The organism is Alphaproteobacteria bacterium (genome assembly GCA_016699305.1).
GTDB lineage: Bacteria > Pseudomonadota > Alphaproteobacteria.
Window position 1 is genome coordinate 1,553,119 of sequence record CP064970.1, and the last position, 57,671, is coordinate 1,610,789.

The 57,671-nt window shown below is 58.3% G+C and carries 51 protein-coding genes and 1 tRNA gene (1 of these 52 running past the window's edge); 32 read left to right on the forward strand and 20 right to left on the reverse strand.

Going from position 1 to position 57,671, the window contains the following annotated elements:
* Nucleotides 1-125: 125 nt before the first annotated feature.
* From IPI58_07350 to IPI58_07400, 11 genes are all read left to right on the forward strand, one after another.
* Nucleotides 126-575, forward strand: a complete 450-nt coding sequence (locus tag IPI58_07350; protein QQR68655.1) for a flagellar assembly protein FliX — start codon at nucleotides 126-128, stop codon at nucleotides 573-575.
* Nucleotides 576-610: 35 nt separating this feature from the next.
* On the forward strand, nucleotides 611-1,393 hold the full coding sequence (dksA, locus tag IPI58_07355) for an RNA polymerase-binding protein DksA (GenBank protein QQR68656.1): 783 nt from the start codon (nucleotides 611-613) through the stop codon (nucleotides 1,391-1,393).
* Nucleotides 1,390-2,043 carry a hypothetical protein gene (locus tag IPI58_07360; GenBank protein QQR68657.1) on the forward strand — a complete coding sequence of 218 codons (654 nt, stop codon included), beginning with the start codon at nucleotides 1,390-1,392 and terminating at the stop codon, nucleotides 2,041-2,043. Before dksA ends, IPI58_07360 begins: the two co-directional genes overlap by 4 nt.
* A 727-nt stretch (nucleotides 2,044-2,770) precedes the next feature.
* Nucleotides 2,771-3,592: a hypothetical protein gene (locus IPI58_07365; GenBank protein ID QQR68658.1), complete on the forward strand. Its 822-nt coding sequence runs from the start codon at nucleotides 2,771-2,773 to the stop codon at nucleotides 3,590-3,592.
* A complete protein-coding gene (locus IPI58_07370) occupies nucleotides 3,567-4,832 on the forward strand; it encodes a hypothetical protein (protein ID QQR68659.1) in 1,266 nt (421 codons plus the stop codon). Before IPI58_07365 ends, IPI58_07370 begins: the two co-directional genes overlap by 26 nt.
* Nucleotides 4,832-6,712, forward strand: a complete 1,881-nt coding sequence (locus IPI58_07375) for a hypothetical protein (protein QQR68660.1) — start codon at nucleotides 4,832-4,834, stop codon at nucleotides 6,710-6,712. The genes IPI58_07370 and IPI58_07375 overlap by 1 nt, the downstream gene beginning before the upstream one ends.
* A gap of 23 nt (nucleotides 6,713-6,735) precedes the next feature.
* Entirely contained in the window at nucleotides 6,736-7,974 is a 1,239-nt protein-coding gene (locus IPI58_07380; protein ID QQR68661.1) for a hypothetical protein, read from the forward strand.
* Nucleotides 7,975-7,986: 12 nt separating this feature from the next.
* Nucleotides 7,987-10,026 carry a M23 family metallopeptidase gene (locus IPI58_07385; GenBank protein ID QQR68662.1) on the forward strand — a complete coding sequence of 680 codons (2,040 nt, stop codon included), beginning with the start codon at nucleotides 7,987-7,989 and terminating at the stop codon, nucleotides 10,024-10,026.
* A gap of 198 nt (nucleotides 10,027-10,224) precedes the next feature.
* Nucleotides 10,225-10,779 (forward strand): acyloxyacyl hydrolase, encoded by a 555-nt coding sequence (locus tag IPI58_07390; GenBank protein ID QQR68663.1) that lies wholly within the window; start codon nucleotides 10,225-10,227, stop codon nucleotides 10,777-10,779.
* Nucleotides 10,780-10,972: 193 nt separating this feature from the next.
* Nucleotides 10,973-12,415: a M23 family metallopeptidase gene (locus IPI58_07395; GenBank protein ID QQR68664.1), complete on the forward strand. Its 1,443-nt coding sequence runs from the start codon at nucleotides 10,973-10,975 to the stop codon at nucleotides 12,413-12,415.
* Between the two features lie 117 nt (nucleotides 12,416-12,532).
* Nucleotides 12,533-12,619: transfer RNA gene (locus IPI58_07400), tRNA-Leu, on the forward strand.
* A gap of 267 nt (nucleotides 12,620-12,886) precedes the next feature.
* Here the strand turns inward: IPI58_07400 and IPI58_07405 are convergent.
* Nucleotides 12,887-13,210 carry a cell division protein ZapA gene (locus IPI58_07405; GenBank protein QQR68665.1) on the reverse strand — a complete coding sequence of 108 codons (324 nt, stop codon included), beginning with the start codon at nucleotides 13,208-13,210 and terminating at the stop codon, nucleotides 12,887-12,889.
* Nucleotides 13,207-13,470, reverse strand: coding sequence for a hypothetical protein (locus tag IPI58_07410; GenBank protein ID QQR68666.1), 264 nt, complete (start codon nucleotides 13,468-13,470; stop codon nucleotides 13,207-13,209). Before IPI58_07410 ends, IPI58_07405 begins: the two co-directional genes overlap by 4 nt.
* Nucleotides 13,471-13,637: 167 nt before the next feature.
* Here IPI58_07410 and prfA point away from each other — a divergent pair, with 167 nt between their 5' ends.
* The 3 genes from prfA (at nucleotide 13,638) to IPI58_07425 (ending at nucleotide 17,071) form a co-directional block, all read left to right on the forward strand.
* Complete coding sequence (gene prfA, locus IPI58_07415; GenBank protein ID QQR68667.1) at nucleotides 13,638-14,726, forward strand: peptide chain release factor 1; 1,089 nt, start codon at nucleotides 13,638-13,640, stop codon at nucleotides 14,724-14,726.
* Between the two features lie 299 nt (nucleotides 14,727-15,025).
* Nucleotides 15,026-16,078, forward strand: a complete 1,053-nt coding sequence (locus IPI58_07420; GenBank protein ID QQR68668.1) for a hypothetical protein — start codon at nucleotides 15,026-15,028, stop codon at nucleotides 16,076-16,078.
* Between the two features lie 315 nt (nucleotides 16,079-16,393).
* Nucleotides 16,394-17,071, forward strand: a complete 678-nt coding sequence (locus IPI58_07425) for a hypothetical protein (GenBank protein QQR68669.1) — start codon at nucleotides 16,394-16,396, stop codon at nucleotides 17,069-17,071.
* 111 nt (nucleotides 17,072-17,182) lie between these two features.
* Here the strand turns inward: IPI58_07425 and rpsI are convergent, their stop codons facing one another.
* Both rpsI and rplM read right to left on the reverse strand, forming a co-directional pair.
* The gene (gene rpsI, locus IPI58_07430; GenBank protein QQR68670.1) at nucleotides 17,183-17,707 is read right to left on the reverse strand and encodes a 30S ribosomal protein S9; all 525 of its coding nucleotides are present in this window, start codon (nucleotides 17,705-17,707) and stop codon (nucleotides 17,183-17,185) included.
* A gap of 29 nt (nucleotides 17,708-17,736) precedes the next feature.
* Nucleotides 17,737-18,201: a 50S ribosomal protein L13 gene (rplM, locus tag IPI58_07435; protein QQR68671.1), complete on the reverse strand. Its 465-nt coding sequence runs from the start codon at nucleotides 18,199-18,201 to the stop codon at nucleotides 17,737-17,739.
* A 272-nt stretch (nucleotides 18,202-18,473) separates the two neighbouring features.
* Between rplM and IPI58_07440 the strand changes: the two genes are divergently transcribed.
* Nucleotides 18,474-18,986, forward strand: a complete 513-nt coding sequence (locus IPI58_07440; protein ID QQR68672.1) for a hypothetical protein — start codon at nucleotides 18,474-18,476, stop codon at nucleotides 18,984-18,986.
* A 15-nt stretch (nucleotides 18,987-19,001) separates the two neighbouring features.
* On the opposite strand, the gene IPI58_07445 is transcribed toward IPI58_07440, so the two are convergent.
* Complete coding sequence (locus IPI58_07445; GenBank protein QQR68673.1) at nucleotides 19,002-19,298, reverse strand: hypothetical protein; 297 nt, start codon at nucleotides 19,296-19,298, stop codon at nucleotides 19,002-19,004.
* Between the two features lie 494 nt (nucleotides 19,299-19,792).
* On the opposite strand from IPI58_07445, the gene phaC reads away from it, so the two are divergent.
* Together phaC and IPI58_07455 are read left to right on the forward strand one after the other, a co-directional pair.
* Nucleotides 19,793-21,586, forward strand: coding sequence for a class I poly(R)-hydroxyalkanoic acid synthase (gene phaC, locus IPI58_07450; protein QQR70075.1), 1,794 nt, complete (start codon nucleotides 19,793-19,795; stop codon nucleotides 21,584-21,586).
* Nucleotides 21,587-21,687: 101 nt separating this feature from the next.
* Entirely contained in the window at nucleotides 21,688-22,944 is a 1,257-nt protein-coding gene (locus tag IPI58_07455) for a hypothetical protein (protein ID QQR68674.1), read from the forward strand.
* Here the strand turns inward: IPI58_07455 and IPI58_07460 are convergent.
* The 5 genes from IPI58_07460 to wbaP all read right to left on the reverse strand — a co-directional run bounded on the left by IPI58_07460 (nucleotide 22,913) and on the right by wbaP (nucleotide 29,129).
* The gene (locus IPI58_07460) at nucleotides 22,913-23,995 is read right to left on the reverse strand and encodes a cellulase family glycosylhydrolase (protein ID QQR68675.1); all 1,083 of its coding nucleotides are present in this window, start codon (nucleotides 23,993-23,995) and stop codon (nucleotides 22,913-22,915) included. The two genes, IPI58_07455 and IPI58_07460, sit on opposite strands and share 32 nt — an antisense overlap.
* The gene (locus IPI58_07465) at nucleotides 23,913-25,208 is read right to left on the reverse strand and encodes a polysaccharide pyruvyl transferase family protein (protein ID QQR68676.1); all 1,296 of its coding nucleotides are present in this window, start codon (nucleotides 25,206-25,208) and stop codon (nucleotides 23,913-23,915) included. Before IPI58_07465 ends, IPI58_07460 begins: the two co-directional genes overlap by 83 nt.
* Nucleotides 25,187-26,311 (reverse strand): hypothetical protein, encoded by a 1,125-nt coding sequence (locus IPI58_07470; protein ID QQR68677.1) that lies wholly within the window; start codon nucleotides 26,309-26,311, stop codon nucleotides 25,187-25,189. The genes IPI58_07465 and IPI58_07470 overlap by 22 nt, the downstream gene beginning before the upstream one ends.
* A 113-nt stretch (nucleotides 26,312-26,424) precedes the next feature.
* Nucleotides 26,425-27,561, reverse strand: coding sequence for a glycosyltransferase family 4 protein (locus IPI58_07475; protein ID QQR68678.1), 1,137 nt, complete (start codon nucleotides 27,559-27,561; stop codon nucleotides 26,425-26,427).
* On the reverse strand, nucleotides 27,555-29,129 hold the full coding sequence (gene wbaP, locus IPI58_07480) for an undecaprenyl-phosphate galactose phosphotransferase WbaP (GenBank protein ID QQR68679.1): 1,575 nt from the start codon (nucleotides 29,127-29,129) through the stop codon (nucleotides 27,555-27,557). Before wbaP ends, IPI58_07475 begins: the two co-directional genes overlap by 7 nt.
* Nucleotides 29,130-29,427: 298 nt before the next feature.
* Between wbaP and IPI58_07485 the strand changes: the two genes are divergently transcribed.
* A complete protein-coding gene (locus tag IPI58_07485; protein QQR68680.1) occupies nucleotides 29,428-30,612 on the forward strand; it encodes a methionine adenosyltransferase in 1,185 nt (394 codons plus the stop codon).
* 206 nt (nucleotides 30,613-30,818) lie between these two features.
* Here IPI58_07485 and IPI58_07490 read toward each other — a convergent pair whose 3' ends face one another.
* The 4 genes from IPI58_07490 to IPI58_07505 all read right to left on the reverse strand — a co-directional run bounded on the left by IPI58_07490 (nucleotide 30,819) and on the right by IPI58_07505 (nucleotide 36,000).
* On the reverse strand, nucleotides 30,819-32,219 hold the full coding sequence (locus IPI58_07490; GenBank protein ID QQR68681.1) for a M48 family metalloprotease: 1,401 nt from the start codon (nucleotides 32,217-32,219) through the stop codon (nucleotides 30,819-30,821).
* A gap of 564 nt (nucleotides 32,220-32,783) precedes the next feature.
* Nucleotides 32,784-34,409 (reverse strand): hypothetical protein, encoded by a 1,626-nt coding sequence (locus IPI58_07495; GenBank protein ID QQR68682.1) that lies wholly within the window; start codon nucleotides 34,407-34,409, stop codon nucleotides 32,784-32,786.
* A 99-nt stretch (nucleotides 34,410-34,508) separates the two neighbouring features.
* A complete protein-coding gene (locus tag IPI58_07500) occupies nucleotides 34,509-34,946 on the reverse strand; it encodes a YbgC/FadM family acyl-CoA thioesterase (protein ID QQR70076.1) in 438 nt (145 codons plus the stop codon).
* A gap of 316 nt (nucleotides 34,947-35,262) precedes the next feature.
* The gene (locus tag IPI58_07505) at nucleotides 35,263-36,000 is read right to left on the reverse strand and encodes a CvpA family protein (protein ID QQR68683.1); all 738 of its coding nucleotides are present in this window, start codon (nucleotides 35,998-36,000) and stop codon (nucleotides 35,263-35,265) included.
* 378 nt (nucleotides 36,001-36,378) lie between these two features.
* On the opposite strand from IPI58_07505, the gene IPI58_07510 reads away from it, so the two are divergent.
* The 4 genes from IPI58_07510 (at nucleotide 36,379) to IPI58_07525 (ending at nucleotide 38,502) form a co-directional block, all read left to right on the forward strand.
* Nucleotides 36,379-36,585 (forward strand): hypothetical protein, encoded by a 207-nt coding sequence (locus IPI58_07510; protein QQR68684.1) that lies wholly within the window; start codon nucleotides 36,379-36,381, stop codon nucleotides 36,583-36,585.
* 242 nt (nucleotides 36,586-36,827) lie between these two features.
* Nucleotides 36,828-37,229: a GtrA family protein gene (locus tag IPI58_07515; GenBank protein ID QQR70077.1), complete on the forward strand. Its 402-nt coding sequence runs from the start codon at nucleotides 36,828-36,830 to the stop codon at nucleotides 37,227-37,229.
* Nucleotides 37,230-37,307: 78 nt separating this feature from the next.
* On the forward strand, nucleotides 37,308-37,643 hold the full coding sequence (locus IPI58_07520) for a ferredoxin family protein (protein QQR68685.1): 336 nt from the start codon (nucleotides 37,308-37,310) through the stop codon (nucleotides 37,641-37,643).
* A gap of 46 nt (nucleotides 37,644-37,689) precedes the next feature.
* Entirely contained in the window at nucleotides 37,690-38,502 is an 813-nt protein-coding gene (locus tag IPI58_07525) for an FkbM family methyltransferase (GenBank protein QQR68686.1), read from the forward strand.
* 132 nt (nucleotides 38,503-38,634) lie between these two features.
* Here IPI58_07525 and IPI58_07530 read toward each other — a convergent pair whose 3' ends face one another.
* Nucleotides 38,635-40,293 carry a radical SAM protein gene (locus IPI58_07530; GenBank protein QQR68687.1) on the reverse strand — a complete coding sequence of 553 codons (1,659 nt, stop codon included), beginning with the start codon at nucleotides 40,291-40,293 and terminating at the stop codon, nucleotides 38,635-38,637.
* Between the two features lie 258 nt (nucleotides 40,294-40,551).
* Between IPI58_07530 and IPI58_07535 the strand changes: the two genes are divergently transcribed.
* The 5 genes from IPI58_07535 (at nucleotide 40,552) to IPI58_07555 (ending at nucleotide 47,695) form a co-directional block, all read left to right on the forward strand.
* A complete protein-coding gene (locus tag IPI58_07535; protein QQR68688.1) occupies nucleotides 40,552-43,857 on the forward strand; it encodes an AsmA-like C-terminal domain-containing protein in 3,306 nt (1,101 codons plus the stop codon).
* 107 nt (nucleotides 43,858-43,964) lie between these two features.
* The gene (locus tag IPI58_07540; protein QQR68689.1) at nucleotides 43,965-44,369 is read left to right on the forward strand and encodes a hemerythrin family protein; all 405 of its coding nucleotides are present in this window, start codon (nucleotides 43,965-43,967) and stop codon (nucleotides 44,367-44,369) included.
* A gap of 46 nt (nucleotides 44,370-44,415) precedes the next feature.
* Entirely contained in the window at nucleotides 44,416-44,817 is a 402-nt protein-coding gene (locus tag IPI58_07545) for a hemerythrin family protein (GenBank protein QQR68690.1), read from the forward strand.
* Nucleotides 44,818-45,095: 278 nt separating this feature from the next.
* Complete coding sequence (locus IPI58_07550) at nucleotides 45,096-46,253, forward strand: OmpA family protein (GenBank protein ID QQR68691.1); 1,158 nt, start codon at nucleotides 45,096-45,098, stop codon at nucleotides 46,251-46,253.
* 470 nt (nucleotides 46,254-46,723) lie between these two features.
* Nucleotides 46,724-47,695 (forward strand): threonylcarbamoyl-AMP synthase, encoded by a 972-nt coding sequence (locus IPI58_07555; GenBank protein QQR68692.1) that lies wholly within the window; start codon nucleotides 46,724-46,726, stop codon nucleotides 47,693-47,695.
* A gap of 83 nt (nucleotides 47,696-47,778) precedes the next feature.
* On the opposite strand, the gene IPI58_07560 is transcribed toward IPI58_07555, so the two are convergent.
* The 4 genes from IPI58_07560 to IPI58_07575 all read right to left on the reverse strand — a co-directional run bounded on the left by IPI58_07560 (nucleotide 47,779) and on the right by IPI58_07575 (nucleotide 51,488).
* Nucleotides 47,779-48,360, reverse strand: coding sequence for an SCO family protein (locus IPI58_07560; protein ID QQR68693.1), 582 nt, complete (start codon nucleotides 48,358-48,360; stop codon nucleotides 47,779-47,781).
* A gap of 137 nt (nucleotides 48,361-48,497) precedes the next feature.
* Nucleotides 48,498-48,872: a CZB domain-containing protein gene (locus IPI58_07565; protein QQR68694.1), complete on the reverse strand. Its 375-nt coding sequence runs from the start codon at nucleotides 48,870-48,872 to the stop codon at nucleotides 48,498-48,500.
* A 123-nt stretch (nucleotides 48,873-48,995) separates the two neighbouring features.
* Entirely contained in the window at nucleotides 48,996-49,757 is a 762-nt protein-coding gene (locus tag IPI58_07570) for a methyltransferase (GenBank protein ID QQR68695.1), read from the reverse strand.
* Nucleotides 49,758-49,766: 9 nt separating this feature from the next.
* Complete coding sequence (locus tag IPI58_07575) at nucleotides 49,767-51,488, reverse strand: cation:proton antiporter (protein QQR68696.1); 1,722 nt, start codon at nucleotides 51,486-51,488, stop codon at nucleotides 49,767-49,769.
* 100 nt (nucleotides 51,489-51,588) lie between these two features.
* On the opposite strand from IPI58_07575, the gene IPI58_07580 reads away from it, so the two are divergent.
* The 3 genes from IPI58_07580 to lexA all read left to right on the forward strand — a co-directional run bounded on the left by IPI58_07580 (nucleotide 51,589) and on the right by lexA (nucleotide 54,039).
* Complete coding sequence (locus IPI58_07580) at nucleotides 51,589-52,071, forward strand: hypothetical protein (protein ID QQR68697.1); 483 nt, start codon at nucleotides 51,589-51,591, stop codon at nucleotides 52,069-52,071.
* Nucleotides 52,072-52,292: 221 nt separating this feature from the next.
* Entirely contained in the window at nucleotides 52,293-53,270 is a 978-nt protein-coding gene (gene mltG / locus IPI58_07585; GenBank protein ID QQR70078.1) for an endolytic transglycosylase MltG, read from the forward strand.
* Between the two features lie 64 nt (nucleotides 53,271-53,334).
* Nucleotides 53,335-54,039 carry a transcriptional repressor LexA gene (gene lexA / locus IPI58_07590; GenBank protein QQR68698.1) on the forward strand — a complete coding sequence of 235 codons (705 nt, stop codon included), beginning with the start codon at nucleotides 53,335-53,337 and terminating at the stop codon, nucleotides 54,037-54,039.
* Here the strand turns inward: lexA and IPI58_07595 are convergent.
* Nucleotides 54,033-56,138, reverse strand: a complete 2,106-nt coding sequence (locus tag IPI58_07595) for a ComEC/Rec2 family competence protein (protein QQR68699.1) — start codon at nucleotides 56,136-56,138, stop codon at nucleotides 54,033-54,035. The two genes, lexA and IPI58_07595, sit on opposite strands and share 7 nt — an antisense overlap.
* On the opposite strand from IPI58_07595, the gene IPI58_07600 reads away from it, so the two are divergent.
* Complete coding sequence (locus IPI58_07600) at nucleotides 56,128-57,462, forward strand: hypothetical protein (protein ID QQR68700.1); 1,335 nt, start codon at nucleotides 56,128-56,130, stop codon at nucleotides 57,460-57,462. The two genes, IPI58_07595 and IPI58_07600, sit on opposite strands and share 11 nt — an antisense overlap.
* Before the next feature lie 80 nt (nucleotides 57,463-57,542).
* Nucleotides 57,543-57,671: the 5' portion of an acetoacetyl-CoA reductase gene (phbB, locus tag IPI58_07605; GenBank protein QQR68701.1), read on the forward strand. 594 nt of this gene lie beyond the right edge of the window; the window shows 129 of its 723 coding nt (coding positions 1-129); it begins with the start codon at nucleotides 57,543-57,545; its stop codon lies beyond the right edge, outside the window.

A 57,671-nucleotide genomic window follows, 5' to 3' on the forward strand; every position in this document is an offset into this window, starting at 1 on the left:
CTTTTTCTGCTATGATGGTGCCGAATGCGATTTGATTTATCGGAGGCGGCGATAGTTAATAGATCATTATCTTTTCACACGGCAGAATTTGCCGGTCATACCTTATCAAGGCCATCGGAAGGCAGGTGATGATCAAGATCGGCGGACCCGACTCCACACGACGCAGCGAGGCTGTGCGCAAAACGCGCAAGGCGTCGGCGTCGTCCGCGACCGCGTCTCTGTTCGAATCCTTGCTGGATCCGGCAGCCGAAGGCGGCGCGGCGGCGTCCGGCGTTGGCGATGCGGCACCCTTAAGCGGCCTTGCCGCCTTGTTGGGAGCGCAAGAAGTCGATGATGATTCCTCGTCCGGCCATAAAAAAGCCCACAGGCAGGCCCATGATCTGCTTGATGAACTGGATCAATTGCGCGATGAGATTCTACTGGGCACCCTTTCTGTGCAACGCTTGCGCGCGCTTGCGGCGATGCTTGACCGACCCCGCCCATCGTTTCGAGACCCGCGCCTTACGCAGATTCTTGACGAGATCGAATTGCGCGCGCGAGTGGAGTTGGCTAAATTTGAAAGCGACTCGGCTTGAACTCTGTCGGCTTTCTCCTCTAAGGAACCTGCCAAATGACTAAGAAAACAACTCCGGCCTCCAAGGCCCGTTCCAGCAAGGCTAAGCCCGCTCCCGCTAAATCCGTGAAAAAGGCCGCGCCCAAACCCGCGCCTAAGAAAGCGGCCAAGCCTTTGCCCAAGAAGACGGTCAAGCCCCCCGTTAAGAGTGCGGCCAAGAGCAAGCCCCCTGTCAAAGCGGCGGCTAAGCCCGCAGCCAAGGTCGCGGCCAAGCCCAGTAAGAAAGTTGTGGCCAAGCCCGCTGCTAAGGCTGTGGTCGCGGCTTCGACACGGCGCCCGATTTTGAAGGCCATCGAACCGATCAAGGCGATCAAGATGCCCACGCGGCCCACGCGCCCGCATCGCACAACAGGCCGCCCGGTGCGTTTGCCCGATGGGTATGCGCCCAATGAGACCGAGGAATATATGAGCCCGGTCATGGTGGAATACTTCCGCAGCAAGCTGACCAAGTGGAAGCAAGATCTGTTGCGCGAATCCTCGGCCACGCTGGACGAGATGCGCGATATGGGCGGCATGCAAGAACCGGACATTTCCGATCGCGCGACGCTTGAGATCGATCGTTCCTTGGAATTGCGCGCGCGTGACCGCGAACGCAAGCTCATCAGCAAGATCGATGAAGCCCTCGAGCGCATCCGCGACGGCTCGTACGGTTTTTGCGAGGAGACCGGCGAGCCGATCGGCGTCAAGCGACTCGAAGCCCGCCCCGTGGCCACCTTGTCGGTCGAGGCGCAAGAGCGTCACGAGCGCAAGGAACGCGCACGTCGCGAGGAGGCGGAATGAACGCCTTACGGACACTCTCCCTGCTGGCCTGTTTTCTGATGGGCGTGGGGTCTTTGGCACAGGCGGCCCCTGCGCGTGCGGCGATCACCTTCAAGGGCGCTGCCCCGCTTTTATACGGCATCGGCGAAGTGGTGCTGCACCCAGCGGTCTTTGTGGACGAGTCGCAATCGGCCACATGCAACGTCTCGCCCGAGATTGTATCTCAATCGATCCGGCTTGCTCTTAAAAACTCACCCGTGCCTTTGCTGCTCGAGGAATCCGCGCCTCCCATCCAGCCGGAGATCGCACGGGTGCATCTATTGCCCGTCGTGGTATCGCTGTACGACCATATTCTGAATTGCACGTCTTGGATCAATCTGACGGTCGAGGCCGAACATGTCCTGCGTCTGCCGCCTGTCGGCTTGCGTAAGGAAGCGCGTGTGATCTACTGGGAAAAAGGGATCATGCTGACCAGTCCCATATCGGTGCATGACACGGTGATTTCAAAGGGATTTCGTGACCTATCTTTGGGCTTGGTCAAAGGCTGGAACGCCGCGCAACCCTCTAAGAGCGACGATCTGGACTCGCCTAAGCCGCCGGTCAGTGCGCGGGATTTGTTCCCCGTGCCAGGTGCGGATGATGCGTCGCCGTCCCCTACGTCTAAACCCTGAGGGGGCCTGAGTGAAGTCGTCCATATATGTGGTATTCCGGCAGCAAGATGGCCTCATAGGGGGGCTTGAACAAAAATTCACATTACGTTTACGGTGTTTTGAGATAGAATAGCGAGAGGCTGAGAAGCTTTGATGATGTCGGGCGTTGGTCGCGCGGCACGTTGTCACGATGGCAGTTTTTAGGGGCAGTTCGATGGATGCAGAACGCACATCTTCACCTCTCTCCAGCATCAATCAAGATCGTTCCAAGTTATCCATAGTATGCCGCGCACTGCTGGGATTGTCGTCTGTCTTGGCTGTTTTGGCCTTGTGTGTGCCGATACATGCGACGGCTCTTACGGCGGACGAACAGGCCGCATCGGAATATGGCTATAACGACTCGGCCGTGTCGGGAACTACGCGCAGAAGCTATGTCACACCGCCGACGGCAGACAGTGCCGGAGCGAGCCAGGGAACCTACTCGGCAAGCCCTCGCAGGATCCCCGCTCCCGTTTCGAGCGTGGGGGGCTCATCCAGTTCAGAATATGGTTATAACGACTCGGCCGTGACGGGCACTACGCGCAAAGGCTATGTGACCCCGCCAACAGCAAACAGTGCCGGAGCGAGCCAGGGAACCTACTCGGCAAGTCCCCGCAGGATCCCCGCATCTAGTTCATCGGGGGGAACCAGTGCGGGTCCAAGTGCGGGGGGCTCATACAGTTCGGGATATGGCTATAACGACTCGGCCGTGACGGGCACTACGCGCGGAAGCTATGTTACCCAGTCGACGGCCAATAGTTATTCTGCCAGCGGTTACAACGACTCCAGCTCGTCAGGTGGCAGCGGCGGCACCAGTGCCGGCCCATCAGGTGGTACCAACGGTGGCTCCGAATCCAGTTCACCAGGCGGAGCCGCAGGCGGCAGTGAAATGACTGATCGCGAACGTATGGATGCACAAAAAAATGTGCCTTCGGATTTTCAGAAGGATCTGACCAAGACAACGGCGGATTGCGATCCGGCCATCCGCGACCTTGAGGCGCGCGCCGCGCAAGTCGCTTATGACAATTACTTGCCTTTGGCATTGCGGGCGTATAAGCCGCCGGAGGCTATTTATAAAAATTTCTGCATTGAAATCATCGCCGATTTTTATAAGTTTCTGGAGTTATGGTCGGTGGGCTTGAATTTAATATTTGCGTTAATACAAGAGCTTATCAATGGTTTTTTAAATAGCATATGTCATAGGATAGCAGACCTTATTATGAGTAAGATGAATCAACTTCTTTGCATCCCGGTATGGAAATTCTGGGAAGATGTCCTGCAATGGATCAACGGGTTGAATGTGAATTTTGGCGATGGTCAGGGACGATGCGATGGGTGGTCGCCGGTAACTGTCGGGTCAGGTAAACCTTTGCCCGTGCCAAACCTATCCATACAGCCTGTGACGCCTGAAGGTCTGCGGCGCATTCTGGGGCTGGAGAATGTGGATATTCCTGGCCAACCATCGGGAACGGGGCGTGCCAGCGGGACATCCGGCACGACACCTGGTGCCGAGCCACGCTACTTCCAGTGACGAAGGCCCGGTGATGGCGGATGCGGCGGCAGTCAAGCAACAGTCAGGATGGCGGGCCTTTTTAAGGCTCGCCATCGGGCTTGTGGTGTTGCTGTCGCTGATGGCCCCGCCACGTCCGGCGGTGGCCGCCTGCTGTTGCGGCGGCCCGTGCTGCGAAGGCTGTATCTTTGTTGATGTCGCCGCCCAGGCTGCCGGCAGTGCCGTCCAGGCCGGATTTGTCAGGTGGGCGAAAAACATGGCGCTCTTCATGAGCTGGCTGCGCAACGCCTTTGGCGGCGTGATGCAAAGCCAGAACATGGCCATGACGGGATACAGCTCGATCAATGACGGAAAGAATACCTATAACTATCAATCCAACCGTGAGGTACAGGCCTCGAAACTGGCGGTTACTTTTGCGCCGCCGCTGACTGACACGGATTGCACGGTCAAGACCCTCAGCCGCGCGCGCGTGTATAGCGGGGATGTCAGCGAAGCCGTGAAAAGCGGTGTGACGGGCCTTTTGTTGGGTTATGTGATGGGCAATCCCAAGACGGACAAGGCTAATGGGCCTTTGGCTGCCGATATTGCGCTCTTGTCCCATCAGATGGAACGCTACACCGAGTGTCATCGCAATGTCCCTGGAGCGAAATGTCCGCTCGACGGTCAAGATGTCGATCTCACCAGTCTCAAGCGCACGAGGCCATGGTATAACGATATGCAGGAATTGGGCGTGGCATCGGCCTATATATTTAATCTGGCCAATCCCAAACAATTCGACAATGTACAAGGAATCCTGGCCAATACGCCCAGCGGTGCCGGCGCTTTTTTGCGGGAACGCACCTTGGCCTCTCGCCTGGCGGCATCGTGGATTCCTAGTGTCAAAATGATGGGTGATCGCTATTTGATCGAAGAATTGGGGGGGCCTTATAGCGATAAAGGGCGGCAGACTCTGGCCGAAGCAGGATATAAGGACCTGCCCCCCTTCTTACCTGCCGCCGCCCAAGACCTGGCCGTCAAGGCCTTCTATTATAACCGCCATTGGCAGGACGAGACCTTGCCGTCCCTGATGAATCGAAATTTGTTGATCGAGCAAGTGCGCCAGAAGATGGAGGAATTGCGCAGCAATTACAAAATGTACGAAAACATGCAGACCTACGCCGTCATGCGTGGCCTGAGGCTGACTCATGAAGCCCAGGCAGGATATCCCGATGCGCCGCTGGCGGCCACGCCCACGGTGGCGCCCGGCACGGGAGGGGGATAATGTCACGCTTCCCAATCAGACGCTTGCGGCCGTTGTTGATGCTGATGCTCTGGCTGTCTGCCGTTGTGCTTCCGCCTGCCAGCATTGCTCTGACCCCTCGACCTGCCCAGGCAGGCCCGACTTGCGCGGCGTGCTGCGCCTGTCACTTGGGTTGCTGTTTCTTTGATCCGGTCGCTGCGGGTGTCGCCACGGCGATCTCCGGGGTAATGGCGGCGTTTTGGGCGTGGCTCTATGAGGTTTTCTTTCCTGCCATGAAGGCCATGTTCTCCGGATGGATGGAGTCCCACCGTATTGCGATGACGGGGGACAGCTCGATTCGGGATGGATACAACGTCCATCAGTATGAATTGGCTCGACAAGAGGAGGCATCGCGCTTGGCGGTGGCTTTCGCGCCGACATTGCATTCCCAAGACTGCGTGACCAAGACCTTGCGCCGCGCCGAGGCTTCCACGGATGCATGTGGTCGCGCCACGGTGGCGGGGGTTACCAATGCCGCCATATCTTATCTGACCGGCGCTCCCGGATCGCCCACTTACTACGGCGCGATCGAGGCCTTGCGCCAACGCTATAATGCTTTTGCCGGTCGTGGCTTGCTTGAACTTCACCGTAACTATCCCGGCGCTCCAGGCGGTCCTGCGCAAGCCGGAGACATGGATCCGTACACCGCCTTATTCAAGCCCTTACAATTCCAGACCCGATTGGAACAGGAAGCGGCATCGGGGGCGATGCTGAATCTGTTGTTTACACCGCTCTTCGAGATGCCTCGCGGCGGTTTGGCTCTGACAGCCCAGGGGGGGCAGGACTTTTTATACAAAAGGACAATAGCGGCACGCACGCTGATGATGGGCCAAGGGATCATCGATACCTATGTCAGCCGCCTATCGCCGCAGACGGCGGATTGTCAGACGCCGCTGCAGCAAAAAGGCAAAGAAATCTTGAAGCAATCCGGTCGTATGCCCAACCCGCCTGAACATCTCAGTAACCGCGCCATCGAGACGGCCTTGCGCGAATCCCGCATGATGGACCCTTTCTGGTACGCCAATATGATAATGGATACGCCCGAGCAGGCCTGGCGTGAGACAATGCGTACCCGGATCGAGCGAATCGTGCAATTGGCCCAGATTAATCGGCGTCTGGAAACGGATGTGATCGGCGTGGGGCAAGATCTGGTGCTCAAGGCTGTCGCAACGCAATCTGAGGCACCCATAGCGGCCACGGTTCCCGATAGTGGCAAGCCTCTAGGTAATAAGGATTTAGCGGCGATGTGCTCGGGCGGATTGCCCAATGCCAATGCCAATGCCATGTCCCGATGCGAGGACCTATTGACCCAGGCCCTGCTTAACGGCCTGAATATTCAGGATACGTTGAATATGATGTCGGCTTTGGCGACGGCGGATCCCAATTGGTGGACCTATAACGTCAATATTGGCACTTATCATCTGACGCCCGAGGATTTGGCGGCGCATCCTGGAGCAGATCCGATACAGGCGACCTATACCATCACGAGGCCGGATGGCATGCGTATAGAAATTCCCTCTTGGTATGGTCCTGGCTTTATCGGCAAGACCATGGCGGGCGGATTGATCTTCCAAGATCGCCAGATGACAGGTGCCGATGGTAACCTCTATTGGCCGGTGGCATCGAATACGTATCCCTTAGGTACGCTGCTTATTGTATGTGCGACCAGTTGTACGATGGCCGTTGTCGCTGATACCGGCGGATTTGGTAAATATGGCCGTACAATCGATATGAGTGAGACCGGCCTATCATCCATTGGCGGTACGACGGACAACAAAGGAGCGAAAGAACCTGTGACCTCCAAACCGATCGGGTGCGACAGTGATACATTCGTGCCGAACCACCACAAAGGTCACTGTTAGTGAGCCAGAAAGGAAGATGGGCGATGTGCACGGACCATGACAAGAAACGCTCGGGCAGGGGTGGCTTTGGCCTGATGCAGCGTCTGCGCCGTGGCGTGGCTTGCGTTATGCTGGCGGCTTGTTTGAACGTCACGGCACCAGCCCCTCCCGCACAGGCGGTCTTGGTGGGCATTGACCCGGTATTGGTGGGAATTTGGACCAGCATTCTGACCTCGGCCACGGGCATGTTCACGTTCTTTTCATCGATCTTTTTGCCTTTTCTGCAACGGGCCATGGCAGGGGTTATGGAATCCGTGCGATTGCGCATGACGGCGGATTCGTCGATGTATGACGGGTTGAATGTGTATAATTATCAGATGGCGCGCAGCCGGACATCGGCAAGTTTAGCGCTAATGACAGCACCTCCCATGACGGACTCGCATTGCCGCGTCGCCACCTATTTTTACCGTCAAATTACCGCCCAGAACTACTCGGATCGTGTCTATACCGGAACTATGAACGCCATGGTGAAATGCTGGGCGGGCGACCCGCAATGCGATTCTTTTAACGGAGCCATGGCGCAGTTGACAGCTTCCCTCAACGATGTGGGGGCGGTCACGGATTTTAGCTCGGGCATCTACAAAAACCCGCCTTTGGCCAGTTATGTGAATGCGGACCTTAATCCTGGCCACCTGCTGCATCCTGAACAGCCCACTATTTATACTCCTGGAAAAGAGCCGGTAACCCCCACGCATGACAAATTGCGCACGGCTTGCTATGAAACACCCGATGAGGAAATGAAGGCCATTTATTACCTATTCACAGCTTGTTTTTCGCCGGGGACAATTAAGAATACCGTGCGAGGGCAGTTGGTCGCCACGGCTGAGGGACTTGAATCCCATATCGCCTATGAACGACCCGCTATCGCGGCCATGAGCCTGGGTTGCGCGCCGTTGGTCAAGGCCTTCGCTGAACGGCGTAAGATCACCGGCACCGGCACAGCCACCAACCCGACACAGTGCGTGGCCGAGCTGCGGCGGCGTCACGAATATTTGCAATATTCTTCGGACCAATCTTGGCTGGGCCATCTGGACACCATGAACGAGGCTCAGTTGATTAAATTTTCAACATTGCTAGAGGCTGATTTGCTATATCAGCAAAAGCGTTTCAAAGATTTGGTGGAAATGCTGAGCATGATCAACGGGTCATCGGGTATTTTGGAGATGAACCGTACTCTGCGCCCACCGCCGCGTGGTCTGACCCCGACACTGAAGAAGACCTAAGGACGATCGGGCATGACGGGCACACCCTCCCTTTGCAATACGTTCAAACGCCGCGCGGGCCGTATGACGCTGGCGGTGCTGTTGGGAGTAGGGGTAGTAGGCGCATCACCAAGCCCCGCGCGGGCCAACGTCGTGTTCATTTTCGATCCATGGCTGACGGGATTAGAGTCCTCCACAGCAGGCTTTATCAACAGCATTGCTGGCTTGTTCGAGATGCTGGAGTCAGGCATACCTGCCGGACCTATCCCGATTTTGTTCCAGCGGGGGTTTGCCGGCATTATGGAATCCGACCGCATCCATATGACGGCCCTCTCCAGTATGGCTGACGCCATTAATGTGGACCGCTATCAGCGTGCGCGTGAGACCACGGCAAAAGACGTCACTTTGCAATTAACGCCACCGCTGACCGATGCGTCTTGCGTCATGTCCAGCATGGCGCGCACCCGGCTGGAGGCGGACGCCAATGCCAACGCGTTGGGCGCGGGTGCGGGGCAGGTTCTGACCCGCTATCGCAGCGGCGATCCCAAGATTCGCAGCGGCAGCAGTTTGCTTGCCGCCATGGTCTCGCGTTTTGCCAGTTTTGGCGTGCAAGGCTATGTGCAATCCAATCTTGCGGGCTCAAAAAATGATTCCAGAAAAGCCTATATGGATATGGATGTGGTGACATCGGTGCTATCCAAGCCGGTCTTGGATACCCTGGATAAGCAAACGGCGGCATCGGCGGCGATGATCAATCTGACCGTAGGTGAGCCAATCGATAATGTCCGCGGCGGTTTATTTTTGCGCGACGCGGCTATTCAATATGGACTGGCCGAGCGCACGAAGATCGCAACATTGGGTGCCGAGTCCGAGCCGATCATTTCGGCGGTAAAGACACGTATGCCGATCCTTGCGGATAGCCCCTATGCCGAGCGTGGCAAGGATATTCTGCGCTCCGCCGGTTGGGCCGAAGATCAGATTCCTCAGCGCATGAGTCAGGCTATGATTGAGGACATCATTTTCAAGATCATGCCCGGCACGCCGCAATGGGGCCAAAAAGTAAGCACCTTCCTGCCCAATCAAAGCTTACGCTATAACGCGCAGATGCGGGGGCATGGATTGGGTCTTTTGTACGACACGAATGAAAAGCTTCAGGAAATGGCGCTGGCCGAATCCGGCAGTCTGGCAACGCGCATCTCCGAGGATCTGCGTCCAGCCCCGCGCGGGGAGACACCATTGGGGGGCGAGCCGATCGAGTGGAAGGAACGGCGTTCGTTGCTCAACATCATCGCCGAGGGCGTGGATGAAGAACAGGCCAAGTATTATTTGGGTCTGCTGCTCTTTGATGATGCGCTTATGAATTTGTGGTTAAATGGATATGAATACGGCTGGAACCCTCAAGGCTCCGTTTGCCGCAACAAGGACGGCTCGGTAACAACGACCGTAACCAATAACGGCCAATCCGTTACCGTTACGCAGCATCCCGATGGCACGGTTACGGATGCGTCGGGCAAGCGTATTGACGGCCCATTCCTGCTGTCGCCGGTCAACGGGGCCATGGTTTCCAGTCCTTGGGGGGCATGTCGTACGTCGAATGCGGGAGCATGCGGACGCACACATAAGGGCGAGGACTTTCCCGCCCCGGCAGGCACGCCTGTGCTCGCCGTGGGAGATGGCCGTGTCACCCGCGTCACCAACACGGACAGTTATGTCTGCAATTCAAACAACACCAGTACGGCGCTCGGTTGCGCCGTTTGGGTGGAACACACCTTGCCCAATGGTCAAAGGGTTGAGACTGTCTATGGCCATGTACAATGTGGCAGTGCTGGAAGTGGCGTCGGGGTAGGGGGGACTGTTACCCGTGGTCAACAAATCGGCCAAGTTGGTCATACGGGAAATGCAAGGTGCGGCGCGGCATTTGATCATGTGCATTTTGCCGTCTGGCAAAATGGCGCGCCGGTGCCGCCCACGAGTACGCTCAGCGGCTATAACAGCCAATTCGCGGGCCAGGGGACGCCGGTGCCGCCTGCCTCGCCCGACAATATCCCCATGTGCGCGGGGCAGGCCCCATAGAGGTATAGGTCTGCAAATCTGTTCCCTGATGACAATTTAGGGTTAACTTTCTTGTCATATGGTGGGGTGGCCGTGTCGGCTTTGCCACGGTGGCGCATTTATCTGCGTGATCCTAAGAGGAGGCGTGGCGTGGCCAGTGGGAAGGCTTTATAGTGCGCCCCTAGGTTTCCTATCCCCTCGGTGCAAGGAGAGTTTGCCATGCGTTCTTGGTCCCTTTTGTCCGTGTTGGGCGCGACGTTCCTCGCTCTTTCTGTCGGCTCGGCCCATGCGGCCCCCACCAAGGCGCAACCGGATCTGATCGCGGTCGGCGGCGGCTATTTCGACATGTTCGAAAACATCCATCGTAAGGAAGCGGCTGATTTTCGTCTGGAATACCGTTTCGGCAAGTCGCTGCTGGCCAATTGGACAGAGCCTTATTTCGCCATCCGCCCCTTCATCGGGGGTGAAGGCATGCATACCGGTTCGGTCTATGGTGTGGCGGGCATCATCTTTGACGTTCCCTTGGGAGAGCGCATCGTGTTTTCGCCCAGCTTCGCGCCTGGTCTTTATTACACGGGACGCGGCAAGCGGATCGGCTCGTTCATCGAATTCCGTTCTCAGGCCGAGGTCGGATATCGGTTTGAAAACGAATCTCGCCTGACCGTAGCACTCAGCCATATCTCGAATGGCGGCCTGTCTCCTGCGAATCATGGGGCTGAGATTCTCTCCGTTTACTACCAGGTTCCCGTGTCGATCTTAGGGTTAACGCCCTGAAATCAATGGGGTTATCCACAACTGGATCGATCCTTAATCTGTTGATAACGCTTATTTTCTGACGAAAGTAAGTCTTTGTTAACCATTTGGGCGAACCCTGGGCTTGACGATAGGAAAGCATGCGGTCATTGTTCACACCATGCTCGCGGTTCGGTTTTCCGATCGTAAGTGCCACTAAGGAAGAGGCGTAACGTTGAGTACGGCGTATGACGGGTCGGGCGAAGTGCTGGTCGCTTCTTTACCATCCCGTACGGCACGTGTTCGAGCGATCCTGACAGTTTGCATGACCGTGGCTACGGTCGGTGTCTCCGCTCAGGCTTTGCTGAATTCGACTTTATCATCTGTGGGGACATCCCCGGCACCGGCAGCGCGGCTCTTGTTCCGTCCTGTCACGCCGCTCATTCCCGATGCCACCACCCGTTCCAGCGCGTCGCGCGACCGGGCTTCCTTGCGCGATCCGTTGCGTGAGAGCATGGTTCTGGCCTCCAGCGATTCTTTGTCTAAGACCTTGTCCCGCGTCGATGGCGTGATGGATGAGGATGTGCGCGGCGTCATGACCGCCTTACGCGGCGTGCTCAACGCCCGCCGTCTGCAAGCGGGGCAAGAGGTTATCGCCCATTTCGAGGCCGTCGGGGCCTCGCGTCGCCTGACCGGCGTGCAATTGGCGCTTGAGCAGGACAATGCCATGCGCTTGGTCACCATCACACGGAGTGACAAAGGTAAATTCGACGCTCAAAAGGTGGATCGTCCCTATGACCAGCGCCGTTTCGCGGCGGATGCGGTCATCGGCACCACCTTGTTTGATGCGGGCCGCGCCGCCGGGGTTCCCGACAGCGTCATGGCCACCTTCATTCGCGTCTATTCGCATGAGGTGGACTTCCAGCGCGATATTCGCCCAGGCGACCGCTTTGAGATCATGTATGACCAGCCGGTGACCCCGGATGGCCGTAAGGTCGGCTCGCCCGATATCGCCTATGCGTCTTTGACTTTGGGTGACAAAGTCCTGCCGATCTACCGCATGACCTTGGCCGATGGGCGTCGCGATTATTTCTCGCCCGATGGCCGCAGCTTCCGCCGTACCCTGATGCGTACGCCGGTCGATGGCGGGTATATCACTTCGACTTTCGGCATGCGCAACCACCCGATCCTTGGGTTTAGCCGCATGCATAAGGGCGTGGATTTTGGCGCGCCCGTGGGTTCGCCCATCTATGCCGCCGGTCACGGCGTGATTGAGGAAATCGGTCCCAAAGGCGCGTATGGCCGCTATGTCCGTCTTCGTCATGGCGAAGGCGTACAGACCGCCTATGCGCATATGAGCCGCTTTGCTCAGGGCCTGAAGGTCGGTGCCAAGGTCGAACAGGGCGAGACCATCGGCTATGTCGGCAGCAGTGGCCGTTCCACCGGTCCGCATCTGCATTACGAAGTTCTGATGGACGGCGTGCAGATGAATCCCCTTAAGCTCAATATGGCCAGTGGCACCGTGCTGCGTGGCCGTGACCTGGCCGAATTCAATGAGTTGCGCACCTTGCTGCAGCGTGAATTCGCCCATCTGCGCCACAGTGTCGAGGGTGTGATCCTGGCGCGTGGCGAGACTTTGACCCAAGAGGCCCGCAATCGCCGTAATCAAGAATTGTGATTGCGGTGATTTTGGTTATTGAAGCCCCAACCGGAAATAGCCACGGCATAATAGGTCAAGCCGCTTGATCTGGCGGCTCGGCATGGGTATGGTGGCAACCGTCCTTGATACAACAAGGCCCCTGTGGCGGAACTGGTAGACGCGGCAGACTCAAAATCTGTTTCCTGAAAGGGAGTGGGAGTTCGATTCTCCCCGGGGGCACCATTCTTTTTGACAGCCGATTATGGCTCGGCTCATGCCGCGATCCAGGTGAGATCACGGCCTACTCTCAGTCAAAAAACGCGGAAAAGTTAGGGAAGGCGCCGAGTGGCCGTTGGCATGGTACCCTATCCTTCGTGGCCTGCAGGTGCAGGTGGGCGCCATATACCAGGACCACGGTCCTGACAGGGACAGCTCCCAGAAGAATGAGCTATCGGCCCCGGGATAGTGAAGCCTGACTTGCTACCCAGCAGGCCTTCCCTAAAGGGTACTCTACCTCTCTTCGAGCCGGTCAGCAAGCGATCCCAGCCTTTGCCCCATACGCAACACGGCCTCGGCTAAGACTTCCTGCTCTTGCGCCGCCTGGCGGCCAGTGACGCTGGCGACGCCTTTCTGTCTCATATCAAACAGTTCGTCGGCCAAAGTCAGGCAGGTTAAGACCAATAGGGTTGATTCAGGCTGCGATCCCGCGCGGCGGGCCAAATCAGACAGTTTGCTATCCACATGACGCGCCAGAGAGGTCAGACGGTCCTCTTCCCCCGGCGCACAAGCCAGGGAATAGGCCCGGCCACCGATGCGGACTTCCATTCGGTTCACGAGGCTTCCCGATCCTCGTCCAGCGTCTCATCCATCGCGGCACCCTCTTCCAAGGCGGCCTCAAGACGGGCGATGGCCTGATCCAGGCGGTGGGCCAGACCCTGCACCAAGCCGGTATGGCGACCGCATTCCTCGGTCATTTGCCGCGTCAGCGCCTGACTGGTCTCGCTTTGGCGAGTCAGCAGCTTATCAATGGCTGATTCCATATGAGTCAGGGATTCATCCAAGGATTCCAAGGCAGTGATCAATTTGTCATTCATGACGCAGGGGACCTTTCGGGCAGGATCGAAGAAAAATCAGTGCCCCCAAACTACCGGTCCACCCCCCGCCTCGTCAACCGATACAGCCATGCTTTTGTGGTGCCAGCAGGCGAGGGAAGAATGCTATAGTCCTCCGGCTATGAACCCTTCACTTCTCCTGAATCATCATGTCCGCTGACGCGACCAGGCTGGATGCCAAGTTCCAGCGGCTGTTGGAGCACCATGCCGAATTGTCGTTGGCTTTACAGGCCGCGCCCACGGACATCGAGAGCTTCCAGCGTCTGTCGCGCGAATATGCTCAGCTGACACCGGTGGTCGAGGCCATCCAGGCTCTTCGCGCGGCCCAAAGCGAAGAGGCCGATCTGACCGCTTTGCTGCAAGATCCCGACATGCGCGCCTTGGCCGAGGCCGAATTGCCTGCCTTGCGCGCGCGTCTGCCCGATCTGGACATGGCTTTGCGCCGCCTGTTGTTGCCGCGCGACGAAGCCGATGAACGCAGCGCTATCCTAGAAATCCGTGCGGGGACTGGCGGGCAAGAGGCGGCTTTGTTCGGGGGCGATTTGATGGGCATGTATCGGCGTTATGCCGCTTTGCATGGCTGGTCGTTCGAGCCGATCTCGGTCTCCGAGTCGGATCTGGGCGGGATCAAGGAAGCCGTGATTAACGTCCAAGGCTCGAACGTCTTCGCGCATCTGAAATTCGAATCCGGCGTGCATCGTGTTCAGCGCGTTCCCTTGACCGAAGCGGGCGGACGCATCCACACTTCCGCCGCCACCGTGGCCGTGCTGCCCGAGGCCGAAGAAGTCGATATCCATATTGAAGACAAAGACTTACGCATCGACGTATTCCGCTCCAGTGGGCCGGGCGGACAGTCGGTCAACACCACCGATAGCGCGGTGCGCATCACGCATTTGCCGACCGGCCTTGTGGTCAGTCAGCAAGACGAAAAATCCCAGCACAAGAATAAGGCCAAGGCCTTGAAAGTGCTGCGCGCGCGTCTGTATGAGCGCGAGCGCGAACAACGCGATTCCGCCCGCGCCGCCCAGCGCAAAGGCATGGTAGGCAGCGGCGATCGGTCCGAGCGCATCCGCACTTATAATTTCCCGCAAAGCCGCGTCACCGATCATCGCATCGGCCTGACGCTGCATAAGTTGGACAAGGTGATCGCGGGTGAGGCCCTGGATGAAATCATCGAAGCCCTCATGACCCAGGACGAGGCCGAGCGCCTGGCCGCCGAGAACGATATGGGGCATTAATAGGGCCCAGACCGGCAATGCGGCCTATAATTTACAGACAGAGAGTGTTCTGTTCCTCGACTTGAGTCCTCTCAATCGTCCGGTACTGAGATTGAAGAGTCGTACAAAAAAGCCCCCTCGTGCGATTCATGATAAGATGCGCGGATCACATCCTGTTTAAGATTGGATCCGCGAAAATAAAAAATAACGCCGGATGTTAGTTGCTCCCTCTAGAGTCATATTCCGTTGCAGAAATATATAAGGCCGCCGTGATGGAACAAGCTGATAACCCTATGCCGTCCATATGGATGGGTGGCTTCATGGCCATTCAACGATCACTGAGGGATAATGTCATCGACAATGAGATGGCCGTCGAGCGACTGACATCCCTCTTGGATATGCTGGGGCCGCAAGCCGCATATAACGGACATCACGATGTTTGGAAGCGCCTGATCTGCCGCCGCTCGGGATTGCAGATCCGCATCGGGCGCTATGCCGAAGCTGCCAGTGCGCTAAGACCTTATCTAGGCGCTGGACAGCCTTTGCAATTCGATTCGTTTGCCCATAATCATTATGCTCGGGCCTTGATGTATGGTGGCCGCCCTGATCGGGCAAGAAGCCATTTACGGCAACATACCAAAGCGGGCGGCGTCCTATGTGATAACCCTTTTGCCCACGTCCTGCTCGGCAAATCCCGTCATAAGATCAAGAATAGCGTATCCCCGCAGATCCTGGTGCCTCCATTGAGATTGCCTCCCGACGCTCCTTGCACCGCCGTGGGGCTTATTTGCGCGGCGAACAAGCTGATCAAAAGCGCCCAATATGAGGAAGCTATCGCGTATTTGCAGCCTTTCTTGCGTCCCGGCAACAGCTTGTGCGACGAGGCGGTTGCCCATAACAGCTTTGCCAACGCCTTGATCAAGGCGCAGCGGTCACGGCAGGCGATGGATTATCTTTGGCCATTGCTGCTGCCGGGCGGAATGCTCCATCAAGACGGGGTGTCGCATAATACGTTCGCAAAGGCCCTACTTACCACCGGTAACTATCAGATGGTGCAGAACCATCTGCAGCCCCTGATGGAATCGGGCAAGCTTTTACATGAAAACGCGTTCTCTAAGGCCATCATGGCGCGCGCAAGGGCGGCTCAAGATGAGCATGAAAACGAAGAAAGGGGCCTGCCAACCCTACAGACTCCAAATGCCGATCTTCTTCCCGCCCCCTCCCGCGCCGAGAGGCCAGCCAGACAAGAAATACGTTTTTCATTGGCTGCATTAAGAGCCATAAATCCGAATAGACATCCGCGAAAACTCAAACCCTACCGCCCGGACACACGTAAAAAAGCGTACGAGAATGCCGTCCCCGCAAAAGGATGAGATTCCGTATCTGTGCATTCTGGTGCTCTGGGCGCGGTTAGCCCGTGGAGGCCATGGTCCTTGTCGTCGAAAGCTTGGCTGATCTGCGCCTGGAGCATGCCGTGATCGCACTGTCTCCTCCCTCGTAAGGATTAACCTGTTCGCAAGCACAGCCCGGGCGGCCCTGTACGAACTGATTTTCGCGCGGTAGATTGGGGGCTTGGAATCACCTCTATCCCTGCAGAGATCCGATGTGTGCGATGAAACCGTCCCCCCCCCCCCCGCTGGTCATCGGCGTCTGAATCAGGCATAGCCATTGGGCCGATCCTGTGGGTTGTGGCGATTCTGGCTGTCTTGGCCTCTGCCATTGCTGCGGCGTCGGGTTCGTTCAATGGCGATATTTCGACAATCAGTGCCAAGGCCCAGGCAGCAGCCATTCTCGAACAGGCCAATGAAGTAAAACTCGGCGTGGATAGATTGATTGCTAAGGGCTGCACCGATACGCAAATCAGCTTTGAAAACCCTATCGTCAGCGGCTATGTAAACTCGAATGCGCCATCGGATAAATCCTGTCATGTCTTTGATATTAATGGTGGCGGAATTATATATAAAGATATATCTAGGGACGCTACAGATAAAAATTTTACTTCAGAAAGTGAGTATGCTCGCGTCATTTTTAGTGGCAATGAAAGAGTAATGCAAGTAGGTACATATCTTGGGGAAGAGCTAATGATGTTTTATCCATATATAAAACTTGATGTGTGTTTAGAATTAAATAAAATTCTTAATGTAAAAACTTCAAATGATAGCCCGCCTGTATTAAATGCATATGATGTTAGTATTTCTAAATACGATGGTTATTACTCATATAATGCCGTTTTTGGATTCGGTGTTGGGCAGGCACCTGAAATGATAGGGATGATGTCTGGTTGTTGGAATCAGATGACCAATCCAATATCAATCGGCTTGAAGCCAAATTCTTATCACTTTTACCAAGTCTTAGTTGTCAGATAGAGGGCGTTATCCGTCACGTCTGTTATTACTGCCTTCCTCGTTATCCTGCCCAATAAAAAGGGGACGCCCCATCGGGCATCCCCTTTTTTTGCCGATACTGTCCAAACGGGATTAGCGCTTCGAGAACTGGAATCTCCGGCGAGCCTTCCGGCGGCCGTATTTCTTGCGTTCCACCACGCGCGAGTCGCGGGTCAGCATGCCGGCCTTTTTCAGGGGGCTGCGCAATTCCGGCTCAAAATACGTCAAGGCGCGCGAGATGGCATGGCGCACCGCACCCGCCTGGCCTGAAAGACCGCCGCCGGCCACCGTGCACATCACGTCGAACTGGCCGACGCGATCCGCGATTCCGAAAGGCTGATTGACGATCAGCTGCAGCACGGGGCGCGCGAAATACACCGATATATCGCGGCCATTGACCGTGATCTTGCCCGATCCGGGCTTGATCCAGGCGCGGGCGGCGGCCACCTTACGGCGGCCCGTGGCATAGGAACGGCCCAGTTTATCGACGATGCGCTCACGCAATGTCGGAGTCTGGGGCGAAGCCTGTGTCGGGGCCTGGGTGGAATCGACGCTCGCCGCTTTGGCGGCGGGGGTAACGGCCTTAAGGTCGGTCAGGCTGTGAATAGTCTGGCTCATCTGGGGTGCCATCCTTGCTTATCGAGAGGTCAGATCGCGCGAGCGTTCTTGGGGTTGCGTGAAGCGATATCCAGCACCTTGGGGGTCTGGCCGCCATGGGGATGTTCGCTTGCGGCATAGACATGCAGGCGGCTCATCTGCTGACGGCCCAAAGGACCGCGCGGCATCATGCGCTGCACCGCCAGCTTCAAGGCGCGCTCGGGAAAGCGGCCTTCCAGCATATGGCCGGTCTTGATGGTCTTGATACCGCCGGGGAAGCCCGTGTGATAATGGAATTCCTTGTCCGTGCGCTTTTTGCCGGTCAGGCGGACATGGGCGGCGTTGACCACCACCACGTCGCTGCCGCCGTCTTGCCAGGGGCAGTAATCGGCCTGATCCTTGCCGCGCAGCACCTTGGCGATCTCGGTGGCCAAGCGGCCCAGCACAAGACCTTGGGCATCCACCAGCACCCAGCGGCGGATACGGCCTTCGATTTTGGGAACAAAAGTTTGCATCGTGTGTTGTCCTGTTGTCTGACGCTTTGTGTGACTGGGTTTTAGACCATCGATGCGCGGCCTGTCAACGCAAAAGCTTGCGTGGTATCGCTTTCAACGGTGAGGTAATATATTACCACAATTTGGATAGCGCCATATTGCCAGACTTGACACACAGGGGCATTCCTTGATACACGTTATGCGTGTTGTGAACATAACAAGAACATCGTGGGTTGAGCAGGACTTCCATACTTCATTCATCACACGGCGACAGCCGGAAAAGGAGGGCCAAGATGGCGACAGGACGTATGCGACGCGCACCGGTCAGCAGCGACAAACGATTTCGCCGAAACAAGACGGTCCAAGTGGCCGATCACGGCACAGCGGAACGCTGGCAGCATGGGGCGCGGGATTGGGTGGCCACCGAGGTGGCGGGCATGACCGCCGCGCGTGCCGCAGAGGAATGCGCGCTGGACTCCTTGCATCGCGCCGGAGTGATCGACACGGCGGCGCATGATGCGGGGTTGCGTCTGCGCGGGGATTTCGAGGCAGGGCGCGTGGGGCCGCGTTTGGCGGGGTCCTATAGCCCCTGGAGCGCCCTGCATCTTCCGGCCCAAGCGCGTGAAGACCGCAGCCCCGCGCAGGAGAGGGCTTATCGCCGGTGGAGCCAAGCCATCCAGGCCGTCGGTCCGCAACCAAGCCCGGCGGTGGTCTCGGTCTGTTGCATGGGCCTGCCCCCTATACCAACGCAAACGCCTTTGCTGATCCTGGGCCTTGAACGCCTGGCGCGGTGGTATGGGCTTTGACGATAGGCAAAAGGGTTAAGGCCGCACGGGGGCGATATCCACCGGCGGGGGTGCTAGGCGGGATTCGCTCATCATCTCGCGCATTGTTTGCTGACGCTGGGCGGGCGGGGTGATCTGGGTGGGTTTGGGCGGCACGGTGGCCAGATTGGGCCAGGCGGCGTGTTCAGGGTCGCGGCGCACGTAATCGGGCCGCAGATTGGTGCCTTGGGCAATCGGCGGCTCGCCCGAAGCCCAACTGGGCAGGTCGATATCCGCGCAGGCTCCCAAAACCAGTGCCGACAACATAACAAAAGGCAGATGTGATCTAGACATAACGCGCATCGTGCCAGAGTGCCGCGCGACCTGCAAATGGGATCAATAAAGCCGCATGCGGACCAAAACCCCACCGCGCGCAAGGCTAGGGAATCAGGTAAGATCGATTTTTGCGATTCCCCGCTCTTGTTTCATGATGAGGCCGCCTGATGCCCAAAGCCACGCCGCGCAAGCCATCCTCTTCACGCAAACCCGCCGCCCATAAAAAGGCCGCGCCCGTTGCGGCGGCCAAGCCCAAACGCCGCGCGGCCTTGCCGCCCATCTTGCCCGATATCGCGGCAAAGCCTGCGGCAACATCCAAAGCCAAGGCCGCTTCTTTGCGCCCGACCAAGGCCGCGACCAAAGCTTCCAAGCCGCGTCGCGCGGCCTTGCCCGCCATCTTGCCCGCGCAGCCTATTCCCGCGCCACAGATCAAGCCCGCTCCCGCCCCCAAGGTCACGGCGGCCAGCGCGCCACCACCGACCGACAATGTGCGTGTGCCCGATGCGGTGCAGATGTCGCAGCATTGGCGCGATCTGGCCGAACGCGCGCAGCCTCTGATCAAGCGTTTCATGGACAAGCAAAAGCTGGAAGCGCCCGAGATTCCCGGCTTTGATCCCTATAATCTGGCCAAGGTCATCTCCAACCTGTCCGCACAGGCCGCGCAAACCAATCCCGCCCATTTCCTCGATGCGCAACTGGGATGGTGGCAAGATTGGCTGGAGATATGGCGTCGCAGTTCGCGCCGCTTTCTGGGCGGAGAGACCGAAGGCAACGAACCTTTACTGCGCGCGCCTTCGGGCGACCGCCGTTTCCAAGACCCGGCCTGGACGGAAAACGCCGTCTTCAGCTTTATCAAGCAATCCTATCTGCTGACGGCGCGCAGCATGCAGTCGATGGTGGAGAAGGTGGAAGGCCTGGACGAAAAGACCGAACGTCGTTTGGATTTCTATGTGCGGCAATTCGTGGATGCCCTTTCGCCCAGCAATTTCCTGGGCACCAACCCGCAAGTGTTGCGCGAGACTCTATCCAGCGGCGGCGAAAACTTGATCAAGGGCCTGTCCAACCTGCTGGAGGATCTGGAGCGCGGCGAGGGCGATTTGCGCATCGCCATGACGGATGACAGCGCCTTTAAACTGGGCGAGAACCTGGCCATCACGCCGGGCAAAGTGGTGTTCCGCAATCATCTGATGGAGCTGATCCATTACGAGCCGATCACGCCCAAGGTGCATGCCGCGCCCTTGCTGATCGTCCCGCCCTGGATCAACAAATTCTATATTTTGGACATGCGCGAGAAGAATTCTTTTGTCCGCTTCGCGCTGGAACAAGGCCATGCGGTGTTCATGCTGTCTTGGGTCAATCCCGATTCCCGCCACCGCGACGTGAATTTCGAGGACTATATGTCCGATGGAATCCTGGCGGCACTGCAAGCCATCCACAAGGCGACCAAGGCCACGCATGTCAACGCCATCGGCTATTGCCTGGGCGGCACCTTGCTGGCCTCGACCATGGCGTTTCTGGCGGCGGGCGGCGCGCAAAAATTGGGTCTGCCTGCCAGTCTGCCGCAGATATCCAGTGCCACTTTCTTTGTCACCTTGATGGATTTCGCCGAGCCGGGCGAGTTAGAGGTGTTCATCGACGAAGAGCAAATCCACGCCCTGGAATCCCGCATGGCCGAGCGCGGCTATCTGGAAGGCCATGAAATGGCCACCACCTTCAACATGCTGCGCGCCAACGACCTTATCTGGTCCTTCGTGGTCAATAATTACCTGTTGGGCCGTGAACCTCTGCCGTTTGATTTGCTGTACTGGAACGCGGACTCCACCAACATGCCCGCCGCCATGCACAGCTTTTATCTGCGCAACATGTATCAAAGAAACCTTCTGGCCAAACCGAACGGCATCAGCCTGCACGGCGTGCCGATCGATCTACGCCGCATCAAGACTCCCAGCTTCTTCCTCTCCACGCGCGAGGATCATATCGCGCCATGGGCATCGACCTATGCCGGGACGCAGTTGCTGAAAGGGCAAAACCGCTTCGTTCTGGCCGGATCGGGCCATATCGCCGGAGTCATCAACCCACCCGCTTCGGGCAAATACGGCTATTGGACGAACACCCGTCTGCCTGCCGAACCGCAAGTCTGGTTGGAAAGCGCCAAGGCTCAAGAAGGCTCGTGGTGGCCGCATTGGGCGCAATGGCTGGGCGAACATGCCGGCCCCATGGTCACGGCCTGGAAACCGGGCGCGGGCGGCCTGAAAGCCTTGGCCGACGCCCCCGGCACCTATGTCCGTATGCGCATGGCCAGCTGACCGGAGCGGGACATTTCGATTGCAGACAAGGCCGTATCCTATCATTTAATATGGCCTTATAGTCCTCCTGCATTCACCTAGAAGGCTTGGGTACACTGGTCATGAAACCCGCATTGATATCCTTGATCAGTCAAGGGCTTCGTCTGGCGGCCCTGATCAGCAAATTCGTTTTGATCATGTATATGGGGAGATACCTTCCGCTAGATGATATCGGCTGGTATGGCGCGCTCATGGGGGCAGTGGTGCTGTACTCCAAGCTGGTCGGGATGGGCCTCAATTATGTGGTCAACCGCGAATGCGCCACGTTGGGACGTGAATCCCTCCTGGCCCTGCTGGTGCGTCAGTTCAAGATGTATGCTCCCGTCCACTTGGTTATCGCGCTAACCGCTTTGATAGCGGCCATCGCATTGAAAGAGCTTGATATCGGCCAGACATGCCTGATTCTAGCTATTCTGATCGGCGAGCATCTGGGACAGGAAACCTTACAGGTTCTGATTGTGCGCCAGAAGCAACTGATGGCTAATCTTACTTTTTTCCTACGCTCGGGCCTGCCATTCCTGATCGTGCCCATCCTGGGAATTCTGTTCCCGGAGACTCGCCATTTCAGCATGATCCTGGGCCTATGGTTGGTAGGGATCATCGTCTCTCTGGTGGTGGCGGTCATCGCGCTACGCCGGAATATCGCGCATGCCTCTCCCTCTCTTCCCCATGAACCTCGTCAATGGGATCGCGCTTGGCTGGTCGGTGCCTTAAAGGCCGGATTGTGGCCGATGTTTTCGAGCTTTGCCCTGGCAGGCAGCCTGTATGCGGATCGCTATGGCCTCAGTGTCTTTAGGAGTATCGAACAATCAGGGAGCTTCGTCCTGCTGTGGTCCTTTGCCAATGCCGTTTACGTCTTGGTCACGACGGGAGTCACGCAAATCAGCTATCCGCAAATGATTCATGCGTGGCGCAACGGAGAAAAAGATGTGTTCCGGCAGATCAAATCCCGCATGCAACGGCGTCAGTGGGCCGTCAGTCTGGGATTGTCCCTCGTAGCCCTTGGCTTGCTACAACCGATCTTGTCATGGTTGGGAAAGGCGGGCCCCGAACAGGCGTCGCTGATTTTCGGCCTATTGCTGGTAGGCTTTGCGTTGCGCGCCGCCGCCGATGGCCTGACCTGGACTTTTTATGCCCGTTCTCATGACCGCGACGTCGTGATCTTGAATCTCGCCGCGCTGGCCGTGGCGGCTCCGGCCACCTTAATTCTCGTGCCGATGGCGGGTATTCTGGGCGCGGCCATGGTCCTACCGATCAGCTCGGCTGTGGCGCTCGGGCTTGGCCTGTTCAAGGAACGGCGTTTGGTGGAATCACCGTAACGGGTCGCTGAAGGTCACGGCGCACCTGCTCGGCCGGAGCGCAGACGCCGTCCGTGTCCTGCAGGATGCCTCTCACATTCTCCAAGCTGGGCTTACCTTGACGATCCCAAGTCATAAGCCCATAGCCGTGTTCTCGATTCTTGATATCTTCCCCGCTATCCTGCCATTCGTAAATGATGGACAAGACGACCCTGGAATCGGCCCCGACCTTGAAAATCCCCGGCACCATCTGTGCTTGGCGCTCTGGCGTACTTATGGGATCGTCGGCTAAAACGGAATAGCCCCATTCGGAGGCGATAAGCGGTAAGTCGCGTCCGCCGCCGCGCTCGCGCATCACGGTACTCATCCAGTCATAGGTGGCGCGCGCAGTGGATGGATCGGTGGTGCGATAGGGGTGCAGGGAAATGGCATTTACACAGGCGCGGACATCCTGCGAGTCCATGACGGCGCGGAAGATCGGTTCGTCCGCGGCGGTGGTCTGAACGGGGAACTGCGCCCAACCCGGGCCGATGATCATGGCATCGGGGACGGCCTGACGCATGGTCTGACAAGTCTGCGCAAAAAGGCTTGCAAAAATTTTCGGATCCCCGCCTTTGGGCCAGAAGGTCGACGTTTCCAGATTGGGTTCGTTCCATATCTCCCAGATGGGGTCATAAGACAGATAGCGTTGTGCCGTCATGGCCGCAAAATTCGCAAAGCCTTCGATTTCCTGGGATGTGGCAGGCGCAGGACGTCCTCCCGGCAGATCGCCGCTGATCAATGTCACCAAGGCTTTCAGTTCTGCCTTGGCCAGCTTGGCGAAAAGATCATCAGCGGCGCGCCAATCGAAGACGCCTGGGCTGGTCTCGATGGCCTGTTGGCGTAGGCCAAAGCGCACATAGCTGAAACCGGCCTTGGCGATATCGGTAAGGTCATCTGAAGTGACTAAGGCAGGCTTGATCTGAACCCCGCAAGCATGTGCCCTGGCATCAGGGGCGTTCAGCGTCCCGGCCAACAATCCCATCAGAGCCAGAATTTTGACCATCGGCACGGGCGGCTGTCGTTGGGCCATGGGCATCCGCCATTCCTCTGTTGTCAAAATATTGGATCAGCTCGGCCACGACCCTGTCGCTGGCCTCGGCCAGATCCATGCGCCGCGCGACATCGGGTGGGCGATGGTCCACCTCACCCAGTATGCGCCAAATTTCCTCCACGCCAAATTTTTCGGGAGCGATCAATCGCTGCGGCATGTCCACGAGCTTGAAAAAGGATTCCAGTTTCGTATCCCACAGCAAACCTACCGCCGGAATGCCCATGGCATAGGCCACAATATGTGCGTGCAATCGGTGCGCGATCAGCACGTCCAGGCCGGATATCTGTTGGACCAATTCGGCGGGCGTGCTGGCGCGGGGCATGATGGTCAAATACGGCGATCCGGCCAAATGTTCGCCCAAGGACACCACCACCTCATTCAGCCATTCATGATCTTCTCGCGCGCCGTTGGTGAACACCACCACGCGGCGTTCTTGGTGAATCAGGCGGGAGATGATCTCGCGCCAGCAGGCCAGATGCTCGGCCACCACAAAGCCCGTGTCTTGGCCGGATTTTGTGTAGAACTTTAACTCGCGCGGGTCCGCCAGATTGATTCCAACGCCGCCCATTATTTCCGTCGGGCGGGTATAGACTTGCGCAGCCAAAAAGCCGGGGTCGCGCGCCAAATCCACTTGCGCTTCGGTCAGGTTCAGGTGATGGACCAGATGCTGACGAGATTCCTCGTCCCGCACGCTTAGCCGTACGGCCTGCGCGCGCCCTACCACGCGGGCAAATAGGCAGTGCGCCAATCGGCTCCATCGCGCCGAGACTCCAACGGCATGCAAGGCCGTGGCCGCGCCTTTCCGATGCGCCACCGCGTCCAGCGCGGCCAGCTTCATCGGAAAATTCAGGTGCATGTCGCATAGAAGGTTTCCACCACCGATGATGACGCGGTCGCCCGGCTTGATCATGCCGCTCCACCGCCGCGACCATCCGACCAATCGGACTGCCAGCAGCGCCGCGACCAGCACGGGCCGTGCTACGCGCGGCAAGATGCGCAATATACGCAGAGCCAGTTGCTTTTCAGGAAGATAGTCATGGCCGAAATGCGTGCGCCCGGCGATATCCAAAAACACAATTTCACTGGCCGGGTCATGCTGGCGCAAAGCGGCTGCCAGGCATTCGGCGATCACGCCGTCCCCCAGATTGTCGCTATAAATCGCGCCGCATATTACATAGCGGTGGCGGGACATGGGACCTCCCTCTTGATCAGAAAACGTTGTTCGCGCAGGGCCAATGCCGGGATCAGATAGGCGAACACGGACGAAAAATGCCTGAAATAACTGCCCAGATCCGGCTCGAACAGCCACAGCACCAGGACATGTGAGAGGAACAGCGTAGCCAATGTCTTCTCCCGCATGGCCCCGTGGCGCAATGACGTTCTCACAAGGCTGGCATAGATCAGCACATTGATGAACAGCACCATATCGCGCGCGGAGAGAAAAGAGACAAAGGGAAAGTTCAGCAAGATGGCCGCATAGACGTAGTTAACCAGGAAATGCCCCAGGCTGTCGGGCACCAGTGGATTGAAGAAGGCGGTGCGGTTATCGGAGAAGGCGATATATTGAGCATATGTGTTCGATTCGTCCCGCGTGCCTTGTAGCTGCATAAAAATGTCGTTTGGAACTAGCAAGATAGCGCTCGTCGCCAGTATCGCGACTACGATGCGCAAGGCCATTGGCAAGCGGGAATAGACCACAAGAGCAAGGAACAAGCCCAGGATCAGCAAGTAATAGTCGCGCACCAAGCTGCCATAGGCCAGGTATAGGACCAGGCAAGACACCATCACAGGCAAAAAGCCGCGCCCCAGCCGGGATGCTGCCAGGATTACAAATGAGATCATAATGACCAGGGTTTCTTTGGAAGGTGCAACCAAGCCCAAGATCAGCAAGGGAAATAAGATGGTCAGAGCCGTAATAACTCCCCCCCAACTGCGTAAGACCCGGAAGGTCATGACGATCATCGCACAGCCCAAACTCACGACCAGGCCTGTTTGCAGACCCTCGGGGAACAAGGCAAACATCGATGCGGTCATGTTAAAGGAGTCGCCCTCGGTGCCGATATCCTGGCCTGCCAGAATATCGGCGATCGTACCCGCGTCCACCATGAACTTGGCCGGCAATAGATCAAGCAGCGCGAAGCGGAACAGCAGATATAGACCCAAGGTCAGCATCATCATGATGGTGCGTATCGTTGGGTCGATGGGACGCGCCCAGATTTGAGACGCGTCGCTCCATCCTGCGCGCACGCGCGCAGGCACGTTTCGATGAGACGGAACAATCGAATAAGACTTCATTCTTTCTCGCAATCACTGAGTTCCATCTTCATGACAGGATGGTCTTGGACGATGCATAACGGAGTGTACCAAGCCCATCCACCGCTGCCCAGAGCGCATTTCGATATCTGGGCTTATTCCGCCACCAGAGATCGATAGATATCGAAGGTCTCTGCGCGATGGTCACGGTGTAGGCATAGATGTTCGAACCGCGCACGCGCGGCAGCGCGCATGGCGTGCAATCGATTCCCATCTAAATTCTGTAGCAGGCGAGTCAGTTGATCGGGATGGGCTGGGTCGAACAGAAAACCACTGACACCATCTTCGATCAATTCGGGCAGTCCGCCGCGTCGACTGGCGATGACGGGCGTGCCGTTACGCAAAGCTTCCACGGCCACCAGGCCAAAACCTTCAATTTGTGAAGGCATGACCAAGGCATCCATTCCCGCTAAGTAAGAGTCCACCTCGGTCTGCGGAACCCAGCCCGATTCTTGGATATGGGGACCAGGCGGCGCATGAATCTTGTCTCGCTCGCGGTCATAGCCACCAAAAGCTAGAAAGGCCATGTCAGGGCGTCTCACATGGCTGGTCGCAGTACAAAAAACGTCGTAACCCTTCTGTGGATCAAACCGTCCAAGAAAACCGATGGCCAGGATGCCCGACTTCAAGCCGAAATCACGTCTGGGGGCGGGCGGACAGTCACGAAGCGTGGTGGGTAGACAGTGAATGATGGAGTCCCGAATACCGATCCGTCGAGCCTGACGGGCTTCATGCTGCGAGATAGCGATGATGGCATCGCTGCGCCGCGCCAGCAGATTTTCGGTGACCTCATAGGCTAAACGCGCCGAGGTGGGGAGGGGTTGACTAAAGCTCCAACCATGCGGGCAATAGACGATCTTCGCATGCCCCCGATCCCAACGCCCCGGCAGGCGGCCATAGACTCCGGGAAAGGTGCTGTGCAGATGCATGATATCGGGGTTCAGGTCGCGCAATATCTTCCACAGTGCCGATAGGGTACGCGGTAAGGCCCATGGGCGGCGCGTGGTCGGGTATGGCACGAATTCCGGCGCGGCCGCGCGCAATTCGGGCGTTATTCGCTGTGGATCGCCCACCACGACCAGGCGCGAGATGTCCTTTTGCTGGCGTTGATGGTCCAGCAGGTCCAACAGATAGGTCGCCACGCCGCCGCGCACCGCCTCGCACAGATGCACGACGCACAGCCCCTTACTGTCGGGCGATCCGGTGGAAGACGGCGCGGTCTTTGTCAACACGTCGAGCCTTTTTTCAGTAAGGCGGGCAAAGTGCGCAGCAAGATGACCAGGTCATGCCACAGCGACCAATTACGCGCATACCATGAATCCAGGGCCACGCGCTGCCGGGCGGTGAGGGAGTTGCGTCCGCTGATCTGCCACAACCCCGTGATGCCGGGCCGCACGCGCTGATAATGCGCGATGTCGCCGCCATAACTGGCCGCTTGATCGGGAAGAATGGGGCGCGGACCGACAAGGCTCATCTCTCCCCGGAATACGTTGATCAATTGCGGAAGCTCGTCCAGGCTGGTCTTACGGATAAAATCGCCCACACGGGTGATGCGCGGGTCTTCGCGCAGTTTCCATGTGGTTTCCCATTCGCGGCGGATATCGTCGTTCTCGGCCAGGAAACGCTGCAGCTTTGCCTCAGCGTTAAGCTCCATACTGCGGAATTTCAGGCAACGAAACAGACGCCCGTCGCGGCCCACCCGCAGGCCCCCGTACAGAGCCGGGCCACCATCCAAGCGTACCAAGGCGGCGATCAACAGCATCAAGGGGCTAAACAGCAATAAAACGCACCCCGATACCATGATGTCGAAAGCTCGTTTCAGCGACAGAGCCAACACATCGGCCAATCCATCCTGATGCACCAGGAACAAGGTGTCCTGACCCATAAAGTAATGGGGTTGCAGGTTGATAACAGGCATCGTTTGATAGGGTGGCACCAAGATAAAGGGCACGCCTTGGCGGGCAAGATCGGCCAAGACTTCTTGATGACGATCCAATACTGCCGCCTCCAGGGCCAGCATCACGCCGCCGCTGGCGCCGCGCATTTCGCACAGCCCCCGCCAATACAGGGCTTCGCCCACATGGGTCAGTGCGGATTCGGGCAATTGGCCCACGATCTCATACCCTGTGCCGTGGTTCGCCTGGATCGTCTCATGCGCGGCCCTGGCCAGAGGGCCTTCGCCTACCATGATGATCGGCAATCGCCATAGGCCGGATTTTCTCAGAACCCAGCGCGTCAGCTGACGCATGCAAGGCAGCAGAAGGGCTGCCGCCAGCCACGCCGATCCCACCCATAGGCGGGAGAAATCTTCGCGCATCGCGAATTGCACAAAGCCGTCGATGATGAATCCCGCGACCAAGGCGCGCAGTGCCTGTCCTGTTTCCGTCCAAAACGGTAGGCGGCGATGGTAATGCCCCTTCATCCCCATCCACAAAACCACAAGCCCCGCTACGAATAGGTAGGTCACCAGGCGATCTGTCATCTCGATACCAAGTTCGGGCCGGGGCTTGCTGGGGTCCAAAACCATGCCCACCGCGTTGGCCAACAGGCCGCCAGTGGCGAAGGACAAGATGATGGCAACAATATCCGACGTAACGAGGCTAAGGGAGACAATATGCCGCGACAACGGGTGCGGGGGAGCCTTGATTGGCACAAGATGGTCATGGGCCAAATCACCTGCGATCACGCGCAGACGGTCCAACCCATCTTTGGCACGCATCTCCCATTCCAGATCAGGTGTGACCGGTTTCGGAGCGCCTTGCATGTCAGGCGTGGAGGTGTGGGCAGGAGATGCGGGCAACGCGTCCGCTTTAGAATCGCTCGCAAGTAGTCCTTGTTGGGACAAAACAGCCACTCCCAATTGCCGCGATATCTCTATTGGCCCGATCTGATTCGGCAAGCAAGAATGATCGCGATATAATTTCCGGTAACGAACTTGTTACCATATGGAGTGTAGGGGAATTTAAATTCTGTGTAAATTTCTTTTTTGTTTGCTAACCGATGACCATTCTCTCACGGCTTGACCTGTTCTTGCAGATATCGCATGAACGATCTGGCCGCCGATGAGGGGCGGAATCTCCATTACGAAGGGAATGGTCATGAGCGCATCGCAAGGCGATTTCTTGTTCACCAGTGAATCAGTTGCCGAAGGTCATCCCGATAAAGTGTGTGACCGCATTTCGGATACCATCGTGGACATGTTCTTGCGCGCCGATCCCCATGCGCGCGTGGCGGTCGAGACCATGGCGACCACCAACCGCGTCATATTGGCCGGTGAGGTGCGCGGTCCGGAAAGCATCACGCCCAAGGAAATGGAGCATGCCGCGCGCGAGGCCGTGCGCGAGATCGGTTACGCGCAAAAGGGCTTCCATTGGCAATGGGCCGATGTGCAAATCTATATTCACGCGCAGTCCAGCGATATCGCCATGGGCGTGGATGCTGATGGTTCTGCCGACAAGGACGAGGGCGCGGGCGATCAGGGAATCATGTTTGGCTATGCCTGCAACGAGACTCCGGCGCTGATGCCCGCCCCCATTTGGTACGCGCATCGCATCTTGCGCGCCATGGCCGAAGCGCGACATTCGGGCGCGACGCATCAGTTGGGGCCGGACGCCAAAAGCCAAGTCACGCTGAAATATGTGAACGGCAAGCCAGTGGGCGCGCATTCGGTGGTCGTCTCGACCCAGCATGACGAAGAGGTCGACCAAGCCCAGGTGCGCGAGATCGTGCGGCCCTATATCCTCAAGGTCCTGCCCGAAGGCTGGATGTGCGAGGACAATCAGCTTTACGTCAATCCCACCGGACGCTTTGTGATCGGCGGTCCTGACGGCGATGCGGGCTTGACCGGGCGCAAGATCATCGTGGACACCTATGGCGGCGCGGCCCCGCATGGCGGCGGCGCGTTCTCGGGCAAGGACCCCACAAAGGTGGACCGCTCGGCGGCTTATATGGCGCGTTATTTGGCTAAGAACGTCGTGGCGGCGGGGTTGGCCGATCGCTGCACCATTCAGATAGCCTATGCCATCGGCGTATCGCATCCTCTGGCCGTGTACTTGACCACCCATGGCACCAATAAGGTGGACGAGGCCAAGCTGCTTAAGCGTCTGCAAGAGATGGTCAATCTCAGCCCGCGCAAGATCCGCGAATATCTGGGCCTGAACAAGCCCATTTACGCGCGGACATCAGCCTATGGCCATTTTGGCCGCGATCCGGAACCCGATGGCGGATTCTCGTGGGAAAAGACGGATTTGGCCGAGGCGCTGAAAAAAGAATTCGGCGCGTAACGCAAAACTGCAAGATGCAAAACGCAGCCATGGCGGAAACGCCATGGCTGTTTTTTGTGGGGACATGATTGGATGTGGCCGACGCCATCTTCGGGGGTTCTGGCCTATCCGGCAATCGTTCGAAACTGGGTTTGCCAACAAGAATCAATCTCCAAGCCACCCATCATCCCCATGCGGTCCGAAGAATTCGTCCATAGAAGGGCGGCTCACCTCTCATCGGGACGTTCGGGCGCGTCTTTTTCTAACTCTTTGGCGGATTCGCGCAGGTCTTGGGCTTTTAGGCGCAGGGGCGAGCCGGTGGGAAGTTGCTTGATGGCGGCTTCGGCCATGCGGCGGGCTTGCTTGGCATCGCCCCGGGCCAGGGCTTCTTCGGCCAGGGCGTAGGTGGCGGCGGGTTGGTCGCTCTTGCGTCCCCAGGCGGTGGCCATCAGACGCCACAGGGAAGGTGTTTGCGGTTCTTGGCGCAAGGCGGCCTGAAGCTGGGCGACGGCCTCATCCAACAGGGCCGGGTCTTGGCTTTCCAACAGGGCATGGGCCAGGGCGCTTCGCAGCAGGGGCGAGTTGTCCGCCAAGGCCACGGCGCGGCGGTAATCTTCGACCGCCAGGCGCGGTTTGCCGTTTTCCAACAGCATTTGGGCCTTCATCTCGTGGAAATAGGGATTGTCGGGTTCGGCCTTCAGCAAATCCTGGATTCCTGTCATCGCCTCATCGAAACGGTTGCGCATATGCAGGGCCTGAACCCGCGCGTAACGCGCCTCGATGCGCGGATCGGCCGCGCCATAGCGCAGCAAAGCGGCCTCGGGCTGCATATAGCCCAGCAATTTTCCTTTCATGCGCTCGAAACGCTGGGCGAAGTCGGGGGGCAGCGCGTTGATGCTGCTGGGCGAAGACGCGATATGCGCGCGCACCGCCTCGATGCGGTCCAGGCTTAGGGGATGGGTGCGCACAAAGGCGATTTGGCGATCTGTGGGCAGCAATTCCTGGCTTTGCAGCTTTTCGAAAAAGGTCAATAGGCCGCGCGCCGACCATCCGGCGCTGTCCAGGAAACGCAAGGCGGCGGCATCGGCGGAGGATTCTTGCGTGCGGCTGAAGCTAAGGAAACTGCGCTGGGCGATATTGGCCGCGCCGCTCATCACCGCGCCGGTGGCGTTGCCGTTGCCGGTGGCCACGCCCGCCGCCACACCCAGCACAAGGCCCAAGATCGTCTCGATCGAGGCGTTGCGGATGGCGTCGCCCGAGCGCAGCAAATGCCCGCCCGATATATGTCCGATCTCATGCGCCAACACGCCCACCAATTGCTCGGGGCCGGTGGCCGCTTGGAGCAATCCGGTATGGATAAAGACATTCGGCCCGCCCGCCACATAGGCGTTGATGGCGGAATCGCGCACCAGCACAAAGCGCGCGGTCTGCGGGTTTAATCCGGCAGCTTGCAGCAAAGGCGCGGCAAAGACGCGCAGCGTGTCTTCGATCTCGGCATCGCGCAGGATTTGGATGCCGGGACCGGATGCGGCCCTTGCTGGCGGCATAAGCATGGCCAAGGCCAACACGGCGCACAGCCCCAGGCGGCAGGCATGGGCAAAGCGGCGTCGAAGGATCGTCATCTTCATGGGGGGATAGCCTGACTTATAACCATGGCATAAGCTTGGCATCATTCATAAAGCTTCATCAACCGCCGTGATTGAGATGAAGAATCTGCGATTCAGCACCAGCGTCAAAGGCGGGTGATGGATGCCCGCATGCGCGAGCATGACTCGTGGAGAGGGTGGTTTTTATATGAATCGGCATGGCTTGTTGTGATCCTCCCTCTCTTCATGCGTCACTCCCGCGAAAGCGGGAGTCCATCACTTCCCCTGGCCGATGGCGCTGTGTTTCAGAAAAGAGTCTGCGATTCAGCACTAACGTGAATGGCGGGTGATGGATGCCGCATGCGCGAGCATGACTCGTGGAGAGGGTGGTTTTTATATGAATCGGCATGGCTTGTTGTGATCCTCCCTCTCTTCATGCGTCACTCCCGCGAAGGCGGGAGTCCATCACTTCCCCTGGCCGATGATGCGGGAATTCAGAATAAAGCCCATACGGGCTAACCCATCAAGGACCCCAAGCTTTGCCCTGGCCGGGCGGCGATGCCAGATTTATGCAGACCAGGCGTATCCGCGCTTAGGATATCCCGCCTATCTTATAAACCGATCCTGCAACTGAACGGTCATGGTGCGCAAAGGGCGATAGGGAAGTTCGGTCTTGCCCCATGGATTAGACAGGTCTTTATTTCTCTTGCCAATCTGCGCAGCAAGCTCAGCCATGGCGATATACTGACGAGAAGGCATGGCCGCGGTATCGCCATTGGGCGTCCCCATGCGTTCCAGAATAGCCTCGGCATACAACTTATACCTATTTGCAAGAGCGGTCAGGGTCATTGACAAGACATCCGCCAGACCTTCTTCAGGATCTGTGCTCGGCTGATGCGTATCGGGTGAGGCAAAAATATCCACTAATTTCTTAACTCTCCCGAGCTTTATTGAACCGCGCGCTCTAGGGCTTTTCCACAGAATGCGGCCGATATTACGGACGGCTTTGTGCTTGATGTACGGCTGGTCGCTGTCAAGTCCGCTTGTGGCGATCTCCAGGGCGGATCGCGCGATGCCCAAGGACAGGCTTCTATCGTCGCGCAGCGCAAGGGCTAGGGCAAACTGTAATAGGGATGGATCCACACTTGCGTCTTCTTCAACAAGACGATCCAGGGCCTCGATAGCTTTGAGGGGTCCGTTCTTCTGTCTAATCAGTGTCCCAACCATCCCCCCGATCAGGTTAGATTTTTCATTTAAAACGTGCCGCATCGCCGTGTGATAATCATGCTTGTTGGGCTTGGTAACATTATATGCCACAAAACGCCCATAGGCGACCGAGACATCCATCATTCCAACACCTATGAAGGCATCGGGGGAAAGCACCAGGCGACGCACAGCGGCGGCAGCGCTTGTCACTTTGCTCTTGTTCTGCGCGAAGCCCTGGCGCGTATCGTCTGTCTGCTTGTCGGTGGGCATCAGGCCTGCATCCATGGCCTTTGTCATCACGTTGCAGGCGGCGGCGATAATGTCGGTCGTTTGTTCGGTGACACCAAGCTTCAATATCTGAGAGCAGGTCTTCCATAATCTGTCAATGCGCTGCGGATCGTCTTGGGCCAAAAGATGCAACAGGCGCAGCGCGGCGACATCGCTGCGGTCGATAGGGGGATATTTGTGATTGTGGACGGCAAGCTCTTCCAACCAATCTTCTTGAGCCATTCCATGGGTTGTCTTCGCATTCTCGTAGGCGCTGGTTACCACCCTCAGCATTCGTGCCAGATTGGGCTGCGGTTCGCCATGATGCATGGACAGCAGCATCACAACCTTGTCGTTAAGTTGACGAACCTTACATTCTCTTGGAGGAATATCTTTCCAGATATGCCCAAGGGACGCCTCTAATTTTGTGGCGACGCCTCTGTCTTTTTCGTCATAGATCGCCTCTATCAGCCAGTCTTCTTCTCTCCTGACGGCGTCTATCTTATGGTCGGTAACCTTGCCTAAGATATCGGCTCCTGCCGAACGAATCTCGGCGGGTTGATCGGCATCCAGGGCCAGTTTTGCAATCCCGATGGCCAGATCAGCTTGCGGGTCTCCGCAATTGTAACTGACTATCGTTTTCTGGAAAGATTGGATGAATTCAACCCGCGCCTGGATGGCTGCGGGCGTGTGCCCAGCTGCTTGATTCCATGCCTCGGTCACATCATGAAGAGAAAGTGTTTGAGATTGATGCGCCATTGCCGGGTTCCCTTGTAGCCAAAAGGTCATTGGCGAAGGATAATATGCGCATGATAGGCATTAATCAATAAGACGGTAATATTATGATCTCAACACTATTTAGAGTTGTTCGGCCCGCATTTGCAATGCCTGGCGCAACGAATTAGGCAGACGCGCGGGCGCGCCGCTGGCCAGTTTCATGCAGACCAGGCGTATCTTGGCGTCCGCCAGGTCGGTTTCCTCGCGCCGGACCATCTGATGTAGGGAAAAACTGGCCCCGCCGACCTCTTGAACGCAAGTGACGACATGCAAAGCGTCGTGCAAGCGGGCAGGGGATAGATAGTCGATCACACATCGGCGCACCGCCAGCACCAAGCCCGCCGCATCCATCTGCGCCAAGACCTCAGGGGCCAGCAGGCGCAAACATTCCATGCGTGCGCGTTCAATCAGGCGCAGATAATTGGCGTAATAGACGACACCCGCCGTGTCGGTGTCCTCGTAATAGACGCGCACGGGGAATATATGCCGCTCATCGCGCCAGAATCCGGTGGGGGGCATTTCGTATGCGGGAGATGTCATGTCACAAGATTCCTGTCAAAGCGGGTGGGGCGGCCTCCTCGCTTTCCGCGTCCAAGCCCGGCAGGGCCAACATCATGGGCGGGGTTCTGCTGTGGCTCATCTTCATAGGGCCAGTATAACATTTCTTGTCATATCCTCTAATCTCTAGATGCCCGAGATTGTCGCGCGTGCAGAGACGTTCGAACCCAATGCCTCATCAGCAAGGATAGAAAAGGCAGAGCGGCCTTCTGCCAGATTTTGAGGCGGCCTTGGTGTGCCGGTGTAAGAGCGCCAAATAACCGGCGCAACGTCCTTGCTAAGGGCTTGGCTGACTTTGCCCCGGCTGATCAGGTGCCCCTTGCTTCTGCGGTTCTGTGGGTGCCGGAACCAGTTTCATGCCCATGGGCAATTGCAGATTGAAGGGGGGCGCAGGCGCGTTCGCGGGTTTGACCTCCTGTTTAGGCGGAGCCAGGGTGGGCATCCATTCCACGAGAAGCGCAGCGCCATCGGCCAGGAATGGCCGTGTTTGGGCCTTGGACAGCCATATCGGCTGTTTGCTCCCCACGGACATTTCAACAGTATGAGGCGTGTTGCCCATGGGCTCGGTCGTGGGCGGCTGGCGGACCGCTGTGAGCGTCCCATGTGAACGCGGCGTAGAATCTTCGGGGGCGGGGGGCCATATCCATGTGCTTCCCAGATAAACCAAAGTCATGATCAACGCGCCGCGCGCCGCGCCGAATACCAGGCCCAACGTCCGGTCGATCATGCCGATGGCCTTGCCGCGCAAGATCAGCCCGGCGATCAAATGCCCTACGATCAACAATGCCAAAAGACTGATGGCGAATAGGCCCAGTGCGGTCACCCCATCGGCAATGCTGGGGGAGGAGATATGCGCGCGCACCAGCGGCGAGACATCTTTGAATAGTGCGTAAGCCACCACGCCCGCGCCGATCCAGGCGGCCAGGGAAAACACTTCGCGTAACAAGCCGCGCGCCAATGCCAGCAAAGCCGACAACAGAACCACGCTCAAGACAATGATATCGACGGCCATCATGGCGAAAGGTCCTTATTGACAAGACAAGACGATACAGCTTAACGCGCTTGTTCTTAAAGCGCCACGAGGTGTCAGAAAAAACATGATTATGTTTCTGTACGGGAATATTTTGACGGTATGTAACAGGTGGAGACGCGAATCATCCCAATCTAAAGGTGATTCGTTTTGAGGTGCTGTGTGACTACAGTTCGTATCTCGGGGACCAAAAAAAACGCTTGACAGGGCAAAATAGTGACCTATCTGCAACTCATAAGGGAGATATCATGTCTTTTTCTATGCTTACGACTAATTTTTTGACTTAACGATTGACGAGACAACGTGACCTTATCAGCATTTGACTACTGGTCTCACATCGCGACCTTACAACAGGAGATACCAATGGTGACCAAGAAGGCTCCGGCCAAAAAGACTACGACAGCCGTGAAGAAGGCTCCCGTGAAGAAGGCTCCGGCCGCCAAGAAGACCGCGACCGCTGTCAAAAAGGCTCCGGCCAAGAAGACCGCGACTGCTGTCAAAAAGGCGCCCGTGAAGAAGGCTCCGGCCGCCAAGAAGGCGCCCGCCAAGAAGGCTGCAGCGAAGAAGTAGTCTTTCTGTTCTTCAGTAACCGCCGATCCATTCCGATCAAGACAATCGGAACCGGGTCGGCGGTTCGCATTTGGACAACGAAGACCTGGCAGGAAGATGCCAAAACGGAGCCTGACGGCTCCTTTTCTTTGGGAGCGTCAGATATGCCAAGGCCTTGCGTCCGATAAGGAATCTTGGGAAAGATCACACCCATGACGCGGCAAAAGCACAGAAAAAACGTATGGCACCGTTTCGCCAAGGCTATGCCTTGGCGGGAATTGGCGTGTTTTTCCGCGATCGGCGTGGTGGGTTTGCTGGTTGATATGGGAGTCTTGATGATGGCGGTGCATGGGTTGGGACTTGATCCCTATAGTGGCCGGCTGCTGTCATTCTTGGCGGCGGCCACGGGGAACTGGGCTTTGAACCGCTATGTTACCTTTAAACGCCATGATCGGGGCGCGCCTTTGCGGCAATGGGCGCGGTATCTGGCGGCCAATGGCGTGGGCTTTGCCGTCAATTACAGTGTGTATGGGCTGCTTGTCGCTTTGGCTCCTATGGTGAAGGCTCAACCCTTGTGGGGTGTGGCCGCCGGATCTGTGGCGGGGTTAGGGGTCAATTTCTTGGCCAGCCGACGTTTCGTCTTTCGCGCGCATCCACCACGCTGACAGCCGCCTTCTCTCGTGCTAGAACCAACGACACACATCAAACCATACACACGGATTTATCAGGGGGAGTCGCGCATCATGTCCTATATCGTCACGGAAGCCTGCATCAAATGCAAATACACCGATTGCGTGTCGGTTTGTCCCGTGGATTGCTTCTACGAGGGCGAGAACATGTTGGTCATCAATCCAGATGAATGCATCAGTTGCGGCGTGTGCGAGCCGGAATGTCCGGCCGAGGCCATCATCACCGACGCTCATGCCGATGCGCCGCGCTGGGTCGAGGTCAATCGGGAATACGCGGCCAAATGGCCCAATATCAGCCGCAAGAAGCCACATGCCGAGGACGCCGATTCCTATAAGGGTGTCGCGGATAAGTTCAAGCAGCATTTCAGTCCCAAGCCGGCCGGTGGCTGATGGTGCTGCATTCGGTTCCTATCCCGGATTGGCGGAGCCAGGCAGCATGACGGTCAAAGACATCAAGATAGGCGACGCCATCCACGAGATGACTTCGGACGACCGTTATCTAGAGCACATCGCCCAGGATTTCGAACCGCATATGATCAAGCTGTTCGACGTCGTCATCAATAAGGGCGATACGGTTTTGGATATCGGGGCCAATATTGGCTGTTGCGCGCTTTTTTACGGCAGCAAGGCCAGGGAGGTTCACGCTTTCGAGCCGTCGCCCAGCACCTTCAATCTGCTGCAAACAAATATCGATAAGGCCCGGATGCCGCAGGTCCACGCGCATAATATCGGTCTAGGCATTAAGAAGGCGACCATGCCGCTCTCCTTCAGTCCGAACATGCGCGCGGGCGCGTTTATATCGGACAAAACCCAGCCATCTTCGGGGCATGTCATGGAAAGGATATCCATCCGAAAATTGGACGATGTGGTGCGATCTTTGAGGCTTAGAAGGGTCGATTTTATCAAGATTGATGTCGAAGGGTTTGAGATGAACGTGATCAAGGGAGGGCGGACGACCTTGCGCAAGCACCGACCGGTTGTGGTCTTGGAATTGAACCATTGGTGCCTGAACGCCTTCCAACGCCTCAGCGTTCCGGAGTTCTTCGATTTTCTCCGCTCGATTTTCCCCATCCTTTATGCGGTCGAGGGCGATTCCTATATGAATCTGCATGATCCGGGCGAGAGCTATATCGTCATGTATCAGCACATCGTTCGCAATTTCCGATTCTCGAATATTGTGGCCGCTTTCGATCCCTCGCAGATCGTGCGTTTCGATGGAAGCTATCACCACGGCTTTCATCAGGCCTAGGCGCTGGCTCGGTCGACTTCGACGGATTCGGACGAGGCGGTGATGACAATCCCGGTGGCTCAGTTTGGATATGGGAAAACAGATCAAAGATCTGTCCCGCAAGATCAGGTAATGACAGCCTAACGAACAGGCCTATCCCGGATAACGGAAGCCAAGTTGGTTCAGCATCTGCGTCTCGTGCGGACCGAGGGGATTGCCGGGGCGTAGGCGGCCGGCGGCCATCTCGTCCATCGCCATAGCGATGATCGTCTTAGCCTTGTCGTCGGTGATCTGGAAACGCCGGACCTGCGTTTCCACCATGCTTGCCACATAGGACAAGGTTCGATAGCCCCGATCGCGCAAAACATGCGCGGAATGCATATCGACATCGGCGCGATCAAAGGCGTTGACGCTGGCCAGGCGGTCATAGGCTTCGTCCAGTTTCGCAAAGTCGCATTCTTCGAACACGTTGCGGATATTGGCGGCATAGTTCTGGGTGATGAAGACGATCTGGTCAAAGCCTATCTCATGCGCCATGGTCACGGCGCGGTCGAGTTCCTTGATGTTCGGTTCAAGGATCACCCAGTTCCAGCGCATATGCCGGATCACGCCTTCTTCGCGCCAGCGCTTCAGGCCTTTTAGATTGCGTTCAAACGTCTCCCACGATGCGCCGATCCGCACAAATTCATAGCTTTCCTTGCTGCAGCCATCGCCCGAGACGGACAGGCGTTCGAAATGGTTGTGGCGGATCTCCTCCATCAGCTCGTCGGAGAAACGTGTCAGATTGGTGGTGATGCCAAGGCGTATGCCGCGCGAGGAGAAATAATCGCTCTTCATGCGTTCCACGAACGGCTTGAAGATGAACGGCTCGCCGTTGCTGCTGGTATTGAATTGTTCCATCTGGCCAAGGTCAACGATCTCGTCCAGCTCTTGCATTGCCGCATCGACATGCTCTTGATTGACGATAATCTTCGCGTTTCGGCACATGCGGCAAGCCAGATTGCACCCGTCGTCGATATCGTGCAGCACATATTGCGGGCCGGTGGTCAGAACCTTGGCGCGTGCGTTGATCTGCTCGATAATGTCGGGATGCGGGGGGGCTTGCGGCGTGGGGCTGTTCAGGACCGGGCATATCTCGGTTCGGCAATGCCGGTCATAGCGCCCGGAATAGAACGAGTCGCGCATGTCCTGGATATGGGGGCCGTTCCACGCGCCTTTCATCACGCCGGATTCGCGTATGCCGCCATAGCTGTTGTACTGGTTCAGCCATCCGGGGCAGGCGCAAGGATACATGCTGCCTTGTCCGGTCACGCCCATGAAATTGAAGGGGTAATAGCATTTGAGCGGCGCGATCACGAAATCCCGGATGGAGTCCGTGCTGCGGATGCCGTCGAAGACAAATCGGGTGTCGGGGGACAACGCTGTTTGCTCTGCTTCCGTCCCGACGGCGCCGGCGAAAAGCCGCACGATCGCCCGGTCACCGGACAGCATGATTTCAAGTCGCGCGCCAAAGGATTCTCCCCAGGAGCGGATCGTGACCCGGTTCAGGAGACGCCCGTCCGCTCTTTCGATCACCGCAGTGATGGGAAGCGCGACCTCGCGTCCTTGCGCCGGGCGAATGCCGTCCAGGCGCAGCATGGCCGCCTGGCGCGTCAGACATAGGGCAAAGGCTGGCTCTAAGGTCAGCGTATCATCCGAAACATATTCCGGTCGCGTCGCTTCGCGGTGATGCGCCGCCGGTACCTCGATCAGATCAGCCCAGGCGGGCGCTGTTGCCACGCCGGACTCGGCGTTGGGATCGCGGTACATCATGTCTTGCCTCTTCATTCGCGGCTTGTTTTGCGACTTCTCGTGCGAATTCTAGAGTCCCATGGTAAAGCCTTGGTTAAGGACACGACTTGTGCGTAGCGGTCATGGTGGTTTCGGAATCATCATCGATGGGCATAGGACGGCCACGGGCCTAAAGGATGGACTTTGCTAACCATTTCAGGCGACAAATAGGATATCGGCCTCAAGCGTCAAACCGACTTAGGTCTTGATGCCCTGTTTCCTCGGAGTTCCCCCGCCTCTATGCCTGCCAGACCGTTTCGTTTTATCCGCCGCGTGGCGTTCGAGATCGTGGCCTCTGTGCTGGCGGTGACGCTGGTGTTGGCCGGTGGTCTGGCTTGGCGTCTGGGCGAGGGGCCGGTGACCTTGGACGTGCTGGCCCCGTATCTGGCCGAGGCCCTCAGCGTTCCCGAACGCGGTCTGAAGGTCGCCGTGCCGCATGTTCAATTGGTGCGTCAGGATCAGGATATACGCCTGCGCATCGCCAATGCTCGGTTAGAGGACATGGCGGGGCACTCTTTGGCCGCGTGGTCTTATTTGGATCTGCGCCTTAATCTGGCGGCGTTGCTGGGCGGCGGCGGCAGTTTGGCGGCGCTGCAAATCGACAATCCCAGCATGACGATCATTCGGCGCGCGGACGGCACATGGTCTTTGTTGGCGACGGATGCCGCAGATCCTGGACAAGCCCAAGGACAGCAAGAATCGTCGGGCCTAGGACTTCGCGCCTTATTGGCGGCGGTGCCTGCGGTGGAAGTGCGCTTGAATGCCGCGCGCGTGAAGATACGGGATGAGTCCCGGCCCGATCAAGCGGCCTGGGACATGGAAATTCCTTCGGTCAGCCTGTCGCGCCAAGGGCAAGAGGTGGTGGCCGATTTGTGGCTGCGCCGTCCTGGTCAAGAGGGCGATATTCGCGCCAGCTTGCGTCAAGGACGCGAAGGGGGCGATGTGCGCACGGAATGGACGATCCGTCATGTGGATTTGCCCGCGTTTTTGCTGAACGCGCCCTTGCCTGCCGATCTATCGCCCTTTGTGGGGGTGGTGACGTCTCCGCTTTCAGGGCAAGGCCAGGCGCGATTGTCGGCCGATGGCGAGGTGATGGAGGTTCAGGCCAAACTTGAAGCCGAGGCCGGGCGCGTGGATATCCCTGGTGAGACAGCCGGGGGTGAGACAGCCGGTGTCGCGTCGCGGGGTAAGGTGGAGTTCGATCATCTGGCCTTGTCGCTGGCCGTAGCGCATGAAGGTCCGGCGCAAATGCGGATGGAATTGCGGCAAGGTCCCGCGCGCCTATCGGCGCAGGTCGATGCCGGACCAGCCCAGCAGGGAATCAGGGAATGGTCTGGCCAGGCGCAAGTGGCCGATGTGCCGATGGACGATCTGGGCCGCTTATGGCCTCAGGGCTTTGGAACCAACGCGCGCGATTGGATCATCACCAATATGCACGAAGGCCGGCTCAGCGAGGCCCAGATGCAGATTCAAGGCCGCTTTACCCAGACTCCTTCCGATGGCAGCGAACCGGTCAGCGTGGCGGGTTTGTCGGGAACCGTCGCGATCGAAGGGGTGCGTGTCCATTATATGGAAGGCTTGCCCGATGTAACGGAAACCAAGGCCTTCGCGCGTTTCGACATGAACGGCTTTGATATCGATGTCTTGGCTGGAAAAATTGAAAACCTGCCGCTATCGCCCTCGTCCAAGCTGACCATTCGCGGCTTGTCCGATCCCGAACAGGTGATGGAGGTGTTCGCCCGACTCTCTGGTCCCTTGGCCCCCGTGCTGGATATTTTGGATAGGCCGCGTTTGGGATATCTGTCTTCGTTGGGGCTGGGGCCTAAGGCTTTCTCGGGGCAGATCGAGGAATTGGCGCTGGATTTCCGCTTTCCCTTGCTGCGCGACCTGCCCGCCTCCCAGTTGGTTTATGCCGCCAAGGCTAAGTTGAAGAACGTGCAGGCTCAAGGCGTGTTGCCGCGCCTGTTGGCCCAGGCCGATCATCTGACATTAAGCCTAGACCGCCAGGGCATGGAGCTGGGCGGCCCCGTCCTCCTTAACGGTCAGCCGGTTGCCATGACCTGGCAGGAAAAATTTCTGCCGGAGGCTTCTTCTTCGGATCCCGTTTCTGCCGCCGCTCCGGCCTGGCAGCGCCGACTGACCGTCAAGGGCAGCGTCGGTTTGGCTCAGGTCTTGGAGATGGTGGGCGGAATGCCGCCGGGCCTGCGGGGCGGGAACGGCAAGATGGGGCTGGATTTGAGCTATGAGTCTCTGCCTTCGGGCGAGGCGCGGGTGGCGGCGCAGGGCGATTTGACCCAGGCCAGCCTGTCGGTGCCCTTGTTGGCATGGAGCAAGGAACCGGGTTCTCCGGGCGCGTTGTCCTTGAAGATCACCTTGCCGCGGCAGGGCGGCGTGTCCTTGGACCGTCTCAGTCTGATGGCGGGCTTGGACTCTTCCGAGATGAAGGTCGAGGGGGCTTTAAGCATCGCCAAAAACGGGAGCTTGGATTTCCTGCGTCTTGATACCGTGCGCCATGGCCGCACCGATATGACGGTGGCCTTGCGGCGGGTGGGCGGTCAACTGGATGTGACTTTGGCCGGGCGCTCCTTGGATACCCAAGGGCTGTTTTCGGGCGAGGGGTTGGATTCTTTGGAGGCCGAGGTTGCCGTGGACCAGAAGACGCCGCCGTCCGCGCCGTCCGCCGCACCGGCATCTGCCCCGGCCACGCCCACGCCCTTGCGCGTGCAGGCCGATATGGAGCAGGTGTGGTTCGAGTCTGGCGCGTTGCGCGATGTGCGTCTTGAAGCCGCGCGCGAATCCGGGTCGTGGTCGGCCTGGCAATTGACCGGCAAGATCAATGACGAGCGTAGCTTAAGCGCCCGATTCAGCACATCCGCGCCCGGTCGCCGGGCCTTGGATATCCGCATCTCGGATATGGGCCTTCTGTTGCGCGCATTGGGATGGAGCAAGGGCGTCGTGGGCGGCGCGGTTTCGGCCACGGCCGAAGGTCCGCCCGACCGCCTGGAAGGCAAGATATCGGGGACCTCGTATCGCCTGAAGGGCTTGCCCTGGTTGGCGCAGCTGGTGGGTGCCGTGTCGCCGATTGGCCTTGCCGAGCTTGTGGGCGGCGAGGGGATCGCCTTTGATCGCCTGGACAGCCGCTTTGTCTGGCAACCGCGCGAGCAAATCATCACCTTGGTCGAGGGTCGCACCGCCGGGGCTTCGTTGGGCATGAGCGCGGATGGCACGATCGATATCGGCCAATCGCGGCTGGATGTGCGCGGCACGGTGGTGCCGGTCTATTTCCTCAATCATATTTTAGGTTCGATCCCCTTGTTGGGGACGTTGCTGACGGGCGGGGAAGGGCAGGGATTGTTCGCGGCGACCTATTCCATGACGGGCGATTTGGATGCGCCCAAGCTGCAGATCAATCCCGTCAGCGTGTTAGCCCCGGGGTTCTTGCGCAATCTGTTCTTTATGGGATCGGACAATGCGGGCAAGGAGTCGCCTGTCTTCGTGCGTCCAGAAGCCGCCAAGCCTGCTCCGTCCGCGCCGCCTCTTCGTTAATGGGCATCGATCGATCTTAACGATGATTTTTTATCGCGCGGTTAATCGGCCATCAACCACTTCCGCCTAATCTGTGCGAGGTGTGTTGTCAGCCGGAGTGGCCCGTAATGCTGATCGATTGGGATGCTAAGTACTGCGTGGGACATCCCAGGATCGACTCGGATCACAAATGCCTGATCGAGATCATCAATATATTGTGTCGTGTGATGCTGACCCACGAAAGCGATGAAGTTTTGCATGACCTCTTGCGCCTATTGCTGAATCAAGCCCAAGGGCATTTCGATCGTGAGGAAGGCTATATGCGGGATGCGGATTATCCGGCCTATGAAGATCACCACGCGAAACATGTTGTCTTGTTAGAGCAGGTCGTCGATCTGGCACATCGTTTGGAGGAGAACAGGGAGGATACGGTGCCGGAATCCACCGTCAAATTCCTACACGAATGGCTGATCGATCACATCGTCAGTGATGACAAGCCGTTGGGCGCTTATCTGGCGGCGCGTCGGCTTTGACCGCAAGGTGTCGAAACATAAGACAGGATCGGAAAGGAGATGTCACATGCTCATTGAATGGAACAGCAGCTTTTCGGTGGGGCATCCACAAATTGACAATGACCACAAGAAGTTGATCGCCCTGCTCAATACTTTATGTGAGGAGATGAACAAACAGAAGGGGCGCGAAGCCGTCCGCACGGTTCTGTTGGAGCTGGTGGACTATACCAGGACGCATTTCGCGCGTGAGGAAAGCTATATGCAGGCCACGAAATATCCGGCCTACGAGGATCATCACGCCAAGCATGTGGCCTTGATCGAGCAAGCGGCGGACCTGATGCGCCGCGAGGCCAATAACGAGTCCGTTGTGACCATCGCTACCTTAAACTTCCTGCGCCAATGGCTGACCGATCATATCCAAGGGGACGATCGGGCGCTGGGGGCCTATCTGGCGACGCACCAAAGCTGATCTTGTTTCTTTGTAGGAATAACCCGACCTTTTTGTAAGATGTCGGGGAGTGGTTTCTGGAATCCCTGCTCGCGCGGGGAGCGGGGAGGCCGTGATTTCCGGAGGGGGGGATATGCGGCCTCCCCGCGAGTTGCTTAATTACAACAATAGAGGCCAAAAGCCCTCATGGTCTGAAAAAACCCTGACAACATACGGCCAGAGCATGATATGAAAATTGACGGAAGCGGAAGGCACAAGGCCGATTCCCCCATTTATTGCCCCTCAACAAGAGAACGAGGATGACGACGATGCGTAAAATGACACTTGCAAGCCTATTGGCCGTTGCTTCGGTGGCCCTGCCTCTGGCAGCCCATGCCGAGCAGACCAAGGGCGTTTATCTGGGTGCTGGCCTTGGCGCCGTGTTCCCCGAAGACAGCGAAACCCGCGTGGGTGGCGTGAAGAACCGTCTGGACCAGAACACCGGTATCGTGGGCCTGGGTAACCTTGGCTATGCTTTCGGCAACGGTCTGCGGACTGAAGGCGAACTCAGCTACCGTTACTCGGACATCGATGGCGTACATGGCCTCGGTTCGGGTCCCGACTCGCGCGGCAGCTTTGGCGTGTTCGGCTTCTTGGCCAATGCGCTGTATGACTTCGACCTGTCCGGCTTTGGCGTTCCCAGCAACATCAAGCCCTATGTCGGCGCCGGTGTTGGTGGTGCGTTTGTTGATGCCGACCGCAATGGTCGTGTTGGCGGCGTTCCCGGCGGCACCTTCCTGAAGGGCGATGATGTTGTCTTCGCTTGGCAGGCCATTGGTGGCGTGGGCGTTGACCTGACCAACAGCTGGACCGCCACGGTCGACTACCGCTACTTCGCGACGGAAGACGCCACGTTTGATACGACGACGGCTGGCGTGAATGGCCGTGCCGACTATGCGGCTCATTCGGTGATCGCCGGTCTGCGCTACAACTTCGGTGGCGATGATGCGGTGAGCGATGTGACGGCTCAACCCCCGGTGACCCCGGTGGTGCAGGCCCCCGTCGTTCCGGCCGTTCCCAGCACCTATATGGTGTTCTTCGACTTTGACAAAGCCGAGCTGACGCCCCAGGCGAAGGCTGTGCTGGCCACGGTTGCCAAGAACATCGTCTCGGGTGGTGCGGCCAAGATCAAGGTCGTCGGCCACACGGACCGCTCTGGCTCGTCCAAGCACAATGCCGCTCTTGGTGCCAAGCGCGCCAAGGCCGTCAAGGCTGAGCTGGTTCTTCACGGTGTGAAGTCTGCTGAAATCTCCACCCGCTCGGTTGGTGAGAACGACACACTGGTCCCGACCGCCGATGGCGTCCGCGAGGCCCAGAACCGCCGCGCGGTCATCGAAGTCGATGCCCCCAAAGCCCCCAAGGCTGCGGTGAAGAAGACTCACAAGGGCCACAAGTCAGCCCCCAAGGCCGGCAACTAAGAGAGATAATCTCTGATTGACCGGAGCCTGAGGTAACTTAGGCAAAAGAATCAAGAGGCCGTCGCGATGAAAGTCGCGGCGGTCTTTTGTTGTGATGTGTTGGTTTGTCACTTTCCTTGACATGTTTGAAATGCCCATTTCTATTTTGCCTATACGTTATTCACAAATATCAAAACGCTAGATTGTTACGATGGGGGCTAAGCGAAGCGCCGATGGCAAGGAAAAGAGATGGACATGGAGATCATGTGAGGATGACTTACAGGAAAAGGAATTCTTATTGGCAGAGCTCATCACGAGCCATTCCCATCCCCCCGCTTCGTACTGTTTGTGAATGGCGGGCCTTTCCATGGGCAGCATTGGATTCCCGTTCCGTCAGCATTTGCCAAGAACTTCTTTATGATTTTTAAGGGTCTAGTCAGAATTTGCCGACAGGTGCATTCGGCATCTTCCGATATATCATTTGAGACGATATGATCCCGCGCATGTTGCACATGATCAGCGATGAATCTTTAGAAACGGCGGCCCAAGCCTTGCGGCAGGGCCAGTTGGTGGCCTTTCCCACGGAAACCGTTTACGGGTTGGGGGCGGATGCTACCAACGGCAAAGCGGTGGCGGCGATTTTCGCGGCCAAGGGCCGTCCACAATTCAATCCGTTAATCACGCATGTCCCAAGTGCGCGAGAGGCGCGGCGTCTGGGGCGTTTCGACCGCCGGGCCGAGATTCTGGCCGAGGCTTTCTGGCCTGGCCCTCTTACCTTGATCCTGCCTCGGCAAGAGAACTGCCCTATCCATCCTTTGGCCTGTGCGGGATTGCCAAGCCTAGCCCTGCGTGTCCCCGCGCATCCGGTGGCATTGAATCTGCTGGATCGGGCCGGTGTGCCGGTGGCAGCGCCCAGTGCCAACCGTTCGGGCGGGTTAAGTCCCACAACTCCCGCCCATGTAGCCCGTTCCTTGGGGCAAGAAGCCGCCCTTATCTTGGCCGCTGGCCCGTGTGTCGTGGGGCTGGAATCCAGCATCGTGGATTTGACGGGCGAGCATGCGGTGCTGTTGCGCCCGGGCGGGTTGCCCAGAAAGCGGATCGAACACGCCCTTGGGGCACGCTTGGTCGATGCGCCGTCCCTGATAGACCCCGACCGCCCGACTGCGCCCGGCCAATTGGCCAGCCACTATGCCACCACTCTGCCCTTGCGCCTTGAGGCCGTATCGGCGGAAAGCGACGAGGCTTTGCTGACTTTCGGCCCGGATATGGGGATCATGGGCGGTTGCGCCCGCGCCAGCCTAAGCCCTCATGGCGACCTGATCGAAGCCGCCGCCAACCTATTCGCTAAACTGCATGAATTGGACCTTTGCGGCGCACGCGGAATCGCCGTGATGCCCATTCCATCCGAGGGCCTAGGCGAGGCCCTCAATGACCGCCTACGCCGAAGCGCCGCGCCACGCTGATCCTTTGTTTGCACGAAATGTGGTTCTCACGAATGATAGGCCGTTCTGCTCATACCTATCCCGTATCGAATGCGCCCCGAGGATTAAGGCGATGTCTTATTCGCCAAGGCGTCAAGCCGTGCCAAAAGGACGGATGTTGGCGTGACATGCGAAAAAGTGTCGCGCAGCTTACCCTCGGGACCGATCAGATGAATGGTGGGCGGAATATCGTTGCTGGCTTCGCTTTCCAACTCGCAGGGCACGCCCCATTTGCGCGTGAGATGCCTCATCGCGGACGCGCTGCCGGTCAACCGTCTCACGCCTGTCATGCCTGTCATGCTGACGGTTTGGGCCATGGCATCGTATGAGCGCGTCGGGATAGCCAGGGTGATATGCAGCGCTTCGGCGGATATATGCGCCGGCGCGTTGGCCTTGGCTACAACATCGCTCATGGTGTGCAAAGCGGTCTGGCACTCGGCCTTACAGGTTTGACCCGACATCAACACCAAAAAGTAACGCCCTTTCAACTGTTCTGCTGTCACGAAATGTCCATCAGTCGAGACGAAGGTTCGCTCGGTCTCCTCCATCTTGTTGACCAATATGACCTGATCGCGCCCAACCAACAGCGCCACCCCCAAAAGGATGATCGCTGCCAGCACACTCCGCCATGTACGATGTTCTTTCATGCTTTCAATTTAAAGCACGAAACGGATCAATGTAAGGTTACGAAAGGTCGCGGTACAATTTGTCGCAGGCAAAAAAATCTTGATGGGTATAGGCTAGGTCTTGGTTATATAGGACTATTTTTGTATATGTAACAATATCAAGTGGATTGCTTGCTCTTCCACTCGGTTACCGCGTGAGTCAGGTCGGCCGAGGCCTTGGTGTAGTCGCCCTCGGTTTGCATGTGTTTCTCGGCTTCGGCGCGTTGGCCCTTTAAAATCATATCCAAAACCATGGCAGCTTTTTGGTGAAAAGCCGTATGCAGTTTGCACACGGTTTCATAATGTGCCGACTTTTTGTCGGAAGCCTGTATCTCGCTGCCATACAGCCATTGGCCGAAGGGGCAGACATTGTTCTTTCCGGCATCCGTCACCGACACGTCGCATTTCCCTGTCTGCAGGGCATCGCGCAGCCGTGTCTTCCACTTCGCATGAGCCAGAATGGCACCATTCAACTGTTCGTCAAGATTGGCCATGGGATCACCTTTGTGATGGAGACTTTTGCAGATATCAAGCTAGAGATAAAATCTCTAAGAAAGGGTAAATGTTAATCATTCCTGTATGTTACGGCTGCCAGAGAGGCGGTTTCTTAACGAGGGTCACACGACCAATAGGCCTTGTCCATCGCGTAACACGGCTTGGACGGCGGGGCTATAGGTCGGGCCGACGCCGTCATGCAGCGTCAATCCTGGCAAGACGCGCAAAGGCGCGCGGCCTTGCCAGCAAGCGGTCACCAGAATCCGCACCGCCGCTTGGTCTATCCTTGGCCATAAAGGGAACAGGCGAATGCTGCCAAAATGTTGGGCCGTCAGGGCGGACAGAATATCGGCCATGCGTTCGGGGTGATGGATCAAGACCAACTGGCCGCGCGGTTTTAGCGCGCGGGCGGCGGCCCCGATCCAATCGGCGCAAGAGGTATCTTCGGCCTCTCGATGCGCCTTTTGTCGCGCCGCATCTGGCGATGCGCTATGGGCGGCGGCTTTGAAAAATGGCGGATTGGCCAAGACATGATCGAACTGGCGCGAAGGGAAAGGATTGTGCCGAATATCCGCGCCGATCACCTGCACGCGATCATCCAGCGCGTTCCGGCGGACGTTTTCTTGGGCCAATGCGGCCAGATCCGTTTGCCGCTCTAAGGCCATGACCCGCAATCCCGGTACGCGCCAGGCCAGGCACAACGCCGCCGCGCCGGTGCCGCAGCCCATCTCCAGCGCCATATCGCCGTCTTTGGCGTCCACGGCGGCGGCAAGAATGACCGGATCAATGGCCGCCCGTTCGCCCTTGATCGGTTGCAGCAAACGGATGCGTCCGCCCATCAGGGCATCGTCGCTGTAATCGGAGGCGGGGAAACGGGTGATCATGAGATGGGCTTAGCGTGGGCGTATGATTTGGCCGATCTCGTCATCGGCGGGCAGAAGATCGCGGTAATGCTCGCCGCGGAAATCGTCGATGGCCTTTTCCACATCCTCGGCATCCGCGCCCATCATGCGCAGGGCATAGCTGGACAGCTCCAGGCTGGCCTCGATGGTCTCGGGGATGACGGCGGCGGCACCCACACGGCGCAATTGGCGCGCATGCACCTCGTCTCTCGCCCGCGCCAGGATGGTCAGATGCGGGCAAGCGCGATGCAGTTGCGATACCGTGCGTTCCACCGCCACCGGATCGTCAAAGGCCACCACAGCCAGGCGCGCATGGGATGCCCCCACGGCCTCCATGCTTTCGAAATGCACCGCATGGCCATAGATGACGTGCCATCCCTTGTCGCGGCCTTGCGCCACGCGCTCGGGATCGGAATCGAGGGCGGTAAAGCGAATGCCAAAGCGCGACAGCAATTGCGCCACCGTCTGGCCAACGCGACCGAACCCGGCGATCACGGCATGAGGCTGTTCAGAATCCTGGGCATGGGGCGGCGCGTCTGGCAGATGGCGGCTTTCCACCATCTTGCCCATGCGGGCCGCCAATACGGCCAATAAGGGCGTCAATGCCATGCTCAGCGCCACGGCGGTCACGAAGATCTGTCCTTCGCCGCGCGGAAACAACCCGCCTTGCATGGCCAGGGCGAACAGCACAAAGGCGAATTCGCCGCCGCCTGCCAATAACAAGGCCAGACGCAACGAGTCGGCCATGCTTTGCCGGAACACACGCGCCAGTCCTAAAATGACGGCAGCCTTAATGAGCAAAAGGCTTAGCAGCAACAGCCCCAGACGCTGCCATTGGGACATGACCAGCATGGGATCGAGATTCATGCCGACCGTCGAAAAAAACAGACTCAGCAACAACACGCGGTAAGGCCGCGTATCGGCGTCGATCTCGTGGCGATATTCGGTCCCAGCCAGCAGCAACCCGGCCAAAAATGCGCCAAGGGCCATGGATAGGCCGCAAATATGGGCGATCCAGGCCGTCCCCAGGCTGACCAACAAGGCGGTGGCCGAAAACAAATCGGCGCTACGCGCATGCGCCACCATGCGCAGCACGGGACGCAGCAGGAACCGTCCGATCAAGATGATCGAGCCGCCCGCCAGCAACGCCTTGAGAAAGGCTTCGCTCAGCAGGCTTTCGATGGGCATCGAGGTATTGCCCAGCAGAGGCACCAGGGCCAGCATCGGGATGACGGCCAAATCCTGGAACAACAGCACGGCAAAGGTCGTGCGGCCATGACGACTGACCAGCTCGCCGCGCTCGACCAGCAATTGCAGCACCATGGCGGTCGATGAAAAGGACAACGCCACGCCGATCACTCCGGCGGTCAAAGGCGGCAATCCGCCCAGCCAGCCCATCAGGCCAAACAGCAAAGAGGTCAGCAAGACCTGCAAACTGCCCAGGCCGAACACGAATCGCCGCATCAATTTCAGGCGTTCGATGGACAGTTCCAAGCCGATGGAAAACAGCAAAAAGACCACGCCGTAATGGGCCAAGGTCTCGGCCAGGGCAATGTCTTTTAAGATGCCAAGCCCATGCGGACCGACCACCACCCCCGCCACCAGATAGCCCAAAACCGGGCTCCAGCGCAGACGGTGGAACAGCGGCACCACGATCACGGCCGCCATCAAGACAATCAGCAGAGTTTCCAGCCAAAGAGGCGCGGCATGCATGGCAAGCTTCCGGCGAATCGCATAGGGTTAGCGTATTGAACGCCATCTTGTTCCGGGTGGGAAGGAAAAATCAGCCCGATGGGGTCGATGGGGGAGTGTCATGTTTGATTCTCTAAGGCAATCCTTGCGTGATGCGGCGCGAGAGCGGAGCCGGCGGCGGCGTGAGCATGAGCGGCAGGAACGGGAACGCAAGCTGGCCACCGACCGTGCGCGGCGGATGCAAGAGGATATGGAACGGCGTATTAAATCCGTGCGGGTGATTACCGGCGATGTGCGGTACCGCTATTCCATCCTCGACACGCTACGCGCCCATGGCTATCGGGTGTCCGAGCCTTCCCAAGACATGGCCCCCACACTGGCCACCGAAGCGGCCATTCGCTCGCTTCAAGAACAGGCGGTGACTTTGGGCGCGGATGCCGTGATTCATGCCACGTTCAACATCTTGCGCTATACCGCGCCGCGTCGCGGCTATGCGGTGGCCACGATCTATGAAACCCACGCTTTTGGCACCGCCATCAAGGTCCTGGGTCCCCCCAGCGATTGGGAGGGAGCGCAAGGTGAATCCGAGGATGAGGGGACCTAGAATCTGTTAGCAGATATCAAGAATGGACATGGATTCCAGCCAAACAGAGTGTTCGAAGAATGCCGAAGAGCTTTTGAGAGTGTTAGCCAGACGGTTTATGGTGCGGCGGCGGTTCTTGCGTAGCGCGATGAATGCCGGTAGGAATCCTCGCTCACTGATCCATAAACGGGATGGGACGAATGGCGCGGGAATCGCAATCGGGCCGGGCAACTCTTTTGGCTATGCTGGGTGTGCCGATGGCAACCCTGCTATGCCTGGGCTTGGCTGTGTTCGGGCTGGATTATCTGCACCACATGCCCGGACCGGTACCCGGCGGAAGCTTGGACAAAGGCAAGGCCGTGCTGATTCCTTCCGGCACGCCCACGCTTCGGATCGGCCAAATCCTGGCCCAAGAAGGCGTCATCGAATGGCCGTGGTTGTTCGTGATGGCCAGCCACTGGCCGCTGCAATCCCCGCCCTTGAAGGCCGGGGAATATTTGATTCCCTCGCGCGCCAGCGTGGCGCAGATCGTGGCGCAATTGCGCGGCGGGCGCACCGTGATGCATTCATTGACCGTTCCCGAAGGTCTTACATCGGCTCAAATCGTGGCCTTGGTGCGTGCCGAGCCGTTATTGGCGGGCACGATCCCCGCCGTGCCGCCCGAGGGCACGTTGCTGCCCGACACTTACGGCTTTTCGCGCGGCGATAGCCGCGAAGGGATGATCGCGCGTATGACATCGGCCATGCGTCGCGCCGTGACCGAATTGTGGAGCGCGCGCGTGGCCGGCTTGCCTTATCGTTCGATGGACGAAGCCGTGGTGATGGCCTCGATCGTCGAAAAGGAGACGGGACTTGCGGCCGAGCGTCGGCGCATCGCCGGCGTCTTCGTCAACCGTCTGAAGCGCGGTATGCGTTTGCAAGCGGATCCGACCGTGATCTACGGCCTGACTCAAGGTGAAGGCGCATTGGGCCGTCCTTTGACCCGCGCCGATTGGCTGCACAACTCGCCCTACAACACTTATGTGATCGACGGCCTGCCGCCGCGCCCTATCGCCAATCCGGGACGCGCGGCATTAGAGGCCGCCTTAGATCCCATGCCGCATGACGATTTGTATTTCGTGGCCACCGGCCAGGGCGGTCATGCCTTTGCCCGGACGTTGGAGGATCATAACGAACATGTCACCAAGGCCGCGCGGGACTTGACGAAAACGAGGAACTAAAATAGAACATAGATATTCGCTCTTTGTTCGATGACACGGGCTAAGGCAAGAGGGGGGAGACGGCATGTTGACGCGCAAACAACAGATCTTGCTGGGAATCATCCATGAAAGGCTGGAGGCCGAAGGCGTGCCGCCGTCTTTCGAGGAGATGAAAGAGGCTCTGGGCCTGCATTCCAAATCCGGCGTGCATCGTCTGGTCACGGCATTAGAGGAACGGGGATTCTTGCGCCGATTGCCGCACCGCGCCCGCGCGATGGAAATTTTGCGTCTGCCCGAAAGCATGGGTAAGACGCCCGGTCTGGTTCCTGCTTCAGGCGGTGTCCTTGCTGGCGTCACCGCGCGGCCCCGTCGGGGCGGGGCGTCCCGACCGATGGCGGCGGCCGGTTCGTCGCGGACTTTGCCTTTTTACGGACGGATCGCCGCCGGCGTGCCGATCGAGACGACGGGCGATGCGCCTGCGACCTTTGATGTGCCTCCCGCCATGGTCGGTCGGGGAGAGCATTATGTGCTGGAAGTCGTCGGAGATTCGATGATCGAAGCCGGAATTTTTGATGGAGACTTGGCCTTGATGCGCCAGACCGAACAAGTCGAAGAAGGCAGCATCGCCGCCGTCCTGGTCGATGAAGAGGCCGTGACCTTGAAACATGTGCGCCACCGTGCGGGCAAGATCATTCTGGAAGCGGCCAATGCCCGTTATGCGCCGCGCGAATTGCCGGCGGATCGGGTGCATATCCAGGGGCAATTGGCGGGATTGATCCGGCGTTATTGACGCGCCGTTTGCCAGGGACGTGTGGGGCCATACGGGTCGGCGCTGTTCCATCTGAGGCCCCAGAACGGGCCGATATAAACCGCATATGCGCCGTGACGCGCCAAGTCTGACCGGGTGACGGCGGGAAGATGGGGACAGGGCGTATGGTCGGATTGCGGGGCGACCACCATATCCAACCTCGCGCAATCCGGGGCTTGATCGGTATCGGCCAGCCAAATAGCGCGGTCGCGCAGATGATACAGGCATCCGGTGTCTTGGCATGACAAAAGCGGGTCTGTGGATATATCGGGCCAATCGGCCAGGGCGTTCACCGCTTCGCGCCGCCGCCAATGATCGGCGGTCTGACTGTGAGATGGCGCGCGAGATAGGGCCAGGCGACCATCGGCCAGGCGCAAGCCGATCAGGCTTCCATCCTCGGCGATCAGCATATCCGGACGCGGCATGGTCAATCCAATGCCCAGCGCCATCAAGATAACCGGCACGCCCAACAGACGCCAACGGCCCGGCATCAGGCACAAGAACAATCCGCCCGTTAGCATGGTCAGCAAAGACGCCAAAGGCAAAGCGGGAAGCCGGGTGACGGCACCTGGCATATCCGCGAAGAGATGTGCGATCCGCACCATGCCCTCGATGCCCCAGCCGGTCACCATCAAGGGGATATGTTCCAATCCTAGGGGCATCGCCAGCAAGGCCAGCGTCAAGGCAGGCATGATGACGAAACTGGTCAGCGGCACCGCCAGAACATTGGCGGCCACGCCGTACCAGGAGATTTGCTGGAAATGGAACAAGGTCAGGGGTGCCGTGGCCAGGCCTGCCACCAACGAGGTGAGAGCGATATCGAAAGGCGGCCTTTGCCAGAATGGGCGATGATCGCTGCCGTGACGACGCAGATTTTGCGCACGAATCCGCCGCATGGCGTTATAGACGACGACCAGCGCGGTGGCGGCGGCAAAGGACAGCTGAAACCCGACATGCGTCAAGGCGTGGGGCTGAACGCAAAGAATCGCGCTGGCGGTCAGGGCAATGACACGCAGGCTCAAAGCCCTTCTGCCGACCAGGATCGCAACCAGCACCAGGGCCGCCATCAACAAGGAACGCTGGGCCGGAAAAGGCGCGCCCACCAGCAATGTGTAGAAAATAATGGGCGGCAAAGCGGCCAGCGCCGCGATCTTGCGCGTATTCCAACGCAGCGCGATAAACGGGATCAAGGCCAACAAGGCGCGTAGCGAGAAAAAGACAAGCCCCGCCACCAAGGCGATATGCAGCCCCGACACCGACAGAATATGCATCAAGCCCGAATCGCGCATGGCCTCGGTGACAGGCTTGCTGATTCCCTGTTGCGCCCCGGTGGATAAGGCCACGGCGATGGCGGCGGGATCGCCATTCAAGGTCACGGCGACGCGCCGGGCGATGGCTTGGCGCAACAAGGCCATCGCGGTTTGATCTTCGGGCGTGGCTGCCGGATCAGTCACCAAAAGCGGCGCATAGGCGTTGCCCACCGCCGCGATGCCGTTAAAGAAGCACCATTGCCGATAATCGAACGCGCCCGGCGCGGCGGGACCGGCCGGAGGCACAAGGCGCGCGCTCAACCGAATGCGCGCGCCGGGAGAGGGCAAGCGATCGGGCGGCGTCATCATGAACAGCCTTGCGTGTCCATGCCAATTTGGCAAAGAGGGCACAGCCAGATCATCCAACAGCAGACGCACGCCCTGGGGCAGGGTTGTCACGTCAAGCAGGCGTCCCTCGATGGTCTGCGTGGGCTGGGGACGATCCAGCATCACGGTGTGGTTATGCGCGGTTGACAAGGTGGCGGCCAGGAATCCGCCCGCGACGATCGCGCCGGCTTGCGCCACGATACGCAACCAGGCCCATGCATTGCGCCAAGCCAGTATAAGGGCCAAGAGAGCCAATCCCAGCCCAGGCAGCAACGGGGCCAAGATATCCGGCTCATACGGCCATGAGAAATACAGCCCGATGCCGATCCCAAGCAGGATAGGGGAAAGGACCGCCATATCCACGTTTTCAGGCATGGGAGCCTGGGCGGCCAAGGTTTCGGGATGTGGCATGTCGGGACCAGAAAGATCGAGAATGCCGGGCATCCTAGGCCCTTGGGGGCATGAGATCATCTTGACACAATGCCGCATCCCAAGTGCTATGATGCCCAAAGACCTATCAACCTCGGCAGGAGACGGCCCGGTGTTCAAGCGCGGATTTGGAATCGCGATCTTCGTCGCGGCGATGATGGTTTGGTTCCCGCAGATATCGGCCCAGGCAGCCGAAGTCAACCTGAGTCTGGGCCAGCAATGCATGCCTCTATGCGTGGGCGGGATCAATTCGCCATGCGCCCAAGCATGCAACAGCATCGACCGTTGCCTATCCTCATGCCCGGGTCCGCTGACTTTCTCCGATTGCGGCGCGAAATGTCTGCGCACATGCAGCGGCTTGTGCCGATCCTCGCTTCAGGATCCGTCATGCCTGACGGCATGCGGTCTGCCCGTCTATGCGATGATGACCCAGTGCATGCAATCTTGCCCATACCCCGATAAATTGGACGGCTGCACGGGGCGCTGCGTGGGGCAATGCTCGGCAAGCTGCTCGGCCTCGGACGCGCCCGGCTGCGCCAATACCTGCACGGCCAGCCTCGAAAGCATGGCGGCCATGTGTTACAAATCGTGCAAGCTCGGCGACAATATGTGCGCCTTGCAATGCCACGGCCTATGTACTCAAAGCTGCCAAGGCTTGTCGATCCCCGAGCGCATCGCCTGTTCGGAAAGCTGCAATCGCCAGAATGCCGACATGCCACGGGGCGATTCAATCACCCCGGACCAAAACGCCTGTCTTCAAAAATGTCCCGACGATGCGCGCGGCATGGCGACATGTTCGGTCGAATGCATGGGGGGCAAGGCCCTGAAACTGCCCAATCCGGCGGATTTGGATATCGGCGGCAAGCTGCAGCTATGCTCGGCACGCTGCGGAAATTCGCCTCAGACCATGACCTGCATGCAAGAATGCTCGGCCAGCGCCATACAATCCATCATGCCTTCGGGCGGCGAATCTGAGGCGTGCATGCAAAAATGCCAAAGCTTGCCGGCGGCCCAGCAGCAAAACTGTACGGTGCAATGTCTGGTGCCGCGCTACGCAACCCCCGAGCAGGACCGCCAAATGGCTGAACAGATGGTGCAGCGTTACTCGTGCCTCTCTCAGTGCCAGGGGCAGCCCAATGAGGCGGCATGCACGCAGAATTGCTTGGCAGCGCAGCAGGCCGAGATATCCAAGAGGTATTATCCGATGGGCGTTCCCGGCTCATCCTCTGGTGGCGCGACGCCTTCAACTCCGGCTCCCGCCCCTTCCTCTGCGCCCAAACCCGCGCCTAAACTGGCTCCTGCCACGGGCGGCGTGCCTCAGTCCCCGATATGGCGTTAACCTGGCGTTAAGGCTGTCCGGTTAGGTGTCTGTTAAAGGCCTGAATACAGGCGTTAACAAGAGAAAAAAAGGGGGGGGACATGTCGCGAGTAGCCGTGGTGACGGGCGGGACCAGGGGAATCGGCGGCGCGATCAGCCTGGCGCTTCAGGTGGCCGGATATAAGGTCGCGGCGACCTATGCCGGACAAGATAAACGCGCTCAAGAATTC

Bases quoted from the DNA above. Each gene is read 5' to 3' on its own strand.
- IPI58_07455 (QQR68674.1), top strand. From the start codon at position 21,688: ATGAAACCCGCATTGATATCCTTGATCAGTCAAGGGCTTCGTCTGGCG.
- IPI58_07575 (QQR68696.1), bottom strand. From the start codon at position 51,488: ATGCATGCCGCGCCTCTTTGGCTGGAAACTCTGCTGATTGTCTTGATG.
- IPI58_07410 (QQR68666.1), bottom strand. From the start codon at position 13,470: ATGAATGACAAATTGATCACTGCCTTGGAATCCTTGGATGAATCCCTG.
- IPI58_07510 (QQR68684.1), top strand. From the start codon at position 36,379: ATGGTGACCAAGAAGGCTCCGGCCAAAAAGACTACGACAGCCGTGAAG.
- dksA (QQR68656.1), top strand. From the start codon at position 611: ATGACTAAGAAAACAACTCCGGCCTCCAAGGCCCGTTCCAGCAAGGCT.
- phaC (QQR70075.1), top strand. From the start codon at position 19,793: ATGTCGCAGCATTGGCGCGATCTGGCCGAACGCGCGCAGCCTCTGATC.
- rplM (QQR68671.1), bottom strand. From the start codon at position 18,201: ATGCAAACTTTTGTTCCCAAAATCGAAGGCCGTATCCGCCGCTGGGTG.
- IPI58_07535 (QQR68688.1), top strand. From the start codon at position 40,552: ATGCCTGCCAGACCGTTTCGTTTTATCCGCCGCGTGGCGTTCGAGATC.
- IPI58_07560 (QQR68693.1), bottom strand. From the start codon at position 48,360: ATGAAAGAACATCGTACATGGCGGAGTGTGCTGGCAGCGATCATCCTT.
- IPI58_07580 (QQR68697.1), top strand. From the start codon at position 51,589: ATGTTTGATTCTCTAAGGCAATCCTTGCGTGATGCGGCGCGAGAGCGG.
- IPI58_07375 (QQR68660.1), top strand. From the start codon at position 4,832: ATGTCACGCTTCCCAATCAGACGCTTGCGGCCGTTGTTGATGCTGATG.
- IPI58_07465 (QQR68676.1), bottom strand. From the start codon at position 25,208: ATGTCCCGCCACCGCTATGTAATATGCGGCGCGATTTATAGCGACAAT.
- IPI58_07520 (QQR68685.1), top strand. From the start codon at position 37,308: ATGTCCTATATCGTCACGGAAGCCTGCATCAAATGCAAATACACCGAT.
- IPI58_07600 (QQR68700.1), top strand. From the start codon at position 56,128: ATGCCGGGCATCCTAGGCCCTTGGGGGCATGAGATCATCTTGACACAA.
- IPI58_07460 (QQR68675.1), bottom strand. From the start codon at position 23,995: ATGGCCCAACGACAGCCGCCCGTGCCGATGGTCAAAATTCTGGCTCTG.
- IPI58_07385 (QQR68662.1), top strand. From the start codon at position 7,987: ATGACGGGCACACCCTCCCTTTGCAATACGTTCAAACGCCGCGCGGGC.
- IPI58_07445 (QQR68673.1), bottom strand. From the start codon at position 19,298: ATGTCTAGATCACATCTGCCTTTTGTTATGTTGTCGGCACTGGTTTTG.
- IPI58_07440 (QQR68672.1), top strand. From the start codon at position 18,474: ATGGCGACAGGACGTATGCGACGCGCACCGGTCAGCAGCGACAAACGA.
- lexA (QQR68698.1), top strand. From the start codon at position 53,335: ATGTTGACGCGCAAACAACAGATCTTGCTGGGAATCATCCATGAAAGG.
- IPI58_07505 (QQR68683.1), bottom strand. From the start codon at position 36,000: ATGATGGCCGTCGATATCATTGTCTTGAGCGTGGTTCTGTTGTCGGCT.
- IPI58_07555 (QQR68692.1), top strand. From the start codon at position 46,724: ATGATCCCGCGCATGTTGCACATGATCAGCGATGAATCTTTAGAAACG.
- mltG (QQR70078.1), top strand. From the start codon at position 52,293: ATGCTGGGTGTGCCGATGGCAACCCTGCTATGCCTGGGCTTGGCTGTG.
- IPI58_07515 (QQR70077.1), top strand. From the start codon at position 36,828: ATGCCTTGGCGGGAATTGGCGTGTTTTTCCGCGATCGGCGTGGTGGGT.
- prfA (QQR68667.1), top strand. From the start codon at position 13,638: ATGTCCGCTGACGCGACCAGGCTGGATGCCAAGTTCCAGCGGCTGTTG.
- IPI58_07470 (QQR68677.1), bottom strand. From the start codon at position 26,311: ATGAAGTCTTATTCGATTGTTCCGTCTCATCGAAACGTGCCTGCGCGC.
- IPI58_07540 (QQR68689.1), top strand. From the start codon at position 43,965: ATGCTGATCGATTGGGATGCTAAGTACTGCGTGGGACATCCCAGGATC.
- IPI58_07570 (QQR68695.1), bottom strand. From the start codon at position 49,757: ATGATCACCCGTTTCCCCGCCTCCGATTACAGCGACGATGCCCTGATG.
- IPI58_07550 (QQR68691.1), top strand. From the start codon at position 45,096: ATGACGACGATGCGTAAAATGACACTTGCAAGCCTATTGGCCGTTGCT.
- IPI58_07380 (QQR68661.1), top strand. From the start codon at position 6,736: ATGTGCACGGACCATGACAAGAAACGCTCGGGCAGGGGTGGCTTTGGC.
- IPI58_07390 (QQR68663.1), top strand. From the start codon at position 10,225: ATGCGTTCTTGGTCCCTTTTGTCCGTGTTGGGCGCGACGTTCCTCGCT.
- IPI58_07525 (QQR68686.1), top strand. From the start codon at position 37,690: ATGACGGTCAAAGACATCAAGATAGGCGACGCCATCCACGAGATGACT.
- rpsI (QQR68670.1), bottom strand. From the start codon at position 17,707: ATGAGCCAGACTATTCACAGCCTGACCGACCTTAAGGCCGTTACCCCC.
- IPI58_07360 (QQR68657.1), top strand. From the start codon at position 1,390: ATGAACGCCTTACGGACACTCTCCCTGCTGGCCTGTTTTCTGATGGGC.
- IPI58_07495 (QQR68682.1), bottom strand. From the start codon at position 34,409: ATGGCGCATCAATCTCAAACACTTTCTCTTCATGATGTGACCGAGGCA.
- IPI58_07420 (QQR68668.1), top strand. From the start codon at position 15,026: ATGGCCATTCAACGATCACTGAGGGATAATGTCATCGACAATGAGATG.
- IPI58_07545 (QQR68690.1), top strand. From the start codon at position 44,416: ATGCTCATTGAATGGAACAGCAGCTTTTCGGTGGGGCATCCACAAATT.
- IPI58_07490 (QQR68681.1), bottom strand. From the start codon at position 32,219: ATGAAGATGACGATCCTTCGACGCCGCTTTGCCCATGCCTGCCGCCTG.
- IPI58_07500 (QQR70076.1), bottom strand. From the start codon at position 34,946: ATGCCCCCCACCGGATTCTGGCGCGATGAGCGGCATATATTCCCCGTG.
- IPI58_07485 (QQR68680.1), top strand. From the start codon at position 29,428: ATGAGCGCATCGCAAGGCGATTTCTTGTTCACCAGTGAATCAGTTGCC.
- IPI58_07530 (QQR68687.1), bottom strand. From the start codon at position 40,293: ATGATGTACCGCGATCCCAACGCCGAGTCCGGCGTGGCAACAGCGCCC.
- IPI58_07595 (QQR68699.1), bottom strand. From the start codon at position 56,138: ATGCCCGGCATTCTCGATCTTTCTGGTCCCGACATGCCACATCCCGAA.
- IPI58_07565 (QQR68694.1), bottom strand. From the start codon at position 48,872: ATGGCCAATCTTGACGAACAGTTGAATGGTGCCATTCTGGCTCATGCG.